Below are 57,175 nucleotides of genomic sequence, written 5' to 3' on the forward strand. Positions count from 1 at the left end.
CACCGTTCCACCGCCTCGCCGGCCTCCTGTTCGACCGCACCCTCCGCTTCACGGCCGAGAACACCAAGGACGAACTGGACGAACTCGTGGCGGTCAATCGACACCTGGCCGCCGAAGCGACAGCGGCCTTCAACCTCACCAGCCTCAGCCTCGCCCTGCTCACCCGCTTCGCGAATTACGACGACGAAGCCGACCTCGACGAAGCCGTCGACGCCGCCCGCCGAGGCGTCGCCTTCGACCCCGCCACCCGAGGCGGCGGCAGGGAAGCACTGGAACAACTCGCCCGGACGCTACATGCGCGATGGGAACGCCACAGCGACATCCGCGACCTGGACGAACTCGTCGCCACGCGCCAGACCCTCGTCGAACCCGGCACCGCCGCACCGGACCCGAGCGAAGCGTGGTCCTCCCTCGGCCTCGTGCTGTTCACCCGCCACAAGGCCCTCGACGAATCAGCCGATCAAGAATCCGTCGACCGTGAATCGACCGACCATGAAGCGGCCGTGCACGCCCTGCGCGAAGCACTGGCCACCGCACCCGACACCGCGTCGCGAGTGATCCGCCGCGCGGACCTGAGCTGCGTCCTCTACATCGGATACCGAAGCAACCACAGACGGTCCGACCTCGAAGACGCCGCCGACCTCGCCCGGGCGGCCGCGGCGGACGCCCCCGCCGAGTCCTCTCCCGAACTCCTCTACAACCTCGCCGTCGTCCTCCACGACCGCGCTCGCAAGAGCGGCGACCTCCCCGACCTCGACCTGTCGATCAGCCTCGCCCGGAAGGCGCTCACCGCCCACGGCAGGCCCGATGCCACCCTCCGAGGACACCTCCAGGTCACACGGACCCGCGCGAACCAGCCCTCCTCCGCCCACATCGGCCCGGAAGACCTCCATGTCATGCTTGAGGACTACCTGGCGCACCGCTTCGAATGGACGAACACGAAAGCCGATGTCGACGCCCTCGTACGCCTGCGAAGGGAGGCGGCCGCCAACTGGGACGGCGAGGGACGCTCGGGCGCGGGTGACCCGAGGGCACTGGCCGGCGCGTTGAAGCGGCGGTTCCTCCTCACCCGTGATGTCGTCGACCTCGACGAGGCGATCGGGCACTACCGCGAAGCGCTCGACCGCCACCCCGGGTCCGCGACCTTGCTCGTGCCCCTGAGCGACGCCCTGCGCCACCGGGCCCGGATGGGAGCAGGGGACCTCGACGAGGCATTGGACCTGGCCCGCCGCGCCGTCCGGCTCCAGTCGTGGTCGCACGCGTACGGCAACCTGAGCATGATCCTGCTCGACCGGTTCAGGAACGACCGCCATCGCCACGAGGAACTCGCCGAGGCCGTCGACGCCGCACGCAAAGCCCTCCACGCCGACCCCGAGGACCTCGACCGTCCGAAATGGCTGCACACGCTCGGCGAGATCCTCTTGGAGCGGGTCCGGTACCCGGACATTGCGTTCGACCCCCGAGGCGACGCGGGCCGTGAAGCCGACCGCACGGAAGGACTCCGCGTCCTGGCCGAGCTGGCCCGCTCGCCGCTCGCACCGCCGCTCTACCGGGTCCACGCGGCGAAGGGCGCGGGCTGGCTCGCCATCAACGCCGTCGAGACCGCAAGGGAGGCATCGGACTACGACCCCGAGGAGTTCACGCTGGCCGCCGACCTGCTCGCTGTCGCAGTCGGCCTCCTCCCCGAGATCGCGCCGCGCCGCATGGCCCGGGGCGAGCAGCAGGAGGCGATGGCGTCGATGGCCGGCATCGCGGGAGATGCCGCGACGCTGACCCTCCTCGACCCCTCCCGCCCGGCCCGAGAACGGGCCAGACGCGCGCTCGCACTGCTTGAACAAGGGCGGGCGGTCCTGGTGGGCAGAGCACTCGACACCCGAGGCGGAATCGCCGGGCTCCGCGCGGCCGATCCCGAACTGGCGGCGCGTTTCACGACCCTGCGCGACGCCCTCGACAGAGGCGCCGACCTCGCCGCCGAGGGCGAGCACGATCGCACCGACGCGGCCGCCGACCTGGAGGCGGTGCTCAGGGAGATCAGACGACTTGACGGCTTCGCCGACTTCGCGACACCACCCGAGATCGACGACCTGCTCGCCGCCGCCGACCAGGGCCCCATCGTCTGCCTCAACGTCGCCAGCAGCGGCACCGCGCTCCTCATCACCGCAGGCGACGTCACCGCCCTCGACCTGCCGGGAGTCGACGCCGCCGCCGTCATCGACCAGGCCAACGCTTTCCACGTCGCACTGCGCAAGGCACACGACCTCGAAAGCGACCGGACCGCCGCGCAATCCGCGCTGCTCGACACCCTGGAGTGGCTGTGGGACAAGGTCACCGGACCCGTACTCGACGCGCTCGGCATCGGCGCGCCCGCCGACCCCGGTACACCGCTGCCCCGGATCTGGTGGGCCCCAGGCGGTTACCTCGGACTGCTCCCGCTCCACGCCGCCGGACACCACACCGACGCCGAGAGCGGCAGGACGGTCCTCGACCGGGCCGTCTCCTCCTACACGCCCACCGTGAAGGCATTGCGCCATGCCCGGCAGCGGCAGGCCGCCGTCGGCGCGGCCCGAGGCGTGCTCATCGTCCCCATGCCGACCACCCCGGGCCTGCCCGACCTGCGACACGTCGCCGACGAGACCGAACTGCTCGCCGACCTCCTACCCGACGCGCTCGTACTCCAAGCGCCGGACCGCGCCAGCGCCCTGGCCGCCCTCCCCGGCCGCGCCATCGCCCACTTCGCCTGCCACGGCAGCTTCGACCTCGCCGACCCGGCCGCGAGCGGCCTGCTGCTCAACGACCACGCGAAGCGCCCGCTCACGGCCGCCGACCTCGGCGCGATCGACCTCGACGGCGCGGCGCTCGCCTACCTCTCTGCCTGCCACACCGCCGTGAACGCGACCGAAGCGCTGCTCGACGAGGGGATCCACCTGGCCGCTTCCATGCAGGCGGCGGGCTTCCCGCAGGTCATCGCGACACTGTGGGAGGTCGACGACGAGATCGCCGTCGAGATCGCCGACGACTGCTACACCGGCCTCATCGACGGGACCGGCCGTCCCGACGCGGCCAGGGCGGCGCGTTCACTCCATTCGGCGGTGCGGACGCAGCGCGACCGCTACCGGGGCACGCCCTCGCTGTGGGCCTCGCACCTGCATTTCGGGGCGTGAACGGCGTCAGTTCCGGCCCAGGACGATCGGACGCAGCTCCGGCACGTATCGGACCAGCGGATCACCTTGGTTCGACAGCGGCCCGGGCCGCAGGACCTTGGCCCCGAACGCGGGATCGTCCGGCCTGACGCCGTGTACGTCGAGCGGGGTGCCGTCACCGTCGCGATCGGACGGTGTCGCGTAGACCCGGCCGTCCAGGCCCAGTTCGTTCGCCGAACGCACTCCCGAGCCCGGGCAGCCGAGCAGCACCAGAGCGTCCGTCCGGAGCCCGTGCTCCTTCGCGGCGAGACCCGCGACGAGGCCGCCGTACCCGTGCGCGATGACCGTGGTCCGGGCCGCCGCGCGATAGCGCCCGTAGACCTCGGCGGTGACCGGCATCTGGGCGAGCATGGTCGCGAGACGCGGTGCCCCGGCGGCGGCGTACTTCGCGTCCCTCGCCTCGCGGGCGCTTCGGGGCGCGACGTAGTCCATCCAGGTGATGACGCTGATCGTGTCGTCCTCGTGGTGGGCGGCGAGCTTGCGGAACAGGTCCTCCGCGCGCCGGGTCAGGGTGCCCATGCTGTGGACGTCGGCGCTGACGCCGGGTACCAGGACCACGACGTGGCGGGCGTCGTCGGGGTTGTTGCGGGCGATGACCATGCGGCCTTCGACGGCGTCGAAGCCGAGGAGCAGAATCCGGTTGTCCGTCATCGGCCGTATTCTCCCCGAGACCTGAATCGGGCACAACCCCTTGGGGTGCAGCGCGAACGCCCGCAGCCCCGCGTCCCTCCCGAGACGGTCGAGCTCCACCGCGAAGAGCACGTTCGCCGTCTTCGACTCACCGAGGCGAAGTGCCCCAGGTGGAGAAGGTCGAGACGGGGTTACTCCAGGAACCCGAGGACCTGGCCGAGGCCCCGCTCGCCCGTACGCGCCTCGCCCGGGAGGATGAAGCTCCGGATGCCGCACGCCGCCGCGCCGCCGTCCTTGGCCGGGTTGTCGCCGACCATGAGGGTGCGGCGCGGGTCGACGCCGAGCCGCTCGCAGGCGGCGCGGAACAGCACGGGGTCGGGCTTCTCGGTCGAGTACTGGTACGAGATCACGCGCACGTCGATGAGGTCGGCGAGCCCGAAGTGCTCCATGTGCACGCCCACGTCCCACGCGAAGTCGGAGACGATCCCGGTCTTGATCCCGCGCCGGCGCAGCTCGCGCAGCAGCGGCTCGGTGTCCGGGTAGGGCACCCACGCGTCGGGCGCGGCGATGAGGTCGTACGCGACCGACTCGACGCCCTGGAGGTAGTCGACGTGCCGGAACCACTCGAACAGCGCGACGCGGTGCTTCTCGGCCGACTCGTCCCGACCGACCTGCGCCGCGGCCACCTCCGGGATGCGGTACGTCTCCCCGAGCTGCCCGGCCGTCTTCTCCAGCAGCTCAGCGCTCAACGCCCGCCCCGTCGCGGCCTCCACACGGCGCAGCCAGGTGCCCACGTCGATGAGCTTGAAGATCGTGTTCGAGAAGTCGAACAGGACCGCCTCGATCGGCGGCACCGGCTCGGCCTGCTCGGCCTCGGACACCTCGTAGGCGGCGGCGGAGTCGAAGAGGCTGTAGATCACGGCGGCCCTTTCATCGTTCGGCGGCGGCGCCCCGAGGCGCCGCCGCAACCGTAACGTGGCCCCCGCGAACGGGCGAGGAATGACGCCCCACCTCACAGCGTCCGCGCGGTGAACGACGACCGGAGCGCCTCGCACCCCGCACCTACCATGACCTCCGGAGAGGAGGCCGCCATGCGACTCGCGGGACTGCGCTGGGAGACGACGGTGAGCGAAGCGCGCCTCGGTCCCACCACGCATCGCGTGATCCAGCCGGCGCGGGCCTTCACGCACGCCACGCTGCACCTCCACGACCGGTACGCGGGCATCTCGGCGGACAAGACCGACGCGGCCGCCCTCGCCGCCGCCTGGTGGCTCGCGGCCCGCTCACCCCGCAGCATCGTCCACCTGCCCCTGCGCTCAGGATCGGCCTGCGACGCCCACGATGACGCCCGACCCCACGACCTCGTGCTCCTGCACCGCACCCTCGGATTCCGCACCGCCGACTGGAAGGCCGTCCGAGGCGCCCTCACCCGCCCGCGCCCCCACACGATCGAAGTCGGACCCGAGCCGTTCCCCGAGCTCCCGGACGTCGAGCACCACCGGATCCACCACCGCGAGTTCAACGACCACCTGCGCTGGCGGACCGCGGCGGACACGCTCTTCGTCATCGGTACCCGAACCGCCTTCGACCGCCAGGGGCACCTCTTCCGGGCGCTGGTCGAGGAGGCCCCCGCCGACCGGTCCCGCTATCCCGCAACCCACTGGTGCATCGAGGTCGACCTGGGCCGTAAGGGGACCGACCGTCGCAACCCCTCCATGTACCTGCACGTCGAATGCTGCGATCGGCACTGGTGAAGCGGAGCCGCCGTCGCGCGCCTCAGCCCACGAGCCGTCTGCGGACACGGCCGAATGCCGTGACGATGCCGCGTGCCACGGTGCCGTCATCCACGATGAAGAGCCGCGCGACAGCGGCACCGGCGAAGAGCAGTACCGCGAGCGACAGGAGGGCCGCGCCTCGGAGCGCGCTCGGGTCGTCGAAGTCGGGGTCCACGCGCCCGAGCGGGTCGAAGACCACGATCCGGGCCTCGCTCATTTCGAGCTGCTCGTCGCGGTACGTGTCCAGTTCGACGGGGTCCCAACCGGTGCAGAGGAAGTCGTGGCCAGACATCGGCTCCGGCTCCCCGTCGCAGTGAGAGCACGAGCTCTCGGCGGAGGTCGAAGGGGACGGCGTGCCGCTTGCGGCCGGAGGTGCGGGGCATGGGGGTCCAGTCTGGATTCGTCCGGGCTCGCGGCGCCGGGCGTGCGCCGCGAGCCGAGCTTAGACCGGATTCTCTGAGATCAGGGTTCTCGCCTGCGCAGGATTCGGTTGCGGAGCCGGCCGTCGTCGGCGGCCAGGAGCCAGGCGGCTACTGAGACGGCGATGGCGGCGGTGCCGACCCCGGACCAGATGAGTTCGCCGTTGGCGTCGACGCCGCCCACGGCCGGGTCGACGCGTTCGAGCGGGTCGTGGGTGACCTGCACCGGCGAGCCGATGGCGAGTTCGGCATCGCGGGCGGTCTTGAGGGAGGCGAAAGGCCAAGCGCCGCAGTCGAGTCCGTGCGAAGTCTGGGGGCCGTGGCCGCCGCGGCCGGTGGTCGCGGCGATGTGGTGGACCGTCTCGACGTGGCAGGTCACCTCGACGCCGCGCTGGTGCAGGGCGGCGTCGCCGAGTACGACCGAGAAGCAGAAGGCGCCGAATGCCCCGATGAGCGGTACCACGACGCGGAAGAGGCCGCGCCGCGCGCGAATCCGGCTCAGCAGGACCGAGGCCACGACGGCGACCGCGGCGAGGAGGAGCAGGAGGTAGCTCGGTTCCAGCCACCGGTCGCGGACCGCTTCGGAGCCGAAGTACTCGATCCACCGGCTCGTCATGACCGCGACGAGCACCGCCGCCGGGCCGAGCGCGGCGAGTGCCAGTTCGCGGCCGACGCTGAACGGCCGCCCGGGGTTCGGGTGAGGATCGGCGTGCACGGGCTGCTCCGGTCGGGTCGGGGAGGGCCCAGCCTAAGCGGCGCACGCCAGCCGGGCCCGGCCCGTTCAGGCCGCTCGGCGATTCCAGGGCAGGAACGCCAGGACCCGGGCCATCGCGCAGGTGTTCGTCACGGCCGCGACCACGAGGCCCGCGCCGATGGCCGCGCCGAGCCACTTCAGCGGCTCCCACGCGAGACTCAAAGCCACGAAGGCGATGACCAGTGCGCCGGCGGCGAGGCGGACCTGGCGTTCCATGCCCCAGACTCGCCGCCCCGAACTCTCGACGGGCGCGCCGTCGCGCTTCCAGGCGGTGAGGCCGCCTTCGAGGATGTGGACGGGGACGCCGGTCTCCTCGCCGAGGAGGTCCTTGGCCTGTCCGGCGCGGGTGCCGGAGGCGCACAGCAGGATCACGGGCCGTTCGGCCTCGCCGAGCGCCGCCTGGGCGGCTTTGACGAGCGGGAGCGGGATGTTGCGGGAGCCTTCGGCGCGTTCGGTGGCGAACTCGCCGGGGGTGCGCACGTCCACGAGGACGGCGCCGTGGTCGGCCACGAGCTGCCTCGCGGCGTTGGCGTCCACGTAGGACTTGGAAGCGGTGGGCATGGCCTCTCCTTCGGTTGCGGTGGTGCGGCGTCGGCGGCGGGGTTCCCGCGAGCTGATCGGGAACCCCGCCGCCGACCGTCTGCGGGTCAGGCCTCGAAGGCCCCGGCGAACCGGTCGTCGAACTGGTCGGCGGCGTCGAGTTCGTCGATGATCCCGAGGGCCGTGTACCCGTCGGACTGGTCCTGCTGGGACGCGATCACCTCGTCGGTGATGGGGCCCAAGGTGACCGGTGCGCGGTTCTCGGTGGCGGCGACGACTTCGAGCGGGAGGCCGGTGAGCGAGGCGTACTGCTCGGCCCACGCGTCGACGTTCTCGTAGCGCCACCGCTGGGCCCGGCCGTAGCGGTCGATGTAGTCGGCGAGCGCGTCGGCGTACGCCTCGTCCTCGATGATCGCGGTGCGCGCCGAGAGGAGCCCGATGCTGGGGAAGTAGTCGGCCCCGGTGGCGACGAGGGTCGCCCCGGCGAGTTCGGCCTGCGACCAGTAGATGCCGAGCGTCGCGACCGCGTCGACCTCGCCGTTGGCGAGCGCGGTGTTGGCGTCGACCACCGGGAGGTTGGCGGTCTCGACGTCGTCGAGCGTGAGCCCGACCGATTCGAGGGCCTTGACCACGTGGTACTGCGTGATGGTGCCCTCCTGGAAGGACACCTTGCGGCCCTTGAGGTCCGCGACGGAGGCGATCGCGGTGCCGGGCCCGGCGAGGATCGCGTTGAACGAGGTCGCGGGGTCGTCCACGGTGGTCGCGGCGACGGCCTTGAGCGGCACGCCGTTCGAGGCCGCGAAGATGACGGGGGTGTCGGCGGTGAAGCCGACGTCGACGGCCTCGGCGCCCGCGGCCTCGATGTACTCCGGTCCGGCGTTGACGAACTGCTTCCACTCGATGGTGTAAGGCAGGTCGCCGTCCAGGCCCGCGGCCTTGAACAGCTCCTGCGTCACCGGCGTGGCCCCGAGTTCGCCGACCCGCAGGGTCACGCCGCCGGAGCCCCCGTCCTCGGCGCACGCGGCGAGGCCGAGCGCGGCGAGGGGGGCTGCGGCGGTGGCGCCGAGGATTGTTCTGCGGGTGGTCATGTGCGTGCCTTTCGATGGGATTCGGTTGTGGGCCTTGGGGTTCAGTCGGCGGCCAGTTCGGCTTCGCGCTGGATCGCCTTGATCGCCTCGGGACCGAACGCGAGCGGCCCGGGGGTGTAGGTGACGGCGGAGAGCTCGCCGTTGAACGGGAACAGGCCGCGCCGTTCGCGCAGGTCCCACAGCACCGGCCCGCGGGCGTCGCGCCCGACGGAGATGCCGGTCCAGGGGGCCATGCCGACGAGCTGGAAGCGGCCGGGCAGTTCGGCGACCGCGGCGGGCTCGCCCGTCCCGTCGCCCACGGACACGGTGAAGTCCCAGCGGAGCTTCGGTGTCGCCTGCGCCCTGAGGCGGATGAGCCTGGTCCCGGCGGGGAGTTCGGCGTCGATGCCGCTGACGCGCCCGTACTGGTTGAACCCGAAGTGGATCCGCCCGTCCTCCACATAGAGCGCGTACCCGCCCTGCGGGTCGCCGTGGGCGACGAGCACGCCGTCCCCGCCGTCGTCGGCGAGCTCCGCGTCCACGGTGAAGGACCGGTACTGGACGAGCTGCGCCGACCGGTACCGCTCCAGGACCGGCGTGCCCGGCAGGAGCCGGACCGGCTTCGACAGCCGCGCCTCGGAGGGTCGGCGGCGCCGGGCCCCGAACCCGTTCTGGATCGGGAACACCGTGTTGCGCCAGGCGGCCTCCTCCCACGCGGCGGCGAGCTCGCGCACCAGCTCGGGGTGCTCGGCCGCGACGTCGCGCAGCTCGGTCGGGTCCATCGCGACGTGGAACAGCTGCCATTCGCCGTCGTCGAAGGGCGTGCCGGGCGCGTGGAGCGTGTTGAGCTTCCAGCCGTCCCGGTAGTAGCCGCGGTGCCCGCCGAACTCGGCGTACTGCTCGCGGTGCGGGCTCTCAAGGTCCTTCTTGCGCAGCACCTCTGCGAGGCTCACGCCGTCGCGCTCCTTCGCCTCGCGGCCCGCCCGCAGGCCCGGCGCTTTGACACCCGCGAGGTCGAGGAGCGTCTCGTAGACGTCGGTGACGTACCCGTACTGGTCCCGCACGCCGTCGTCGCCGTCCTCGCGGGGGAGCCCCGCGGGCCAGGACACGATGAACGGCACCCTGACCCCGCCGGCGAACGTCTGCCCCTTGTAGAACCGGAACGGCGTGTTCGAGGCCTGGCCCCAGCCGCGCGGGTAGTGCACGCCGAGCTTCGCCGAGCCGATGAGCGACGGGTCGTGGGCCACGTCGCGCTCCCAGTCCCCGGGCACCGGGTGGTGCACGAACTGCGAGAAGTACGAGCGGGTCCCGACCGGACCGCCCTCGGCGGTGCCGCCGTTGTCCGAAGTGAACACCACGATCGTGTCGTCCAACTCCCCGAACGCCTCCACGGTGTCGAGAATGCGCCCCACCGACTGGTCGACGCTGTCGACCATCGCCGCGTACACCTCCATGTACCGCGCGTACCGGTCCTGCTCCTCGGCGCTCAGCGAGTCCCACTCGGGCGCGTCGTAACCGGGCTCGGTGTTGCGCGGCGCGGCCTCGGTCCCCTCGGGGAAGAGCCCCTCGGCGAGCTGCTTCGCGAAGCGCGCCTTGCGCACCGCGTCCCAGCCCGTCCCGTACCTGCCGCGGTACTTCGCGATGTCCTCGGGCTTGGCCTGGTGCGGCCCGTGCATCGCGACGTGCGCGAAGTACAGGAAGAACGGCTTGTCGGCGTCGTGCGCCCGCAGGCCCTTGAGGTACGAGACGGCCTGGTCGGTGAGGTCGTCGGTGAGGTAGTACCCGTCCGGGTACTCCTCCACGGGCGAGGCGTCGTTGTCGACGGTGATCTGGTTGGGGTGGAAGAACGAGTTCAGGCCCTCCAGCGACCCGTAGTACCGGTCGAAGCCGCGCTGGAGCGGCCACGAGTCGCGGGTGCGCCCCGGCGCGAGGTTCGCGTCCCGCGCCAGGTGCCACTTGCCGATCGCGTACGTCGCGTACCCGTTGGCGCGCAGCGCCTCCGGCAGGCTCAACACGTCGTCGGCCAGCTCCAGGCGCAGCCCCGGGTACCCCGGGTCGGCGTTCGCGACCGACCCGTACCCGGCCCGGTGCGGGTTCAGCCCGGTCAGCAGCGCCGCGCGGGCGGGCGAGCACACCGGCGTCGTGTGGTAGTTCGACAGCCGCACGCCCGAGGCCGCGAGCCGGTCGAGGTTCGGCGTGTCGATCTCGGACCCGAACGGCCCGATGTCGCTGTAGCCCATGTCGTCCAGGAGCACCACGATGATGTTCGGCGCCCCCTCGGGGGCGGTCGGCTCCTCGGGCCACCACGGCTCGGACTCGTCGGAGGTGCGCCCCACGGCGCCTTCGAAGCCCTCGTAACCGCGGGCGTACTCGGGAATGCTCATGCTGTCCTGCCTCAACGTTCGGATTCGGCCACGCCCAGCTCGCCCAGGAGCCGGTCGCGCAGATCGGCGAACTCCGGGGAGCGGCGGGGGAGGTGTTCGGGGAGCGAGACGCGCGCGTCCAGCGAGATGCGGCCCTCGGTGAGGACCATGACGCGGTCGGCGAGCGCGACCGCCTCCTCCACGTCGTGCGTCACCAGCAGCACCGACGGCCGGTGCACGGCCCACAGGCGCCGCAGCAGCGCGTGCATCTTCAAGCGGGTCAGGGCGTCGAGCGCCCCGAACGGCTCGTCCAGGAGCAGCAGCTCGGGCTCGCGCACCAGCGCCCGCGCCAGCGCGGCGCGCTGGCCCTCGCCGCCGGAGAGCGTGTGCGGCCAGGCCTTCGCCTTGTCGGCCAGGCCGACTTCGGCGAGGGTCTCGACGCCGCGGGCCTTCGCGGCCGCGCCCTTCTGTCCGAGCAGGACGTTCTCCAGGACCCGCTTCCACGGCAGGAGCCGGGCGTCCTGGAACGCGACGGCCCTGCGCTTCGGCACGCTCGCCTCGCCGTCGAACTCGGTGTCGAGGCCCGCGAGGACCCGCAGGAGCGTGGACTTGCCCGAGCCCGAGCGGCCCAGGAGCGCGACGAACTCGCCGGGGGCGATGTCGAGGTCCACGCCTTTGAGGACGTGCTGGGCGCCGAAGGACTTGTCGAGTCCCCTGACCGCCACGGCGGCCGGGGCCGCGAGGTCCGCGTCTAGCGCGCTTCGAAGGTCCGTCGCCACGGCAGGACCCTCCCTTCGATGAGGCGGACCAGGCGGTCCGAGACGAGGCCGAGGAGGCCGTAGACGACGAGGCCGACGACGATGACGTCGGTCTGCGCGAAGCTGCGGGCCTGGGTCATGAGGAACCCGATGCCGCTGGTGGCGTTGATCTGCTCGGAGACGACCAGGACCAGCCAGGAGATCGCGGTCGCGAACCGCAGGCCGGTGAAGAACCCCGGGAGCGCCCCGGGCAGGATCACCTGCCGCACCAGCCCGAGCCTGCCGAGTTCGGCGGTGCGGGCGAGTTCGGCGAAGCGCGGGTCGAGGCCGCGGATCGCGGCGTGCGTGTTGACGTACACGGGGAACGCGGTCGCGAAGACGACCAGGAAGATCTTGACCTCCTCGCCGATGCCGAACCACACGATCGCCAGCGGCACCAGGGCGAGCGCGGGGATGGCGCGGAGGATCTGCATCGGGCCGTCGATGAGGTCCTCGCCGAGGCGGAAGAGCCCGGCGACGACGGCGAGGAACGCGCCGACGCCCACGCCGAGCGCGAGCCCCGCGGCGGCGCGGCCGAGCGACACCAGCAGGTGCTCTTGGAGGCGGCCGGTCTCCAGCAGCTCGCCGCCCGCGGCGATGACGGTGGAGGGCGCGGCGAGGGTCTGCTCGGGGATGAGCCCGGTGGCCGAGCCGATCTGCCACAGCGCGACCAGGACCACCGGTCCGATGAGGACGCGGAGTCGGTCGAGTCGCAGCTTCGCGGCGACAGACCGTATGTCTACTTGTCCGATGTTCTTGATGGGAATTGTGGTCACGATGGCCCCAACGGGTTTCGGGGATCCCCCCGCCGGCCGAAGGTGCGGACGGTCCGGCGGGGGGAAACTCTGTGCGGTTGTGAAGGTCTGAAGCGGTCTAGCGGTCCTGGTGCAGGCCCCAAGACCTGCGGATGCGGTCGTCGGCGGCCCTGAACACCGCATCCACCAGGATGCCGATGAACAGGATGGTGAGAATCCAGGTGAGCACCCGCGCCGCGTCGTTGAACTCCCTGGCGCCCTGCATGAGCGCGCCCACCGAGCCCTGCCCGGCCACGATCACCAGCAGCTCCCCGGCCATGAGCGACCGCCACGCGAACGCCCAGCCCTGCTTCAGGCCCGACACGAACGACGGCAGCGTCGCGGGCAGGATCACGTGCCGGTACAGGCCGAAGCCCTTCATGCCCAGCACCGCCCCCACCCGCTTCCACGCCGGCGGCACGTAGTCGATCCCCGAGATGATCCCGTTCGCGATCGACGGCACCGCCCCGAGCACCACCACGAACAGGATCGCGGACTCCGAGATCTTGAACAGCAGGATCGCCAGCGGGAACCACATGATCGACGGCATCGTCTGGAGCCCGGTGATGAGCGACCCGATCGCCGCCCGCAGCGGCTTGAACCGCGCCACCGCGATCCCCAGCACCGAACCCACCAGCACCGACAGCGCGAAACCGGTCAGCGCCCGCTGCAACGTGATGAGGATGGCCTGCCAGTAGTCCGGCGTCGCGGCGTACGCGGCCAGGTCCTCCCACACCGTCAGCGGCGAGGGCAGCACCCACGGCGCCTTCCACTCGCTGAGGAACAGCAGCTGCCACGAGCCGATCACCAGCACCAGCGCCAGGACCTTCGGCCACGTGCCCGACCACAGCCGCGCGCCCAGGCGCCCCAGCCGCGTCTCGGTCACCGGCGTCCGCTCCAGCTCGTCCAGCCCTGCCACCCAGTTCTGCGAGGTGTCCTTCTCCTTCTTCACGGCCTCAACCGGCATGGCGCGACACCTCCTCGCGCAGCGCGTCGGTGATCTCGGCGGCCAGCGCCGCCACCGGCGCCGAGTCGATCCGCCGCGGCCGGTCCATCTCGACGTCGTACACGTTGAGCACCCGGCCCGGACGCGAGCTCAGCAGCACGACCTGGTCGCCCAGGCGCACCGCCTCGCGCACGTTGTGGGTCACGAACAGCACCGTCAGATGCTGCTCACGCCAGATCCGCTCCAGCTCGTCGTGCAGGATGTCGCGGGTCATCGCGTCGAGCGCGCCGAACGGCTCGTCCATGAGCAGGACCGAGGCGTCCTGCGCGAGGGCCCTGGCGAGGGCCACGCGCTGGCGCATCCCGCCGGACAGCTCGTGGGGGCGCTTGTGCGCGAACCCGGTGAGCCGCACGGTCTCCAGGAGCTCCTGCGCGCGGTCGCGTCGTTCAGCCCGACCGACGCCCCTCACGCGCAGTGCGATCTCGACGTTGCCCGCGACGGTGAGCCACGGGAACAGCGCCGACTCCTGGAACATCATGGCGACCGGCTGGTCGACGTGCTCGATCGCGCCGCCGGAGATGTCGTCGAGTCCGGCGACGAGCGAGAGCAGGGTGCTCTTGCCGCAGCCGGAGGCGCCGAGGAGGCAGGTGAAGCTGCCGGGGCCGACGCTGAGGGAGACGCCGTCGAGGGCCGTGACGGCGCCCGGGCCCCGGCCGTAGCGCTTGACCACGTCGGTCAGCACCACGGCTCCTGGGGCCCGGGCGGTGTCGGCGACCCGCGCTTCGGTGCGGGTCTGCGTCATGCCAGGTCACCCGCCGAGACTTCGGTTTCGCCGCGGTCGGCGAGCACCTGGTTGAGGGCGTCGAGCGCGTAGATGCCCTTGAGGTCGACGTCGTCAAGGAGCCCGACCTCGACCGCGTGGTCCTTGCTGCCCTGGAGGGAGGCGGCGAGGGGGTCGGCGGTGAAACTGAGGTTCGCGAAGGCGGCGGCGATGACGTCGTCGTCCAGGCGCTTGTCGGTGAGGGCCTCGATGCGGTCGTTGGAGGCGGTCTGGGCCTCCTCGGGGTTCGCTTCGATGTAGTCCAGGGCCGCGACGTGCGCTTCGATGAAGGCCTTGACGAGTGCGGGCTGGGCGTCGAGGAACGTCTTGGAGACGATGATGTGGGTGGTGACGAACTCGCCGCCCTCCCACAGCTCGCGCTCGTTGAGGAACTCGACGGCGCCGTTCTTGAGGATGAGCTGCGAGTAGCGCGGCTCGACGGCCCAGGCCGCCTCGACGGTGCCGTCGTCGAAGGCCGCGGCGACCTCGGCGTTGTCGACGGGGGTCACGGAGACGTCGCCGCCGCCGTTCTCGTCGGTCTCGAAGCCCTGGTCCTTGAGCCAGTAGCGGGCCGCGACGTCCTGGGTGTTGCCCAGCTGCGGCGTCGCGAGGGCCTTGCCGCGCAGGTCCTCGACCTCGGTGATGTCGGGTTTGACGACGAGGCCGGCGCCGCCGGAGGTGGAGCCGGCGATGATGTGGAGGGCCTGGCCGCCGGACTGGGCCCAGCCGTTGATGGCCGGGTTCGGTCCGATGTAGGAGATGTCGATGGCGTCGGCGAAGAGCGCCTCGATCGCGGAGGGGCCGGCGTTGAAGACGGTCTCCTCGATCGTGACCTCGGCGGGGAGGGCGTCCTTGAAGACCTCGGCCTGGAGGCCGACGAGGGCGGGGGCGTGGGTGATGTTCCCGAAGTACCCAAGGCGGATCGTGCCGCTGGCGGTCGAGGCGTCGGCGTCGGCGGCGGCCTTCGCGCCGTCCTCGTCCTCGCCGCAGGCGGCGAGCACGGGGGCGGCGGCGAGGGCCGCGCCTGCGGCGGCGATGACGCTTCGGCGCTTGAGGGGGCGCGGGCTGGCGTTGCTCATGGGGAGTCTCTCTGCGTTGTAGGGATTGTCGGCGGAGCGGAAGGACCCTGCCGGGGAATTCCTAGTAGTCCGACTACTCCGACTAATCTAGTGGGAATAATAGGGTTGCCCCGGAGGCCGGGGCAACCCGCGTCCCGCGATGTGGTCGCGGAGACGGTGGTCTGGCTCGCGAAACGCGCGCCGTCCCAAAGGGATTCCGGTAGATGGGACGGTTCCGTCCCATTTGCGGCGCTAGCGGGAGTGGGCGAGGACGCCCTTGACCGCCGCTTCGAGGGCCTCGCGGCGCCGCGGGTTCTCCGGGCGGGCCAGGCCGTAGTGCTCGCGGAGCGTGCTCCCGGCGTACTCGGTGCGGAAGCGCCCCTTGTCCTGGAGGATCGGCACCACCTGGTCCACGAAGGCCTCCAGGCCCGAGGGCAGCACGGCGGGCATGATGTTGAACCCGTCCGCGGCGAGGCCGTTCCCGTCGCCGTCGAACCACTCGAAGATCGCGTCGGCGACCTGCTCGGGGGTGCCGGTGAACGTCCGGTGCCCCCTCCCGCCGCCGAGGCGGCCGATGAGCCGGCGCACCGTCAGGCGCTCGCGGCGCGCCAGGTCCACGATGAGCGTGAAGCGGCTCTTGGCGCCTTCGATCTCGTCCTCGGTCGGCAGGTGCTCGGGCAGCTCGCGGTCGAGGTCGAGTTCCGACGGGTCGAGCTTGAGCTGCTTGGCGAGGTTGTTCAGCGCGTACTGCGGGACGATGAGCCGGTCGAGTTCGGCCTCCAGCTCCCGCGCCTCGGCCTCGGTGGCGCCCAGGACCGGGACGATGCCCGGCAGCACGAGCACCGCGTCCGGGTCGCGCCCGGCGGCCTTCGCGCGGCGCTTGATGTCGGCGTAGAACGCCTGCGCCTCCGCGAGGGTCTGCTGGGCGGTGAAGATCGCCTCGGCGTGGTTGGCCGCGAACGCCTTCCCGTCCTCGGAGGACCCGGCCTGCACGAGCAGTGGGTGCCCCTGCGGGGACCGGGGCACGTTGAGCGCCCCGGCGACCTGGAAGTGCTCGCCCTCGTGCCCGGCCGGGTACAGCAGCCGGTCGTCGCCCCAGAGCCCGGACTCCTTGTCGGCCAGCACGGCCGCGTCGTCCCAGGAGTCCCAGAGCTTCTTGGCGACTTGCAGGAACTCTTCGGCGCGGGCGTACCGCGAGGCGTGCGAGGGCAGCTCGTCGAGGTTGAAGTTCCGCGCCGCGTCCAATGTGGCGGTGGTGACGATGTTCCACCCCGCGCGGCCGCCCGAGAGGTGGTCGACCGAGGCGAAGCGCCGCGCCAGGTTGTACGGCTCGTTGTACGTCGTGGAGGCCGTGGCGATCAGGCCGATGCGCTCGGTCTGCGCCGCGATCGCCGCCAGGACCACCGTGGGTTCCAGGGAGCCGGACGGTCGGCGCCCGATGGTGCCCCACAGGGTCGGCGAGTCGGCGAAGAAGATCGAGTCGAGCCTTCCGCGCTCGGCGATCTGCGCGAGCCGCGTGTAGTGGCGGATCGACGTGGACGAGTACGGGTCGGACTCGGGGAGGCGCCAGGACGCCTCGTGGTGCCCGGTGTTCATCAGGAACGCGTTGAGGTGCAACTGCCTCGGCTCGTCGGTCATGACTCCTCCTTCTCGGTTTCGGTGGTGCGGGGGCTGTCGAGGCCCAGCGCGGACAGCAGCTCGGTGCGGATCGCGGCGAACCGCGGGTCAGAGGGGTCGCGGGGGCCGTCGAGGTCGATGCGCCGCTCCGTGCGCACGTGCCCCTGGTCGAGGACCAGGACCCGGTCGGCGAGGACGATCGCCTCGTCCACGTCGTGCGTCACCAGCAGGACCGCGGGGCGGTGGCGTTCGTACAGGGCCCGCAGGAGGCCGTGCATCCTGATGCGGGTCAAGGCGTCCAGGGCCCCGAAGGGCTCGTCGGCCAGGAGCAGTTCGGGTTCGCGCACGAGCGAGCGCGCCAGCGCCACCCGCTGCTGCTCGCCGCCGGACAGCTCGCGCGGCCAGGCCCGCTCCCGCCCTTCGAGGCCGACTTCGGCGAGGGCCTCCTTGCCCTTCGCCTTGGCGCCGGGGCCTTCGAGGCCGAGGACCACGTTGCGCAGGACCCGCTGCCACGGCAGGAGCCGGGAGTCCTGGAATACCACCGAGACCTGTTCGGGCACTTCGATGTCGCCCGTGCCGGTCGCGTCCTGGTCGAGGCCCGCGAGGGCCCGCAGGAGCGTGGACTTGCCCGAGCCCGAGCGGCCCAGGAGGGCCACGAACTCGCCGCGCTCGATGGTGAGGTCGAGCCCGGCCAGGACGGGCCGGTCGTCGGTGAAGGAGCGGTACAGGTTCCTGGTGCGGACGGCCGCGGTGGCGGTCAGTCCTCCAGTGTGCGTCGCCATGTCAGGGCCCTCCTCTGGACGATGCGGACGACGGTGTCGGAGGTGAGGCCGAGCAGGGCGTAGAGGACGAGGCCGACGATGATGATGTCGGTCTGCCCGTAGGTGCCGGCCAGCAGCATCATGTAGCCGATGCCGCTGGTGGCGTTGACCTGTTCGACCACGACCAGTGAGAGCCACGAGGAGGTGACGGCGAAGCGCATCCCCAGGAAGAACCCGGGGAGGGCGCCGGGCAGGACCACGCGGCCGAGGAACGAGGCGGGGCGCAGGCGCAGCGTCTCGGAGAGTTCGGCGTAGCGCCCGTCGATGGAGCGCAGGCCGTTGTGGGTGTGGATGTAGATCGGGATGAGCACGCCGAGCGCGATCGTGATGATCTTCATCCGCTCGTCGATGCCGAACCACAGGAGCAGGAGCGGCAGCAGCGCGAGGTTGGGGATGGACCGCTTGATCTGCACCGGTCCGTCCACGATGGCCTCGCCCCAGCGGCTCAGGCCTGAGACGATCGCGAGCGCGAGCCCGGCGAGCACCCCGAAGGTGAGGCCGAGTGCGAAGCGGCGGGCCGAGACGAGCAGGTCGGGGCCGAGCCGGCCCGACTCCCACAGGTCCCATGCGGTCGCGACGACGGTCCACGGCGCCGAGAGGATGCGCGGGTCGATCCAGCCCTGGGCCGAGCCCCAGCTCCAGACGCCGAGGAGCAGGAGGGGTCCGACGAGGTAGCCGAGCGGGATGGCCTTGCCGGGGCCGAGGCGGCGCCGGCCCCTGGGGCGGGAGGCGCGCCCGCTGGCGGCCTCGTCGTGCTCGGGCGGCGGTGCCGGGCTGGGGCGGACCTCCTGGTCCGCGGTGTCGACGGCGGTCACGCGTTGCCCCCTTCGCCGTATTCGGCGATGCCCTCGGCAACGAGGGGCTCGAAGCGCCGGTCGTAGATGGTCGCGGCGTCGAAGGGCTCATTCCCGGTGCCCGCGGCGACGACCTCGATGGTCTCCTGGTGGCGTTCGATGGTCTCGTCCCAGGTCTCGGGGAAGTCCGGTTCGCCCTCGCGGTCGAACAGGTACTCGCCGTCCTCGTAGGGCAGGCCTTCGTGCTCGACGTACCAGGCGTTGATCCACTCCTCGCGGTTGGCGCGGGTCCAGAGCTTCGCGGCGCCCCACAGGCGCACGTACTCGGCGATGGCGGCGGCCTTGTCGGCGTCTTCGAGGACTTCGACGGGCGCGTACAGCGTCCACGGGTCGTCGCGGAGGCCGTGCGGAATGGTGGTGGCGCCGTCGGAGCCGTACTTGTTGAGGTAGGACCGCACCTGGGTGCCGCCGATCGGGGCGACGTCGACCTCGTTGCCGGCGAGGGCGTTGGAGTAGGTGTCGGCGGTGCTGGGGAGTTCGACGAGTTCGACGTCCTCCTTGGCGAGTCCGGCGCTGTCGAGGACGCGCAGGATGAGCGCGCCCTGCGCTTGGCCGGGGGAGAAGGCGATCTTCTTGCCGCGCAGGTCCTCGACCGTGGTCACGTCGACGCCGGGGGCGACGCCGAGGTCGTAGATGGGGTGTTCGAGCGGGTCGACGCGTCCGGCGGCGGCGACGATCTTGATGGGGAGGTTCGTCCAGGTGGCGTGGATCGGGGGGATGTCGGCGACGGAGCTGATGTCGAGGGACCTGGCGCGGAAGGCCTCGGAGGACTTGGGTCCGCCGGAGATGTTGGCCCACTCGTATTCGAAGGTCAGGAGGTCGACCAGGCCCGACAGCTCGAAGGCGAGCTGCTGGGACGGGTCGCCTATGACGAGCTTGGTCCCTTTCGGCACGGCGGTCGGCAGGTCGGCGTCGGCGCTGAGGACGGGGCCGCTCGGCTCGTCGGTGCAGGCGGCGAGCGCCAGGGCGGCGACGGCCGGGGCGCCGGCGAGCAGTGTGCGTCGGGTTGCGTTGGATGGCATCGGGTTCGGCCTTTCGGAAGGGCGGGGATCGGGGTCAGTCGAGCGGGGCGGCGGCGCAGTACCCGCCGGCGTGGTAGACGAGCGGATCGTGGGCGCCGCCGGTCTCGGCGTCGGCGACGAGGGCGAGGACGATGTGGTGGTCACCGGCCTCGATGCGGTCGGTCACGACCGCGCGCAGGAACGCGGGGGCGTTGTCGAGGACGGGTTCGCCCGACTCCAGGCGCGACCACAGCGTGGGGCCGCCGAAGCGGTCGATGCCGCTGGTGGCGAAGCGGGTCGCGATGTCGTGCTGGTCGGCGGACAGGAAGTTGACGGTGAGGCTGGCGGCGTCGCGCACGGTCGGCCACGCCGAGGAGGTCGCGGCGATCGCGAAGGAGACCAGCGGCGGGTCGAGCGACACGGAGGTGAGCGAGGTGGCGGTGAACCCGGCCGGGCCGGTCCCGGCGTCGGCGCACACCACGGTGACTCCGGCGGGGTGGGACCGGAAGAGGGCCCGGAAGTCGGCGGCGCCGACGGTGCCGGTGTGCCCGCGGTGCGCGGTGGCCCGGTGGATCGCGGGGCCGTCGGCGGCGAAGGCGTCGAGCGCGGTGTCGATGCGGGTGCTCATGCCGAGGCCCCGATCGGCCTGCGACCGAAGGCGAGCGCATCGGCGAGGTCGGCGAGGTGCGCTTCGGTCCAGGCGCCGAGGCGGGCGTCCAGTTCGGGCAGTTCGCCTTCGACGAGGGTGAGCGAGGGGACGGGGGTCTTCGCGCCGAGTTCGGCGAGGACCGGTCGCAGGTGGAGGTCGGCGAGGAGCCGGTGCTCGCGCGAGGCGGCGACGGTGACCGGGACGGTCACGGTGCCTTCGAGGGCCTTGGGCGGCAGCTGGTCGAGGAAGAGTTTGAGCAGCCCGGTGTAGCTGCCCTTGTAGACGGGGGTGGCGACGATGAGGACGTCGCCGGAGCGGATCTGCCCGAGGAGGCGTTCGAAGCCGCCGTGCGGCGGTTCGAGTCCGGTGAGGTACAGCTCGGCGAGGTCGACGGATTCGGCGCGGGGCTCGGTGCCGAGCCCGGCCGCGATCGCCGCGGCCAGGGCCTCTGCGGTGGTGAGGGTGCGCGAGAGGCGCTTCGGATTGCCGACGACGGTGGTGACGTTGAGGTTCGCGGTCATGGGGGAGTCCTTCGATGGGTGGCGTGCGGAGGCGCGCCCGGTGCCGGGCGCGCTGGGTCTGGGGGAGTGGGCACGAGGCGGCCCGATGGCGGTCCGCGCAGGCGGACCCGGCGGGGGCCGGGCGGCGCGTCCCGCTCAGGGGTCGTCGCGGCCCGGCCGCGTCCGCGGTCGGATTGAAGTGGAGTTGTGAGGCCCTTGGCGGGCTAGCTCATTCGAAGAGGACAGAGGGCGCTCGCGGCGCGCATCTGATCGATCTCGCGCCGCCGCGTGAGGATGCCGGCGGTCGTCATGCGAACAACATTAGCAGTAATCCTATGGAATTACTAGGAATTCCTAGATGCTGAGAACCCGGTCCTCGGCGGGCGAGATCCCCGTGGCGGCCCGGTACTCCACGTCGCGGCTCTTGGTGAACCGGTAGCCCACGCCGCGCACGGTCGACACCAGCGCGTCGAACTCGGCGAGCTTGGCGCGCAGGCGCCGCACGTGGACGTCGACGGTGCGGCCCGGCAGGCCGGTGTCCGGGGTCTCCCAGACGTACTGGAGCAGTTCCGCTCTGGTGTGGACCATCCCCGGGTAGCGCGCGAGGAAGGCCAGGAGCGAGAACTCCAGGCGGGTCAGGCCGATCGCCTCGCCGTGGACGAGGACCTCGCGGCCGGGCACGTCGATGACGAGCGCCGGGCGCCGCGCCGGCGCGGCGGCGATCTCGGCGGGGACGTCGAGCGAGGCCGGCACGCCCTCGGAGGCGACGGCGACGCGCCCGCCCTGCTGGGCGAGGACGCCGAGCGCGGCGGTGAGGCGCCGTGCCAGGCGCGGGTCGTCGGCCGGGATCTCGACGGTGACGGTGATGGTCGCGGTGCCGGAGCGGCGGAGGACCGGGGGACGGGTGCGGGTCTGGACGGGAGTCATGGGAGCGCCTTCGCATTCGGTTTCGGTGGGAGTTCCGGGGCGGGCGGCGTCGTCGGCGCGCGCGGGTGGGCGCTTCCGAACTCGGTGACGGGATCGTCCGATCGCCTTGCGGCTCAGTGGACGGGACCGGCGGCACCGCCCGGTCGACACAGGGCCGAGTCCGAGCGGGAGTAGTCGATGTGGCGCCGCCTGGTCCGCTCGGGACCGGGGCGCCCGCCGATGCGGTTCACCCCGTGAGCATATCCTATTAATCAAGTAGGATTCAAGTGCTCTGTTCGACATGCCCCGGAACAACACGAAGGGAGCCGCGCACCATGCAGGTCTCCGCACGCGGCGAGTACGCCGTTCGCATCGCAGTCACCCTGGTCGCCGGTCATCCGAACACCGTCTCGGCGAGCGCGCTCGCCGCCGAGCAGCAGCTGCCCCGCAAGTTCGCCGAGGTCATCCTCGGCGACCTCCGCAGGGCCCACCTGGTCGAGAGCGTTCGGGGAGTGGAGGGCGGCTACCGGCTCGCCCGCGCCCCCGGCCGGATCTCGGTGGGGGAGGTGCTGCGCGCCGTAGACGGTCCACTGTCGGAGGTGCGCGGGCGCCGACCCGAGGAGACGAGTTACGAAGGGGCCGCGGTGAACCTGCCGCGGCTGTGGGTGGCCGCGCGGGCGGCGGTGCGGTCGGTGCTCGACGAGGTCTCCCTGGCGCAGGCCGCGTCGGGCGATTTCCCGGTCCAGGTCGCCGAACTGACCTCGGTGGACGATGCCTGGCTGCCCCGCTGAGGTTGCGCGCGGCGCCCGCGGCCCGTAATATCTATATATCCTATTGAAGAGATAGGAATACTGACCGGACTCGTCCGACCGGAAACAGCGGCCGGAGTCGTCCGGTCGGGAACACCGGCCGGACCAGTCCGGCCGGGTCGGCCCGGGAACTCCCCGTCCCGGGCCGAACACGCCACGTCTGGAGGTCAGCATGTCCGACGCCTCGCTCCGCGACCGCGCCCAAGCCCCGCCCCTGACCGAGGCGGCGGCGGCCGAGCGCGTTGCCGCAACGGCCTTCGGCCCCAGCGGTCCCGCGCTCGTCGGCGCCGAAGTGGAATGGCTCGTCACCAGCACCGCCGACCGGCGCCGCCGCGCCGACCCCGAGTCCCTCAAGGCCGTCCTCGGCGTCCGCGACGCCCTGCCCCGATGTACCAGGCTCACCTTCGAGCCCGGCGGCGCCCTCGAACTGAGCACCCCGCCGCTCGCGGGCGTCCGCGCGTGCTTCGACGCCCTCGAAGCCGACCGCGCCCGCGTCGGCGCCGCCCTCGGCGACGAGGGCTACGAGCTCCTCGGCCTCGGCCTCGACCCGGTCCGCCTGCCCCGCAGGGTCCTTCGCGACCAGCGCTACCAGGCGATGGAGGAGCTGTTCGACCAGGACGGCCGCGCCGGGCGCTGGATGATGGCGAACACCGCCTCCGTCCAGGTCTGCCTCGACACCGGACGCGACGGCCCGGGCCCCGCCGGGATCGCCGCCCGCTGGGTCCTCGCCCACCGCCTCGCCCCGGTCCTCATCGCCGCCTTCGCGAACTCGCCCCTGCGCCGCGGCGCGCCCAGCCTGTGGCGCTCGACCCGCCAGCACGTGTGGACCGCGATCGACCCCACCCGCGCCCGCCCCGTCCCGCACGCCCACGACCCCGGGCGCGACCCGCGCGAGGACTGGGCCCGCTACGCCCTCGACGCGCGCGTCATGGCCCTGCGCGGGCCCGGCCGCTGGACCGTGCCGCGCGGCCTCACCTTCCGCGGCTGGCTCCGCAGCGCCACCCTCCGCCCGCCCACCGCCGACGACCTCGACTACCACCTCACGACGCTGTTCCCGCCCGTACGCCCCCGCGGCGCCTACCTCGAACTGCGCATGATCGACGCCCAGCCCGGCCCCGACTGGATCGTCCCCGTCGCCGTCGCCGCGGCCCTCTTCGACGACCCGGCCGCCAACGCCGCCGCCCACGAGGCGCTCGAACCCCTGTGGCGCAACGCGACCCCCGGCGACCTCTACCTGCGGGCCGCCACGGCGGCCCTGCTCGACGCGCCGATCGCGGCGGCGGCGAGAGCCTGCTTCGAAGGCGCCAGGGCAGCCCAGACCGACCCGGCCGTCGCCGAAGCCGTCGACCGTTTCACGGAGTCCTTTGTGGCGAGAGGCCGAACGAGGGCCGACGAACTGGTGACCGGCGGCTAACGCCGAGCGCCGCAGCAGCGCCGTGCCCGCGATCGCGGCCGCGGCGGCGATGAGGAGCGCCGCGGTCGCAAAGGGGCCGTACCAGGACGGGACGCCGTCGCGCACGTACTCGGCGACCCACTCGTCGGCCTCGCCGGAGGTCGCGATCGCGAAGCGCCAGCCGAGGTCGAGCACGCCGGGGACCACCGCGAGGAGCACCGCCAGGACCGTGACGGCCCGCGCGTACCGGAACGCGCCGCGGCCCTTGGCCGCGAACACGGCGGCGGACGCGAACAGGACCGCGAAGAGCGCCGAGCCGAGGATCGCCAGCCAGTACGGCCCGTACCAGGAGAGGGGCGCGAACTGCTCGCACGCCTCCACGAAGCCCGGGTTCGACTCGGAACCGCACCCGGCGCTGGCGTCGGCCGCGAAGTCCGCGTAGAGCACGACCTTCACGATCGCCAAGGCCGCGAAGAGCACCGAGGCGACCCACAACCCCGCCACCGCCCAAGACCTGTTGCCTCCAGTTGCGCTCATGTCCAGCTCCAAGTCCGCTCGTGGCGTCCACTCTAGAACGAGTCGGCCAGGCGCGGAGGCGTCGAAGGGCAGACCTGATCCGGCCCGTGAGTGCGGCCCCGCCTGCGGCGCGGCATCGCGGGCGCGAAGGGGGAAGGCGTGTTCCGAGGCCACCGGGCGCCGTGGTGCTCGGTGGCGGCGGACCGGAACGCCTCCAGCGGTTCCGAGCCCGGATACCTCCCGAACACGGGGTACCTTCCGCGGTGGTAGCAGTCCCAGTAGCTCACCGCCCGAGCCTCCGTACGCGCGTAGAACGCCGGATTCCGCGTGATGAACTCCCCGTAGAGCCGCCGCTCGACCGAGCCCGGGACGGCGAGACCGGACAGGCCCCGCCCGATGTCCTCGACGATCTCCAGCACGTACTCCCCGGCAAGTTGCACCACGAACGGAACGACCCAGGGCTCGGCCGCATCGAGGAGCGACTCGAGACGCCGCTGGCGCACGCGGCCGTCGTGGTGCCGCGAGTAGAGGCAGTGCGCGATCAGCCGCTGCCTGCCGGTCAGGGACCGCACCGCGGCGGGGTCCGGTTCCGCGTTGTAGATCCGGTAAGGCAGCGTGAGCGTCTCGCCGCCCACCACCACGTCGAAGGGCGCCGTCGGGCCGAGCCTCGCGTACGGGACCAGCTCGATCACCTGCCGCACGTCGCCGCGCAACCGGGCCGGGAACGCGTTTTCGAGGCCGAGGGACGCCTCATGAGACCGCTGCATGACCTGGAGCGTATGTCGAAGCCGCGGCCGTCCCGCCTACGGCCGGAAGCGGTAGCCCATGCCCGGTTCGGTCAGCAGGTGCACCGGCCGCGCCGGGTCCGTTTCGAGCTTCCTGCGCAACTGCGCCATGTACTGGCGCAGGTAGTTCGTCTCGCGGTCGTAGTTCGGGCCCCACACGCGGTGCAGCAGCTCGCGCTGGCCCACGAGCTTGCCAGGGTTGCGCAACAGCACCTCCAGGAGCTGCCACTCCGTGGGCGTCAGACGCACCTCCGCGCCCCCGCGGCGCACCACCCGCGCCGCGAGGTCCACTGTGGCCTCACCGATCGCGGTCACCGGCGAGTCGCCGCCCGGCCCGCTGCGCCGCGTCGCCGCCCGCACCCGCGCCAGCAGCTCCCCGATGTCGAACGGCTTCGTCACGTAGTCGTCCGCGCCCGCGTCCAGAGCCGCGATCTTCTCCGCGCTCGCGGCCCGGCCCGAGAGCACCAGGATCGGCGCCTTCGACCAGCCGCGCAGCCCCGCGATCACCTCGGTCCCGTCCATGTCCGGCAGCCCCAGGTCGAGCACCACCAGGTCCGGGACCACCGCCGCGGCGGCCCGCAGCCCCTGCGCCCCGTCCGGGGCCGTGCTCACCTCGTAGCCGTGCGCCGTCAGGTTGATCCGCAGCGCCCGCGCGATCTGCGGCTCGTCGTCCACCACCAGCACCTTGATCACCCGGGCTCCTCCGTCTCCCTCGGCGCCACCGCGAGCGGCAGCGCCAGCACCATCGTCAACCCGCCGCCCGGCGTCGCCTCCGGCGCCAGCGTCCCGCCCATCGCCTCGGCCAGGCCCCGCGACAGCGCGAGCCCCAGCCCCACGCCCGTGGAGTTGTCGCGGTCCCCGAGCCGCTGGAACGGCGTGAACATCAGCTCGTGGTCCTCATCGGGCACGCCCGGACCGCGGTCGATGATCCGCAGCTCCGCCATCGCCCCGTGCACCCCCGCGATGAGCAGCGGCGGCTCGCCCTCGGGGGAGAACCGCAGCGCGTTCGCTATGAGGTTCACCAGGATCCGCTGCAACAGCCCCGGATCGGCCATCACCTCCGGCAGGTCCGGGCTCACGTCCAGCCGCACCCCCGCCGCGGCCTCGCCCAGCTCGTCCAGCGCCCACGGCACCGCGTCGTCCATCGCGATCGGCACCGGGTTCGCCCCCAGCACCCCCGCCTGGAGCCGGCTCATGTCCAGCAGGTTGTCCACCAGCCCCGACAGCCGCCCCAGCGACGTCTCCGCCGTGTCCAGCAGCTCCGCGCGCTCCGCGGGCGTGAACAGCTCCCCGGTGGACTTCAGGCTCGTCACCGCCACCCGCGCCGACGCCAGCGGCGTCCGCAGATCGTGCGAGACCGCCGCCAACAGCGCCGTCCGCAGCTTGTCCGTGTCCGTCAACCGCTCCACCGTCGCCGCCTGCCGCTCCAGCCGCTCCCGCTCCAGCGCCGCCCCCGCGTGCATCGCGAACGCCTGCGCGATCCGCCGGTCCGCCGCCTCCAACGTGTGCCCCCGCAGCGCCAGCGCCAGGTCCTCGTCGATCGGCAGGTCGTTCTCCGCCGAACCCGGGCTCCCGCACGCCGCGCCCGCGCACGCCACCACCCGCCACAGGCGAGGGTCCTGCCGCTCTGCCGGGCCGGCACCGGGCTCCGTCCGCTCCAGCAGCGTCGCCGATTCCAGCGAGAACGTCTCCCGCAGCTGCTCCAGCAGGTCCTCCACCCGGTTCCCGCCTCGCAGCACGTTCCCGGCGAGGGTCGCGAGCGTCTGCGCCTCCGCGCTCGCCCGCGCCGCCAGCCGCGCTCGCGCCGCCGACACGTTCACCACGCTCGCCCCGCCCAGCGCCAGCGCCACGAAGATGACCAGCGCGATGATCTGCTCCTGGTCGCCCACCTTCAACGTGTAGTACGGCTCGATGAACAGGAAGTTCAGCAGCACGCTCCCGAGCACCGCCGCCAGCAGCGCCGGCCACATCCCGCCCGTCAGCGTCAGCCCCATGACCGCCGTCAGGACGATGAGCATGATCGTCGTCAGCGACAGCTTGTCGTGTAGCGGCACCAGGGCCAGCGCCAGCGCCGGGACGCCCAGCAGTGACAGCCCCACGCCCAGGCGCCTGCGGTCGGAGCCCAGCACGCCCCGGCCCGAGCGCGAGCGCCGCCCGCCCGAGGCGACCCGCTCGTGGCTCACCAGGTGCACGTCGATGCGCCCGGACATCACCGTCGTCGTCACGCCCACCCCGCGCGAGAGCATCTGCGCGAACCGGCCTCGCCGCGAGGCCCCCAGCACCAGCTGCGTCGCGTTGACGCCGCGCGCGAAGTCCAAGAGCGCCTCGGGGATCGCCTCGCCCACGACCTGGTGGTAGGACCCGCCGAGGTCCTCGACGAGGTTCCGCTGCCGGGCGAGGTTGCGGGCCGCCCGCGCGCTGGCGAGGCCGTCGCCCGAGGCGACGTACACGGCCTTCAGGTCGGCGCCGCCCGAGCGGGCGGCGATGCGCGCGGCCCGGCGGATGAGCGTGTCGCCCTCGTCGCCGCCGGAGAGCGCCACGACCACGCGCTCCTTGGACTCCCAGGTGGCGGTGATGTGCTCGGCCTCGCGGTAGCGTTCGAGCTGGTCTTCGACCTTGTCCGCGAGCCACAGCAGCGCGATCTCGCGCAGCGCGGTGAGGTTGCCGACCCGGAAGTAGTTCGACAGGGCCGCGTCGACGCGCTCGGGCGGGTAGACGTTGCCGTGGACCATGCGGCGGCGCAGCGCCTCGGGGGTGATGTCGGCGAGTTCGACCTGGTCGGCCCGGCGCACCACCTCGTCGGGCACGGTCTCGCGCTGCGGCACGCCGGTGATCTGGGCGACCACGTCGTTGAGCGATTCGAGGTGCTGCACGTTCACCGTGGACACCACGTCGATCCCGGCGTCGAGCAGTTCGTCGATGTCCTGCCAGCGCTTGGCGTTCCGCGAGCCGGGGACGTTGGTGTGGGCGAGTTCGTCGACGAGCGCGACGGCCGGGCCGCGTTCGAGGACCGCGTCCACGTCGAACTCCTCGAAGGCCGCGCCGCGGTGCTCCAGGACCTTCCGGGGCACGGTCTCCAACTCGCCGACGAGCTCGGCGGTGTGGGCGCGCCCGTGCGTCTCGACGTAGCCGATCACGACGTCGGTGCCGCGGTCGGCGCGCCGGTGGGCCTCTTCGAGCGCGGCGAAGGTCTTGCCGACCCCGGGGGCGGCGCCGAGGTAGATCCGCAGTTGTCCACGTGGCACCGCACCATCATCACTCGCTTCGGCGCCCGATGCCGTCAAGAAAGCGTCAAAGGTGACGGGGGAGCGGTGACCTCGCGCTCAGCGCCGGGGCGCCCGCCCGGTTCAGCCCCGCAGGAACTGCTCGATGACGAGGGTCGCGGCGCCCTTGGCGACGGCGTCGGGCCCCAGGAGCCCGGGGAGGATCGTCGCGGTCGCGAACGGCTGGCCGAGCGCGTAGGAGCCGGCGGCGGCGGTGATGGCGTCGAGGCGGGCGCCGGCGAGCATGAGGCCGGCCCAGCCGCCGATGACGATGAGTTCGGGGTTGAAGAGGTTGAGGAGGTCGGCCAGGCCCGCCCCGAGGTACTCGACGGTCTCGTCCACGACGGCCGCGGCGGTGGCGTCGCCCGCGTCGGCGCGCTCCAGCAGCAGTTCGAGGGCGCCCTCCTCGCTGCGTCCGGCCAGGTCGACCACGCCGGAGGCGGCCAGGTACCGGTCGAGGATGCCCTCGGCGCCCACATAGGCCTCCAGGCAGCCGCGGCACCCGCACCGGCAGCGGCGCCCGGCGACCTGCATCGTGGTGTGGCCCCATTCGCCCGCGCTGGAGCCCGCGCCGCGGTAGAGCGAGCCGCCCGCGACGATGCACGAGCCCACGCCCGAGCCGATCAGGGCGATGACGGCGTCGTCGGCGCCCTTGCCCGCGCCGAACCACAGTTCGGCCTGCCCCATGGTCATCGCGCCGTTGTCGACGTGCACCGGCAGCGGCCCGAGGCGTTCGGTGAGCATGCGGCCCAAGGGGACCGCGTCCCAGCCGAAGGCCTTGGCGTGGATGACGCCCTCCTCGCCGTACTCGACCACGCCCGGCATCCCGACGCCCACGCCGAGCACGGGCGCGCCCTCGGCCTCGGCGAGCACGGTCTCCACGCCCGCGACGATGTGCTCCACGACGGTGGCCGGGTCGTGGCGGCCGGGGGAGAGGGTGTGTTCGGCGCTGGCCCGTTCGGCGAGTTTGAGGTCGAGGAGTTCGACCCGCACGTGGGTCTCGCCGACGTCGACGCCCACGACGCGCGCGTGCCCGGGGTCGACTTCGAGGAGGATCTGCGGGCGCCCGCCGTCGGACTCGACCTTGCCCGCTTCGCGCAGGACCCCGTCGGCGAGGAGCTCGGCGGTGACGTTGGAGATGGTCGCGATGCTGAGGTTGGTGGCGGGCGCGAGGTCGCGGCGGGTGAGCGGGCCGTCGAAGTACAGGCTGCGCAGCAGCCGCATCCGGTTGCCGATCTTGAGGTCGCGGGTCGTCTTGTGCCTCGGGGCCTGCATCTGTCCACCAGTCCGTGTCGTTATCGGTCCGAGCTCATGCCGTTATGTCGGGGAGATTGACGACATGAGTCTAACTACTTAATCTAAGTCTTATCAATAAGTCGTGTACGACTTGCAAAGCCTACCTCTGGGCCACCCCCGGACCGCACTGAACCGAGGCTCCCCTCCGCGTGTTGGGAGAGCGCTCACCGAAGCACCACCGACCGAAATCCCTCCAGCCGCCGGCGTCCACCGGCGGCCGCAACTAGGAGCATCTATGAGGACCACACCGTCCCTCCGCGGACGCGGCATCGCCGCCGCCCGCGCCGTCGCCATCGGCGGCGCGGCGGCCCTGCTCGCCTCCGCCTGCCTCGACGGCGGGAGCTCGGGCGCGACCGACCGCGTCGAGATCCGCTGGTTCGTCGGCATGGGCGCGGGCTCGGACGCCCCCACCATCCCCGCCCAGGAGAAGATCGTCGAGGAGTTCAACGCCTCCCAGGACGACATCGAACTCGTCCTGGAGATCGTCGACGCCGACCAGGCCCCGAACATCCTCTCCACCCAGATCGCCACCGGCGATGGCCCCGACATCGTGGGCCCCATGGGCATCCGCGGGCGCTCCACCTTCCCCGGCGCGTGGCTCGACCTCACCCCGTACATCGAGGAGAACGACTACGACCTCACCGACTTCGACCCCGCCCTGGTCGACTTCTACCGCATCGAGGAAGAGGGCCAGATCGGCCTGCCCTTCGCGGTCTTCCCCTCCTTCATGTACGTCAACCTCGACCTCTTCGACGAGGCCGGGCTGCCCTACCCGCCCCAGGAGTACGGCGCCCCCTACGTCGACGCCGACGGCACCGAGCGGCCCTGGGACATCGAGACCATGACCGACCTCGCCAAGCGGCTCACCGTGGACGCCGACGGCAACGACGCGACCAGCCCGGACTTCGACCCCGCCAACATCGTCCAGTTCGGCTTCGGCAACGTCTTCGCCGACATCCGCGCCCAGTCCACCCTCTTCGGCTCCGGCAGCTTCGTCGACGCCGAGGGCAACGCCCAGATCCCCGAGCACTGGGCCGAGGCCCAGCAGTGGTACTACGACGGCATGTGGACCGCCCACTTCATCCCCAACGGTCCCTACGGCGACTCCGACATGCTCAACGCCGGCTCCTGGTTCGAGTCCGGCAACCTCGCGATGGGCAACACCCACCTGTGGTACGCCACCTGCTGCATGGCCGGGTTCGAAGGCACCTGGGACACCGCCGCCGTCCCCTCCTACGACGGCACCACCACCGCGAAGCTCCACGCCGACACGTTCTCGATCCTGGGGGACACCGAGCACCCCGACGAGGCCTTCCAGGTCCTCACCCACCTCATCGGCGACGCCGCCGAAGAGCTCACCACCACCTACGGCGGCATGCCCGCCCGCATCAGCCTCCAGGACGGCTACTTCGACCGCGTCGGCGCCGCCAACTTCGAAGGCCAGGACATCAACTGGGACACCGCCGTCGATGGCATGTCCTACGTCGACAACCCCTCCCACGAGGGCGGGATGCCGAACTTCCTGGAAGCCGAGGCCGTGATCGCCGAATACGCCACCCGCTTCGCCCAAGAGGAGGGGCTCGACATCCCCGCCGAGCTCGAAGCGCTCAAGGCGGACCTGCAAGTGGTCTTCGACGCCGCCTGACCGGCGTCGACACCCCGGCGGTCCGGGCCCCGAACCCGGACCGCCACCACCGGCCGGGGCGGGTGTCCGAGCCCGCCCCGGCACCCGCGACCGCGACCGCGGCGGCGGCCCAGAGCCGCCGCCGCGCCTCCCGAAAGGCCCGCCTTCCCATGTCCGACTTCACCGACGCGCTCCTCACCGCCAGGCGGGGCAGACGCTCAGGGCGACCCGCCAGCCCGATGGCGCGCCGCGAAGCGCGATGGGGCTACGCGTTCATCAGCCCCTGGATCATCGGGTTCGTCCTCTTCTGGGCCGTCCCGATCGGCGCCTCGCTCGTCTTCTCCATGCTCGACTTCCAGCTCACCGACCCCGACGCGACCACCTTCGCCGGCGGGAGCAACTGGGAACGGGCCCTCTCCGACCCCGACACCTGGACCGCCCTCGCCGCGACCTTCCGCTTCACCGTGCTGTTCCTGCCGCTGAGCCTCGTCGTCGCCCTCGGCCTCGCCCTGCTCCTGAACTCCCGGTACCTCAAGTTCACCGGCCTGTTCCGGCTCCTGTTCTTCGCGCCCTCGATGATCCCGCTCGTCGCCGGCATCCTCATCTGGCAGCAGGTCCTCAACCCCCAGACCGGCTGGGTCAACCGCCTCATCGGCCTGTCCGGCATCGACGCCACCGGCGCCGAGGGCATCCGCTGGTTCGACAACCCCGTCCTGGTCCTCTTCGCCTTCAGCTTCATCGGCCTGTGGGGCATCGGCAACTCGATGATCATCAACCTCGCAGGGCTCCAGGGCATCCCCACGCAGCTCTACGAGGCCGCCGCCATCGACGGCGCCGGCTGGTGGCGACGCCTGCGCTCGATCACCCTGCCGCTGCTGTCCCCGGTCATGTTCTACAACCTGGTCATCGGCTCGGTGCTCATCCTCCAGTACTTCGTCGTCCCCTGGGTCCTCTTCGGCGCCACCGGCAGACCCGCCGGGGCCAGCAAGTTCCTGCTCGTCCACTTCTACCAAGAGGCGTTCGTCTTCGGGAACATGGGCTACGGCGCCGCCCTGGCCTGGTTCATCTTCATCGTCGTCGCGGTCTTCACCGGACTGCTCTTCGGCACGGCCCGCCACTGGGTCCACTACGGAACGGAGCGCTCGTGACCACCCAGCCCACCGAGGCCGCCGTGCGCCGCAAGCGCCGCAACCTCCTGTTCTCCGCCTGCACCACCCTCGGCGCGCTCCTGCTCGCCGCGATCTTCCTCATGCCCCTCGGCTACGGCGCCGCCACCGCCCTCAAGGACAAGGACGGCGTCTCCGACCCCAACGCCGCACTCCTCCCCGTCTCGGCGCTCACCTACGAGTACGAAGGCGAAGAGCTCGACATCTTCGCCGTCCCCATGCCCGACGGCCAGACCCGCGAACTCGCCCTCGTCGAACCCGGACGCGAGTCAAGCGTCTTCGTCGACCCCGAGAACCCCGGCTCAGGCACCATCGAATGGGAAGGCCGCTGGCGCACCCTCGACCCCGTCACCGGCCTCGACCCCCAGTGGGGCAACTTCTCCGAGGCCTGGAACACCATCGACTTCGTGCGCCTCATGGGCTGGACCCTCATGTACGCCCTGACCACGATGCTGTTCACCGTCGTCTCCTCCGCGGTCGTCGCCTACGGCTTCGCCCGCTTCCGCTTCCCCGGCCGCGGCGTCCTCTTCGGACTCCTCATGGCGACCATCCTCCTGCCGCCCGCGGTCACCCTCGTGCCCAAGTACGCGGTGTTCCTCCAGATGGGCTGGGTCGGCACCTACCTGCCGCTCATCGTCCCGCAGCTGTTCGCCAACGCCTTCAACGTGTTCCTGCTGCGCCAGTACTTCCTCACCATCCCGAGGGAACTGGAGGAGGCCGCCCGCATCGACGGCGCCGGACCGATCCGCACCTTCCTGCGCGTCATCGTCCCCCAGGCCCTCCCGGCCCTCACCGCCGTCAGCCTCTTCCACTTCTTCTACGCCTGGAACGACTTCTTCGAACCGCTGCTCTACCTCGCCGGCAACCGCGCGATCGTCCCGATCGGCGTGGGCCTGAGCTACTTCAGCGGCGTCTACAACTCCGAACCCCACCTCATCCTCGCCGCCGCGATCCTGGCACTGGCCCTCCCCGTCGTGATCTTCCTCGTGGCGCAACGGGTCTTCATCAGGGGCATCGTCGTCACCGGCGTGGACAAATGAGCCGACAGCACCACCGCGTACACCCGACCAAGGAGCACACGACATGACCGCGAACAGCCCGTTCCCCGACGACTTCCTCTGGGGCGCTTCGACGGCGGCCTACCAGATCGAAGGCGCCGCCGACGAGGGCGGCCGTGGCCCGTCCATTTGGGACACCTTCAGCGCCACCCCCGGCAAGACCCGGGACGGCGACACCGGCGCGGTCGCGTGCGACCACTACCACCGCTGGCGCGAGGACTTCGCGATCGCCGCCGACCTGGGCCTGAAGGCCTACCGCATGTCGGTCTCCTGGGCGCGCCTCCAGCCGACCGGGCGCGGCGACCTCAACCCGGTCGCTGTCGCCTTCTACCGCGAGCAGCTGGCCGACCTGCGGGACAGGGGTATCCGCTCGGCCGTGACCCTCTACCACTGGGACCTCCCGCAGGTCCTCGAAGACGAGGGCGGCTGGCCCGAGCGGGCCACCGCCGAGCGCTTCGCCGACTACGCGGGACGCACCGCCGCCGCCCTCGGCGACCTCGTCGACGAGTGGATCCCGATCAACGAGGCCTGGTGCGCCGCCTTCCTCGGCTACCACGCGGGCGTCCACGCCCCCGGCCGCACCGACCGCGTCGCGGCCCTCCGCGCCGCCCACCACCTCAACGTCGGCCACGGCCTCGCCGTCGCCGCCATCCGCAACGCCGTGCCCGGCGCCAAGGTCGGCTCCGCGGTCATCATGACCGACATCGAGGCCGCGACCGACAAGCCCGCCGACGTCGAGGCCGCCCGCCTCTCCGACGGCGGCGGCAACCGCCTCTTCCTCGACCCGCTCTTCCGCGGCTCCTACCCCGAGGACATGCTCCGCCACTTCGCGCCCACCGGCGCCTTCGACGCCGTGCTCCCCGGCGACATGGAGAGCATCGCCGCACCTTTGGACTTCGTGGGCGTCAACCACTACCACCGCTTCATCGTCGAAGCCGACCCCACCGACACCCACCTGGGCAACCGGAGCCTGCCGCCGGTCAACCCGGTCACCGGCTTCGGCTGGGAGATCAACCCCGACAGCCTCCGCCGGGTCCTTGAGCGGCTCTCCGCCGAGTACACGGACCTGCCGATCTACATCACCGAGAACGGCGCGTCCTTCGAGGACGCAGTGGGTCCGGACGGCTCGGTCGAGGACGACGACCGCGTGGCCTACCTCGACGGCTACCTCAAGGCGGCGGGCGAGGCGATCGGCAAGGGCGCCAACCTCCGCGGCTACTTCGTCTGGTCCCTCCTCGACAACTTCGAATGGGGCGAGGGCTACTCCAAGCGCTTCGGCATCGTCCGCGTCGACTACGCCACCCAGCAGCGCACCCTCAAGCGCAGCGCCCACTGGTACCGCGACGTCATCGCCGCGAACGGCGCCAACCTCGCCTGAACCGAGTACGACACGGGTGGTCCATTACGGCGCTCCGAAACGGGACGCCGTAATGGACCACCCGTAATGGTGTGTCGAAATGGACAGGGGGACATGGGGGTTGCGCATTGGACTATCCGTGCGATCATGCCTACAACGGGTAGTCGGCGACACCGCATGGGAGGCGGCATGGCATCAGAGGGCCTGCACACGGAACTCCTCAAGGCCTATCTGTGGTCGGAGATCAATCGGCTGGTAGAGGCGAAGGGTTGGAACCACCGCCAGTTCGCGAAGATGGTCGGCAAGAGTCCGAACTCCACTAGGGAGTGGATTGACGGAAAGCGACTGCCGGACAAGGCGAATCTGGCATACATCTGCACCAAGACCGGGGCCGATCCGGAGCGCGCGGCGTTCATGGACATGGTGTGGGATCAGTTGTTCAGCGGCAGCGAGTTCATCGCCGACCTCGACCAGCGGGCCCTCTACATCGTGGAGAGTGCCGAGCGCTCGTACGGGAGTTTTGTGAAGTGGGACCCGTTTCTGTTGCTTGGCCCGCTCCAAACTGAGGCCACCTTCATGAAGCTCATCGCGAACACGCGAGATCCGGCCAGCAGGATCAGGCTGTGGAAGGAACGCGAACGCCGTGCTGCTGAGTTCTTCGCGCGATTCACCGGTGAGGATGGTCCTTCGGCCGAACTCTATGTGCCCGCGAGCGCCATTGCGGTGTTGGACCAGCTCGCGCCGATTGAGAAGGAGAGGCAAGTCGATCGGCTTCGCTGGGCGGATTCGTTCCCGGGATGTGAGGTCCTTGTGGTTCCTCAGAGACACCTTGCTGTGTACCCGTTTGAGATGTTTGTTAGCGAGGATCGGCCCTCCTCAGGGCCTGATTTCGTCTACGTCGAGAACCGCGACCAGAGCCGTCACATCGTTCGGCCCGAAAAGATCGCCTTGTATGATCAGGACCGCAGACACCTGCGAACAATCGCGCAAGGGATTGGAAGGTTCCTCGATGGCGGAGTACACCAGCTGGCGGAAGAGCTCCCGGAGCGCTAACAGCGGCAACGACAACTGCGTCGAGTGCCGCCAGTCCTGGCGGAAGAGCACCCGCAGCACCAGTTCCGCCAACGACAACTGCACCGGCTTCCAGGTGCGAGACTCCAAGCTCGGCAGAGATTCCCCGGTCTTCGACCTCGCCGCAACCGACTTCGCCGGCCTCCTGAGGGCGACCCGCTTAACTCCAAACCTCAAAGGGCGTCCCCGTTTCGGGGCGCCCTTCGCGCGTCCCCACGGCCGACCCGCACGGCAGCCGGGACACCCAGGACCGGCGCCTCTTCAATCTCGAAGGCGGATGGTCAGCTTGTGGCGCGGTGGCGCTCGCGGTGGGCGCGGACTTTGGCGATGCCGCCGCGGGCGATCCGGTCCCCGATGCCGCGCTCACGCAGGGCGGTGTGGCAGTCGGGGATGTCGTAGGCCTTGTCGGCGTGGACCTTCGCCGGTTTGCGGCGGCGAGAGTCGCGTCGGGAGCGGATCTTCGGGATGCCTTGGATCAGCGGTTCGAAGGCTTGCGAGTCGTGCAGGTTCGCGGCCGAGACCCCGAGCGCGAGCGGGAGTCCGTTCTGGTCGGTCAGGACGTGGATCTTCGAGCCGGACTTGCCGCGATCGACCGGGTTTGGTCCGGTCAGCGATCCCCCTTCTTCGCGCGCAGGCTCGCGCCGCCGATGATCGCCCTCGACCAGTCGATCTCGCCGGCGGCGCCGAGTCGGTCGAGCACGGCCCGGTGGAGCCTCGCCCACAGTGCGGCCTCGGACTACCCGGTGAGCCGCCGGTGCGCGGTCTGGTGGGAGACGCCGAAGACCCCTTGCGCCCCAAGCGTTAGCCGAGGAGTTCGAGGAAGTTCTCGATCGTAGTGATGACTTGTCCGAGCACCGAGATTGAGTCGATCGCCGGTCCGGAGACCAGCATGCCGTGGTCGGCGCCCGCGACTTCCAGCACGTGCGTTGACAGCCGCCGGGCCACCGGGCCATCCCACCACTTGTCAGCGGTGCCGCCGATCAGCAGGACCGGTGCCGTAGCGCGCGAGATGGCATCGACGACCCACGGCAGCGTGAGCAGCGGCGTCAACCAGATCGCCGGCAGACCGCGCTCGGCGGCCACGCTTGCAGCATTCGTGCCCAGCGACTTGCCGATCAGTAGCGGACGGCCGCTAACGGCATCGAGGAGCGGGTCAATCTCTCCGCGCACCCAAGCCTCGATCGTCGGATCGAGCACGTCTTCCGGCTGCTCGCTCCAATGGTGCCGATGGACAATCGCGCCTCGTCGCTCGGCAACCAGCGGAGCGTACATCAGCATCCCGGCTCCGGGTCCGAACGCGCCACCGGGAATCACCACCGCATCGTCCATACACTCAAGCCTAACGGCGCGGCCTTCGGCCCGGCAGTTCGCGAAGCTCGTCCGGCAGTTGCGATCCGAGGGGGCCGAAGGCGACCGGGTCCTGTTGGTCCGCTGGAACCGCCGCAAGGACGAGTACGCCTACTACCTGACCTTTATTGCCTGCAGCCGCCACCGGCGCGGGTCTGGCGAGGCTGATCCGCGTCGCCGAGCCCCGCTGGCCGATCGAGATCACGTTCCAAGATGCCGAGCCCGCACCGCGGGAAGCAGCCTCACCCTGACCGGCCTGGCCCGTCTCTACGGCGAGATCACCCGAGCCGTCCACATCGACGACGTCCAAATCCACTGGTCAGAGTGGATATGCGGCCACGACGAACAAGCCCGCCGATCCCACTACGCCCGCCGCGACGACTACCAGCCGTCAGCAAACGAACGTCTGTCACCACACTAGATCACAGGTTAATAACGACATTCAGTAAGTTCCCAGCGCAATCTCAGCATTCAGAGCTATGGCACCGGTACAACGAGCTGTATGAACCTTCACCCTTTGGGTCTCTGGGTCGCCTTGGGGATTGCCGCTCCTGCTGGCGTCATCGCTTTCGTTGCCGCGCTGTCACTCCGGGGCGCACAGCCAGAACATCGGGCCGAGATTCTCCGAGCGCTCGCGGTCTTGGCGCTCGCCCTCCTCGCCCGGCGTCCAACCGGAGGAGCGCAACCTCGGCAAAGACGTGAGTAGCGTCAGATGTCCAAGCAACGTCATCAACAGCCGCACAACGAACTTCCGCTGCCGCATTCGGGCCTGCTCGCCCATCACCGGTGAGACCGATTGCGGGGCTGTCGCGAGATCTGTCTTGCTAATCTGCCGATATGTCAGATGCCCCGAACGAAGATTCCCTAACAAAAGGCGACGAACGGCTGGACTCCAAGCAGAGCGAGAAGCGGCGCAGGAGGGAAGAGGCCCGGCAGCGCGAACGCGAACAGCGCAGGCCGCTCGTTCGGGCGGCCGCAGTCTGCGGCTCCGTGGCCGTCGCAGGACTCGCACTCGCGGCGGGTCTGAGTCTCATGGAGTTCGCCGATGCGGCCCTGTGGATCACCGGGCCCGCCGGAATCGCGGTCTTGGCCTTCGTGGCGATTCTCCTCCTGATCGAGCGAATGAAGACGCGGAAGAAGGACCGCATGGGCGCCGCAGGCTGGATCGGACTGAGTCTCGCAGTCCTGTCCGGAATCTCGCTGATCACCGCATTCGCATCGTTCCTCGGCTCGGGCGGTCTGGTGCCTGTCGCCGCGGGAGTCGCCATCGTCAGCTCCGTCCTCGCCTTCGGAGCCCTCGGCTCCGAGTTCCTCAAGGATGTGGAGGGCGGCAACGACAACAACACCGTCGTCCAGTCGATGAACGACATCTCGAACAACCACAACTGAGGATGTCCGTCATATCTCCCAACGACATTGCGGTTGACTCGAACGGCAATGCACTGATCGAACTGACCACCGCGACCAGGGAACAACTCGAAGCGGCCGCCAGGCACACGCCTTGCCCGCTCGCGCTCGTCGTCCTCGCCGACATGTCGACCGACGAAGTACTGTTCGGCCTTAATCGTTGGCGACGAGAGTACGAACTCCCCGGCGGCATTGTCGAGGACGGCGAGTCGTTCCTCGCGGCCGCGAAACGCGAACTCCAAGAGGAAACGGCGATCAGGGCCGAGACTCTCGATCTGGTCGGCTACGCGAGGTTCACACTGACCAAGCCGCAACGCGAGGAGCTCGGGGCGGTCTACTTCACGCGCGTCGCCGACCCGCAGCCACAAGCCGGCGAGGAACTACAGGCCTTCGTCTGGAGAAAGCCGCTGAGCGAGTCGGCACTCCCGATCGCCGCGCTCGACGACGCGATCGCAGCGTGGGCTACATCGTAAGGCTCGACCGCAACGCACAGTCGCAGCGAGCGCTCGAACCCAGGCTCGGCTCGCGCCACCAACGACTACGACCTCCGCCGCCGCCCTCACCTGCTACAAGAAACTCGCCAGGTTACGGCGCTCCGAGAGCGGCCACTAGGACACGTGCCCAACACGCCACTCTGCGTCCAGGTCACTGCAAGAAATGAGGACGGAGCCGATGGTCAACCGGATCTCATGGGTACAACCCGATTCGGCTGGAAGAAGCTCGTCGAGGAGCACCTCCAGGTTCGCCCGGGTGTCAGGATCTCGCCTCACCGAGAAGTCGGTGACCCCGGAATAGCGGATGACCAGGACTGGCTCCCTGGGGCCCGCAAACGCACGAAAGGCCAGTCGAGCGCCGGTGCCGCCGTCATCGAGAGGATCAAGCCTCACCGAGTCCAAGACCAGCGACTTCAGGCATCGGTCGCCGAACGCATAGTGCCCTGGATCGGTCGCAAAGGCTGCCGCCCCGCGCGGGAGCTGATCGCCCCACCGCTCAAGCCAATCCAGGTACCGCGTCGGATCGAGGGAGAAGCCGTGATCATGACTCTGGATGTCGATGTGCTGCATGGAACCTTCACCCGGATGTTCGATTGAGCCTACGGCCCAGCGCTTCGCAGAGGCCATATTACTGCGAGGGCCTCACCCCGCACGAGCTCCGCCTGTGCCGACCACAGCCCCTCCTTGGCCTGAACCCGTAAGAACCAACTGAGACATGCTTTTAGGCTGTGCAGGTGAACTCCTTTGCAAGCGCGATCCTGGCGCCCGTATGCGCACTGGGGCTATTGGTGGCGTGTGATGATGCCGAACCGGAGGCCATCGCGTCTGAGGACATCGACCGGATCGAGACGTCCCTGGTCAACGGGTCGGAACTGCGTTGGGAGTTGACCCAGGCGGAAGCGCGGGTGGCGACCGAGTGCATGGAGGACCAGGGATTCTTGGCGCATGAGACGAGCCTGCTGCACGGTCGGGTCATGCCCTATCGGTTCGAAGGGTTCGCCTCCCCTTACAGTCGCATCCCGACGGTGGAGCAGGCCGAGCTTTTCGCCTTCGGCCACTGGGTCAACCTCGGCTACACGCCTGAAGCGGCGTCGATGCGCGAGGACTTGGACTATCTCGCCTACGCCGCCTCCGACCTGGGTTGGAGGGACATGACCTTCGTCCCCGGCCACCAGGAGTGGAAGGAGACCGACGAGGCGTACAAGGCCGAGTGGATGGCTGCGTTCCTCGGCGAGGAGCGGGCCGCGGCGCCAGCCGGAGAGGTCGACCTGCTGCCGTTCGGCGGATGCGAACTGGTGACGATCGAAGCGGTCTACGGGCAGGCGGCAACGGTGGACACCGAGAGCGGCACCTACTGGACCAGGCCCGATATGGAGAGCCCGCTCACCTGGACCGGCGACGGCGAGCTGTATCGGGAGCTGTCCGCCGAATACGCCGAACAGGAGGAGCGCTTCCTCGACTGCGTCGAAGAGCGCGGTCATGGGAGGTGGCAGTTCGACGAGTCGGGGATGCTCCCGCTTCAACAACACCTTGCCGCGGTGTACGACGACGAGTCCGCGGCCGACGACCCGATGGCCTACGAGTTCGACATGGCGGCCGACTTCGCCGAGTGCGCCCAAGACGCCGGTCTGCGGGACGGCGCAGAAGAGGAGTGGGCGATGCTCTACGTCGACCGCCTCATCGACCGCGAAGCCGAGATCCACGCCTGGGAACAGCAAGTCGCCGACCATCTCGCGAACGCCCAGGAATACCTCGCCTAGCACGGTTGGAACCGTCCGGCTCAGCCTTCTCGACGTGACGCACTCTTCTCCCAGAGAATCCGCCGCGCTTCCTTCGTGTCCAGCAACCGAAGTCCATGTTCGGCCCAGCCCCGGAGCGCCTCGTCGGATGAATCGAGCTGGTCCGCAAGCACCGGCAGCCCCTTGTCCGATCGCGCCGCACCGATCAGCTCCAGCAGCCAGCAGCGCAGTCCGTGATCGTGGCGTTCAGCTCGAAACTCCGCAATCAGCGCGTCGATGTGCTCGCTTGCCGCCGGAAGCAACGCATGGAACCCGTCCTCCTGGCGCTGCGGGCTATGGCTTCGCATCTGCCGCATCGCATCACGAAACACACGGTCCATGAGAGCCAGGCTACCGCCCAGACGGCCCCACCAACGGCGGCGAGGCGCGCCCTCGCCGGCAGGCGGTCACCAGGCGAATGCGCTCAACGGTTCAATACTGATGGGTATTCAATACCGGTGAGTATGCTAGGCTTCGGTCATGACCGACTCCAACCCGCCTGCTGTCGCCAGGCGGACGCCGCGTGCCGAGGTTCGGCGGCGGCTCCGCGAGGCCGCCGCGCAAGAGTTCGCCGAACGCGGCTACGACGAGAGCCGCCTGGAGGACATCGCCGCTCGCGCGGGGTTCACCAAGGGCGCCGTCTATTCGAACTTCAAGTCGAAGCAGGAACTGTTCGGCTCGGTCCTGGCCGACCGCGCCGACATCGAGCTCAGTGCGGTCACGGACCACCTTGCCGCCGTCGACGACGTCAAGGAAGCCGTCGCCGACGCGGCCAGGCTCGTCGCGGGCGAGATCACCGGCGACACCCAACGCGGGCAGCTCGGTTTCGAGTTCGCTTCACGTGCCAGGCGCGATGAGCAGGTTCGAGACGTCCTCGCCCCGCTGCGTCGGTCCCAGAGGCAGGCCGCAGCCGAGTTGCTCGCCGCCGTGGCCGAACGGTTGGGCGGTGACACCGCCGTCGAACCCGAGCTGGCGGGACTCATCGTCCACTGCCTGAGCAACGGCCTGTCGATGGAGCACGCCGTCGACCCCGAGGGCGTCGACGGCGCGACCGTCGAAGCGGCCATCGCGGCCACACTCACCGCGCTCCTTCCCGCCGACCGAACTGGAGGGAACCGATGAAGACCACCCCGATCGCGGCGGCCCTCGGATTCGCCCTGACCGTGGCACTCGGCGGGTGCGCCAGCGGGACCGAGGACACCACCTGGGACCTCGGCGCGTTCAGCGGCGACCTGACCATCGAGATCGCCGGTGCCGACCTCGACCTTCGCGAGGCCGGGCCAGGCGATGCGGAGGAGGCGATCACCGTCACGCGCCACGCCACCGCCGGCCGCGACATCGAGGCCGATCCTTCCCTCGACAACCAGATTCTCGATCTGACCGCCGAATGCGGCTTCAGCCTGGTCGGCGACTGCACGATCGGCTACGAGGTCACCGTCCCGCCGGGGACCCCGGTGACCGTCAGCGGCGACAGCGGCTCGGTCACCGCCGTCGCCCTCGGCGCCGCGACGACCATCAGCACCGACAGCGGCGCGATCACGATCGAGGAGGCCGCAGGCCCGCTCGGCCTGCGCACCGACAACGGCGCGATCGCCGTCCACGACGTCTCCTCGAGGAGCGTCGAGGCCGTCTCCTCGAACGGCGCCGTCGACCTTGGCTTCGGCGAGGTCCCCGACGAGGTGAGCGTCGCCACGGAGAACGGCGCGGTCACCGTCTCAGTTCCCGCGGCCGACTACCGGGTCACCACGACGACCGACAACGGCGCCATCGACAACGACCTCACCGATTCCGGCACCAGTCCCCACCGCATCGACGTCACCACCGAGAACGGCGCGATCAAGCTGCGCAACGGCGATTGACCGCCCCGCGGTCACTCCGCCGCCCACCGCCGAGTCGACGCATCGCCCTCGATCCCGAGGCGACCGTCCAGGACCGGCCCCGCACCCACCCTCCCGAAAGGCGCTGGACCATGCGCAAGGACTACATCGACTGGCTCCGCAACCTCGCCATCCTGTACTTGATTCCGTACCACACCGCCCGCGTCTTCGACGGCCTCAACGACTTCTACATCAAGGGCGAACCCAACGCCGTCGCCGATGTCGTCGTCTCCGCGTCGTACTGGTTCATGCCGCTGCTGTTCCTGCTCTCCGGCGTGTCGAGCCGCCATGCCCTCCAGAAGCGAACGGCGGGCGCGTACGCGCGCGAGCGCTTCGCCCGCCTGCTGGTGCCCTTCCTGTTCGGCTGCCTCCTCATCGTCCCGCCCCAGGCGTACTACGCGATGCGGTTCCACCTCGGCTACCAGGGCGACTACCTGGACTTCCTCGTGAAGTACTTCACCGACTTCTCCGACTGGTCCGAGTACGCCGGCGGCATCTCCCCGGCGCACCTGTGGTTCATCCTGTTCCTGTTCGTCATCTCGCTGGCGCTCCTGCCGCTGATGACCCGCCTGGGCCGCCACGACCGGCTGCCGCGCCCGCTGCGCGGTGCGGGCCTGGTCCTCGTCCCCTCCCTGGCCCTGGCCGCCCTCGCACTGCTGCCCGACCTCAGCGGCAAGAACATCTTCGTGTACGCCGCGTACGTACTGCTCGGATTCATCCTCGCCGCCGACGACGCCCTCGACCGCGTCGAGCACGTCCGCAGGGTCTCGCTGGTCGTCGCATTGATCGGTGCCGCGGGCATCGCGGTCGAACTGGCGGTCCTCGGTCCGGACTCGGGCCCTCTCGCGGCGGCATGGCGAGCCGCCGCCACCTGGGCGGCGGTACTGGCGATGCTCGGCTACGGCAAGCGTTACCTCAACGTCCGCTCGAAGTTCACGGCCTACTTCAATCCCGCGGCCTTCCCGGTCTACATCGTGCACCAGACCATCCTGGTCGCCGTCGGGTTCTATGTCGTCGGCGTCATCGACCACGGGGCGATCCCATTCGCGCTCATCGCCGTCGGCACATTCGTGCTGAGCTTCGGCGCTTACGAACTCCTCCGCAGAACCGGGCCCACCCGGTTCATGTTCGGACTCAAGAGCACACGATCGGCCGCGATGCCGCTCCCGAGCCGGGGGAGGAGTGCGGCAGTTCCCCGCTCGGTGTCGCAGGGGCGTGTCAGACTCTGGAGTTCCCGAGAACGGTAGGAGGCGTCATGTCCATTGAATCGGAAGTCCAGGTGGTGGCGGAGGAGTTCGGGATTGCGTTGCTGTCGAATGACGTGTCGCGGATCGCCGGGTACTTCACCGACGACTGGGTGTACGTCGGCCCGGACGGCATGGTCGCCAAGGCCGAGTTGATCGAGTGGATCGCCTCTGGCCGCCTCGCGCACCACACCATGGAGGCGGCCGGGCCCGAGCGTACCGTCGCGACGAGCGACGCGCTCCTGGTCACCTGTCGGCGCGTCAGTACCGGTGCCTGGGAAGGCGATCCGTACACCGCCGACGAGTGGCTCACCGACCTCTGGGTGCGGAGCGGCAACACCTGGAAGTGCGCCTTCAGCCAGAAGACACCCGCCTGAGACCTTCGGGAGGCCTCGACTGCGGCCGGTCAGGGCGCAGGCCGGTGGATAAGGTTTGCTGCGTGGAGATTCATGTTGCGAAATCCGGGTCCGACGGCGCTGCCGGGACAGTCGACGCGCCGCTTGTCAGCATTGGGGCCGCGGCTGCGTTGGCGCAGCCGGGGGACAGCGTCGTGGTGCATGAAGGTGTGTACCGGGAGTGGGTGAATCCGCCTCGGGGCGGGACGGCCGGGGCGCCGATCACGTACAGGGCCGCGTCGGGCGCGGACGGCGGGTTCGAGGCGGTCACGATCTCCGGTGCGGAGGTCGTCGACGACTGGCGGCCGCACCCGGGCGCCGAGGGGGTTTGGACGACGACGGTGCCGAACAGTCTGTTCGGGGAGGTCAACCCGTATGCGGAGCGGATCGGCGGGGACTGGTTCTTCGACCGGGTCAACACGTGGCACACCGGGGAGGTGTACCTCGACGGGAAGTCGATGTACGAGTCGTTGACGCTCGGCGGTGTCGAGCGCCCGGAGGTCACCGAGGACTCGTTCGACCAGGCCGGCTCACTGCTGACGTGGTACTGCGAGGCGGGGGAGGAGGTCACGACGATCTGGGCGAACTTCGGGGGCGCCGACCCGGGCGAGCACGAGATCGAGATCAACGCGAGGAAGTTCGTGTTCTGGCCCGAGGCTACGGGCATCGACCACATCGCGGTGCGCGGCTTCACCCTGACCAAGGCCGCCACGCAGTGGGCGCCGCCCACCGCGCTCCAAGAGGGCCTCATCGGACCGCACTGGTCCAAGGGCTGGGTGATCGAGGACAACACGATCACCGACTCGAAGAACGTCGGCGTCTCCCTGGGCAAGGAGGCGAGCACCGGACAGAACGAGTGGGGCGCGGGGCCGAAGGGCGGCAAAGGCGGCACGCAGCGCGAACGCGAGGTGATCCAGCGGGCGCTCGCCCTGCGCGGGCCCGACGCGGGCGAGGCGCGGCCGTGGCATCGCGACCATGTCGGCTCGCACACGGTGCGCCGCAACACGATCCGCGACTGCGAGCAGGCGGGCATCGTCGGGCACCTCGGCGCGGCGTTCTCGACCATCGCCGACAATCACATCTCCCGCATCCACGTGAAGCGGCAGTGGCACGGCGCCGAGGTCGCCGGGATCAAGCTGCACGCGGCCATCGACACCGTGATCAGCGGCAACACCATCCACCACACGCACCGCGCGCTGTGGCTCGACTGGCAGGCCCAGGGCACCCTGGTGCGGCGCAACGTCTTCTACGCCTCCACCGCCGAGGACTTCATGGTCGAGGTCTGCCACGGCCCGTACCTCGTGGACTCGAACCTGTTCCTGTCGCCGTGGTCGGTCAAGGACATGGCCACCGGCGGCGCCTACGTGCACAACTATTTTGCGGGCCGCATCGCGAACTGCACCGAGCACCAGCGGTACACCCCCTACCACCTCCCGCACGACACGGCCGTCTACGGCGTCTCGAACATCCTCGGCGGCGACGACCGGTTCTACAACAACGTCTTCGTCGGCGACGGCGCCGAACCGCAGGACGGCACGGCGCTCGCGAGCTTCTGGAACGGTGCCATCGACATCGACGGCGTGCCCGGCCAGGCGACCTTCGTCCCGACCCCCGTGGGCACCTCGCAGTACGACGCGTACCCGACGCCCGAGGAGTACCCGAACGAGGACGGCGGCGCGCTGGCCGGGCCCCGCCTGCCGGTCAGCGCCGAAGGCAACGTGTACGCGGAGGGCGCCGAGCCGTTCCGGGCCGAACCCGCGCCCCGTGTCGTCGGCGCGTCGCCGGTACGCGTCGAGGTGCACGACGCCGACGCGGGGACCGTCCGCGTCGAGGTGGCCGAGGCCGGGCCCGTCGTCGCCCCGGTGACGACCGCGCGCCTCGGGACGAGCTACCAGGCCGAGATGGGCTACACCGACCCCGACGGGTCCGATCTGGACTTCGGCACCGACTTCGACGGCCTGCCGCGCGACCAGGTCGTGCCCGGTCCGTTCGCGGTCCCCGGCACCCGGATCGTGAAGGCGCCGGGCCGCCGGGGGTTATGCGGGCGGGGGAGCGGCGGTCTCCCGCTCCACCAGGCGCACTTGGAGGGTGGTCGCCTGCTCGGGCCTGGCCTTGCCCGCGAGGCGGTCCATCATGAGGCGGACGGTCTCGGCGGCCTTGCCGGGGAGGTCCTGGGCGACGGTGGTGAGCTTCGGGGTCACGTAGGAGGCGATGTCGGCGTTGTCGTAGCCGACCACCGAGACGTCCCCGGGCACGGAGCGCCCGGCGTTCGCGAGGCCTTCGACCACGCCGATAGCGAGGAGGTCGGCGGTGGTGAAGACCGCCGTCACGTCGGGGCGCTCGGCCGCGAGCCAGCGCCCGTGGGCCTCGCCCTCGGCGTGGCCGATGTCGACCGTGGACACCAGGTCGGGGTCGAACGCGATGCCGTTCTCGGCCAGGACCTTGCGGTAGCCCTCGAAGCGTTCGCGCACGACGCCGGTGGCCGAGAAGCCGGGTCCGGCGAAGGCGATGCGCCTGTGGCCCAAGGCGATGAGGTGGCGCACGGCGAGTTCGGCGCCGCCGAAGTCGTCGGAGCGGACTTCGAGGGCGAGGGGGTTGGCGGAGTAGGAGTCCATCGCGACGAGGGCGACGCCGCCGATGGCGGCGGCCTTGAGGCGGTCGATCTCGCTGTCCTGGAAGCCGAGCAGGACGGCGCCGTCGAGGTTCCAGGAGCGGAGGGCCTCGGTGATCTCCTCGCGGCGGGCGATGCCGCGCAGCATGAGGTGGTAGTCCAGGCGCCGCAGCTCGCGCTCCATCATGCCGACGACCTCGACGGTGTGCGGGTCGATCGTCAGGCTCGCCTCGCCCGCGGCGGGCACGAGGAGGCCGACGAGGCGCGAGGTGCGGCCGGCGAGGCTGCGGGCGGAGGCGCTGGGGATGTAGCCGCGCTCCTTGACGATGCGCATGATGCGCTCGCGGGTGGCCGCGGAGACCCGCGACTGCTTGCCGTTGACGACATTGGACACGGTCATGAGGCTGACGCCGGCCTCTGCCGCGATGTCCTTCAGCGTGACGCCCAACGGGGCTCCTCTCGGGGTGTGCTCGGCGGCGGCTCCGGCACCGGCAAACGTTCTCGGTCCACCTGCGCGAAATCCGCCGTTGACAAGTGTGACATCCGTGGTCTAACATTCCGAGCTAGGTATAGCGCTAAACCTATCATGCGCTGGGACATCACCATGCCCAGGGCCCTATTTTCAGCGCGTCAGCAACGAACGGAGCCACATTGCAATCGGCACAGCCAACCGGTCCCGGCACCGAATGGTGGCGGAACGCGGTGATCTACCAGGTCTACCCGCGCAGCTTCGCGGACGCCGACGGCGACGGCACCGGCGACCTCGCGGGCGTCCGCGCCCGCCTGCCCCACCTGGCCGAACTCGGCGTCGACGCCCTGTGGTTCACCCCCTGGTACCGCTCGCCGCAGGCCGACGGCGGCTACGACGTGGCCGACTACCGCGAGATCGACCCCGCCTTCGGCACCCTCGCCGACGCCGAGGCCCTCATCGCCGACGCGCTCGCACTGGGCATCCGCACCATCGTCGACATCGTCCCCAACCACATCTCTTCACAGCACTCCTGGTTCCAGGAGGCCCTCGCCGCCGCCCCCGGCGACCCCGCCCGCGAGCGCTTCTGGTTCCACGACGGCAAAGGCGAGGACGGCGCCCAGATCCCCACCGGCTGGACCTCCAGCTTCGGCGGCCAGACCTGGACCCGCACCGCCGCCCCCGACGGCGCGCCCGGCCAGTGGTACCTGCACATGTTCACCCCCGAGCAGCCCGACCTCAACTGGAACCACCCCGACGTCGCCGCCGAGCACGAGGCCGTCCTGCGCTTCTGGTACGACCGCGGCGTCGCCGGGGTCCGCATCGACTCGGCCTCCATGCTCGCCAAGGACCCCGAGCTGCCCGAGGTGGGGGAGGACCACGGCCCCGGCGCGCACCCGCACAACGACCGCGACGAGGTCCACGACGTCTACCGGCGCTGGCGCAAGATCGCCGACTCCTACGAGGAGCCGCGCCTCCTCGTCGGCGAGGTCTGGCTCGCCGACAACGACCGCTTCGTGCGCTACCTGCGCGACGACGAGATGCACATGGCGTTCAACTTCGACTTCATGACCCGCCCCTGGGACGCCGAGTCCCTCGCGGCCTCGATCCGCGACACCCTCGACTCCCACGCCGGGGTCAGCGCCCCGCCCAGCTGGGTCCTCTCCAACCACGACGTGACCCGCCCCGTCACCCGCTACGGGCGCGAGGACTCCTCGTTCTCCTTCGCCGCCAAGCGCTTCGGCACCCCAACCGACCTGGGGCTGGGTGCCCGCCGGGCCCGCGCCGCCGCGCTGCTCACCGCCGCGCTCCCCGGCGTCCTCTACATCTACCAGGGCGACGAACTGGGACTGCCCGAAGTGGAGGACTTCCCCGAAGGCGTCCGCGAGGACCCCATGCACTTCCGCTCCGGCGGCGTCGACCCCGGCCGCGACGGCTGCCGCGTCCCCCTGCCGTGGACCGCCGAAGGCCCGACCGCCGGGTTCAACTCAGGCGGCGCGGCCACCTGGCTGCCCCAGCCCGAAGGCTGGGGCGCGTACGCCGCCGAGGCCCAGGCCGACGACCCCGACTCGTTCCTCACCCTCTACCGCCGGGCGATCCGCCTGCGCCGCAGCGAGCCCGCGCTCCGCGGCGACGCCTTCGCCTGGACCGACACCGAACCCGGCGTCCTCGCCTTCCGGCGAGGCGAGGACCTCACCTGCGTCGTCAACTTCGCCGACGCGCCCGCGGCCCTGCCCGACCACACCGAAGTGCTGCTCGCCAGCGCTCCTCTCGATGGAGTCCTGCTGCCGAGCGACACCGCGGTGTGGCTGCGGACATGACCGCGCATCAATCCCTCAACCGATATCCGCATCTACAAGGAGTGACCATGAAAACCTCTCGTGCAGCGGCGGCCGTCGCCGCGGCGGCCCTCACCGCGGTGGGCCTGGGCGCATGCTCGGACGACGAACCGGACGACGGCCGCACCCACATCACGGTGACCATCGACGCCGGACTCGAACAGGCCGCCATCGACGCCTTCCAGGCCCGCATCGACCAGTTCGAGGACGCCAACCCCGACATCGCCGTCGAGACCCAGGAGTACACCTGGACCGCCGGGACCTTCACCGCCCAGCTCGCCGGCGGCACCCTGCCCGACGTCTTCACCGTCCCGTTCACCGACGGGCGCGGCCTCATCGAGCGCGGCCAGATCGCCGACATCGGCGACCTCACCGCCGCCCTGCCCTACCGCGAGGACTACAACCCGAACATCGCGGCCGCCGGCGAAGACCCCGAAGGCGACATGTGGGCGATCCCGATCGCCGCCTACGGCCAAGGCCTGCACTACAACCGGACCCTCTTCGAGGCCGCCGGGCTCGACCCCGACGCCCCGCCGACCACCTGGGCTGAGATCCAGTCCGCCGCCGAGACCATCAGCGATGAGACCGGCGAGGCCGGATACGCCGTCATGACCAACGACAACACCGGCGGCTGGATCCTCACCACCGTCGTCAACGCCCTCGGCGGCCGCACCGAGGCCGACGGCGCCGCCACCATCGACACGCCGCAGATGCGCGAGGCGCTCGCCCAGCTCCAGGCCATGCGCTGGGACGACAACTCCATGGGCGACAACTTCCTGTACGACTGGGCCACCATCAACCAGGAGTTCGCCTCCGGCCGCATCGGCATGTACGTCTCCGGCGGCGGCAACTACGGCAACCTGTTCACCCAGAACGCCCTCAACCCCGACGACTACGGCCTGACCGTGCTGCCGCTCGCCGACGACCCGAACGCGGGCGTCCTCGGCGGCGGCACCCTCGCCGTCGTCAGCCCGAACGCCGAGACCGACGAGCAGGCCGCCGCCGTCAAGTGGATCGACTTCTACTACATGGAGAAGCTCACCGTCCAGGAGGCCGCCGTCGCCGACGCCGAGGTCAAGGCCGAGACCGACCAGCCCGTGGGCGCCCCCGAGCTCCCGGTCTTCGACAAGGCCACCTACGACGAGGTCCAGACCTGGATCGCCGAGTACGTGAACGTCCCCGTCGAGCAGATGGCCCCCTACACCGGCCAGGTGTTCGACCAGCCGCTCCTCAACGAGCCCGTCACCGCCACCCAGGAGGTCTACGGCGTCCTCGACACCGTCGTCCAGTCCATCCTGACCGAGGAGGGCGCCGACATCGACGCCCTGCTCGAAACCGCCCAGGCCGAAGCCCAGGCCGCGATCGACGCGGCCGCGTAGCGGAAGAACGACATGTCCTCGATCGACACCCGTCCCGCCGGTGTCACCGGCGACCGGGCCAGGCCGCGCACCGCGGCCCGGCCCGGTCGCCCGGGCCTCCTCGCCCGCGCCCGCGGCGGCCTCCCCACACTGGTGTTCCTGGCGCCCATGATCATCGTGTTCGGCGTCTTCTCCTGGCTGCCCATCGGACGCGCGGTCGTCATGAGCTTCCAGCGCACCAACCTCGTGTCCGACCCCGTCTGGGTCGGCCTCGCGAACTTCCAACAGGTCTTCGCCGACCCGCAACTGCTCACCGCCGTCCAGAACACCGCCTACTTCGCGGTCCTCGCCCTGCTCTTCGGCTACCCGATCCCGCTCGTCGCCGCGATCCTCATGAGCGAGGTCCGCAAGATGCGCGGCCTCTTCAGCGCCCTCGCCTACCTGCCCGTGGTCGTGCCCCCCGTCGTCGCCGTCCTGCTGTGGAAGCTCTTCTACGACGCAGGCGAGGACGGCGTCTTCAACACCATCCTCGGCTGGGTCGGCATCGGCCCCGTCGCCTGGCTCCAAGACGCCGACATCGTCATGCCCTCACTGGTCCTGGAGGCCACCTGGGCCGCCGCCGGCGGCACCGTCATCATCTACCTCGCCGCCCTCACCGGCGTCGACCCCAGCCTCTACGAGGCCGCCGAGATCGACGGCGCGGGCGTGTGGCACAAGCTCTGGCACATCACACTCCCGCAACTGCGCGGCATCCTCCTCATCACCTTCATCCTCCAGATCATCGGCACCGCACAGGTCTTCCTGGAGCCGTTCCTGTTCACCGACGGCGGCCCCGCCAACAAGACCCTGACGCTCCTGCTCCTGATCTACCGCTACGCGTTCACCAACTCGCTCGGCGGCGACTACGGCGCGGCCGCGGCCCTGAGCCTCTTGCTCGCCCTCGTCCTCACGGCCTTCTCGGTGCTGTACTTCCGCCTCACCCGATCCTGGAGCAGCTCATGAGCAAGGGCACCGACCGGGGGCTCATCGCCCCCACCGACTGGAAGCGCCCCAGCGTCAAATGGACGACCCGGATCGCGCACCTCGCGCTCCTGGCCTGCCTCGCCGTCGCCGGACTCGGCCCCATGCTGTGGCTCCTCAAAGCCGCCGTCACGCCCACCCAGGACACACTGCGCCAACCGATGGCACTGTGGCCCAACGGCTTCGACTTCGCCAACCTCGTCGAGGCCTGGACCCGCGTCGAGCTCGACAAGTACTTCTTCAACACCCTCGCCCTCGCCGCCGGGTCCTGGGCCGTGCAGCTCGTCGTCGCCACCACCGGCGGCTTCGCCCTCGCCGTCCTGCGCCCCAAGATCGGCAAGGCCATTTCCGGCGCGGTCCTGGCGACCCTGTTCGTGCCCAGCGTGGTCCTCCTCGTCCCGCTCTACCTCACCGTCCTCGACCCGCCCCTGCTCGGCACCTCGCTGCTCAACACCTTCTGGGCCGTATGGCTGCCCGCCGGGGCCAGCGCCTTCAACGTGCTGCTCATGCAGCGGTTCTTCGCGAACCTGCCCCGCGAGATCTTCGAGGCCGCGCGGGTCGACGGGGCCGGGCCCTACCGGCTGTTCTGGTCGATCGTGCTGCCCATGTCGCGCCCGATCATCGGCGTGGTCTCGGTGTTCGCCGTCATCGCCTCCTGGAAGGACTTCCTCTGGCCGATGCTCGTGCTGCCCGACCCGAACCTCCAGCCGCTCTCGGTGCGCCTGCCGATCCTCCAGCAGTTCGTGGAGCTCGACGTGTTCCTTGCGGCGCTGGCGATCTCCTCGCTCATCCCGATCGCGCTGTTCCTGGTGTTCCAGCGGATGTTCCTCAGCGGCGCGAGCCTCGGGGGAGCGGTCAAGGGCTGACCGCCGACGTCCGGAGCGGCGGGGCCGGGGGACCGCACCCCCCTCGGCCCCGCCGCTCCGGCTTGTCCTATTGACAGTGATCTATCCCTAATGATAAAAAGATAGGAATATTTAGAGAGAGCGCTCTCTCGGAACCCCCATCGTTCCGGGCCGACCCGCTCCCTCGCCCACGGAACGAGAGGACGAATCCGTGAGACCACCCCGCTTTCCCGTCATCGCCCGCCGCACCAGGACCCGCCTCCTCGCGCTCGCCTGCGCCGCCGTCGCGGCCGCGACGGCCGGCACGATCGCCGTCACCAACGCCGGGGCCCAGGAGGCCGACCCCGCCGACGTCCAGGCCCAAGCGCTGACCTGGAGCGACGAGTTCAACGCCGCCTCCGGCACCGCACCCGACTCCTCCAAGTGGCGCTACGACATCGGCGGCGGCGGTTGGGGCAACAACGAGCACCAGTACTACACGAACAGCACCTCCAACGCCGCGCACGACGGCAACGGCAACATGGTCATCACCGCCCGCCGGGAGAACCCTTCGGGCTACCAGTGCTGGTACGGCGCCTGCCAGTACACCTCGGCGCGGCTGCTCACCTCGCAGACGTTCACCCAGGCGTACGGGCGCTTCGAGGCCCGCATCCAGATCCCGCGCGGCCAGGGCATCTGGCCCGCGTTCTGGATGCTCGGCGACGACATCGGCTCCGTGGGCTGGCCGCAGAGCGGCGAGATCGACATCATGGAGAACGTCGGCTTCGAGCCCAACACCGTCCACGGCACGCTCCACGGCCCCGGCTACTCCGGCGGCGCGGGCGTGGGCGGCGCCTACACGATCGGGGAGCCGTTCGCGAACGGCTTCCACACCTTCGCGGTCGACTGGTCGCCGACCTCCATCACCTGGTCGGTCGACGGCGTCAACTACCAGACGAAGAACACCGGGAGCATCGGCGGCAACGAGTGGGTGTTCGACCACCCGTTCTTCATGATCCTGAACGTCGCGGTGGGCGGCAACTGGCCCGGCTACCCCGACGGCTCCACGCAGTTCCCGCAGCAGATGAAGATCGACTACGTGCGCGTCTACTCCGGTGCGACGAGTTCGGGCGGCGCGATCTCGGGCCTGGCCGGCAAGTGCCTCGACGTCGAGGGCTCCGGCACCGCCGACGGCACGCCCGTGCAGCTCTACACCTGCAACGGCACCAACGCCCAGAAATGGACCGCACCCGGCGACGGGACGCTCCGAGCCCTCGGCAAATGCCTCGACGTGGCGAACGGCTCCACCGCCGACGGCACTCCGGTCCGATTGTGGACCTGCAACGGCTCCGGCGCCCAGCAGTGGGCCTTCTCCGGCGCGAACGACATCGTGAACCCGCAGGCCGACAAGTGCTTGGACGTGCCCTGGGCCAACTCGGCCGACGGCACGAACCTCCAGATCGCCACCTGTAGCGGCAACCCCGCGCAGAAGTGGTACCGGTGAGGCCGGGATGAGGAGGGGGCGTGCGCGGCACCGGCCGCGCACGCCCCGGTTCCCCTGACGGGCCCGTTCCCGGCGGACCCCGGGGCCGAACGGCGCGACAACCGTATTTCGTTACCTCCCGCCGCGGCCGCACGGTCAGCGCCAGCGGATCGCGCGCTTCACGGCGGGGACGCCGCCGCACACCTCCGCGTCGCCCGCCGCCGCGACCGCGTTGACGACGAGGAAGGCGTGGGCCAGCATCGCGAGGGTCACGTGCCGGTACCACCCCTCCCACCTGCGGACCTGGTAGTGGTCGAGCCCGCACTCGGCGTTCGCGGCACGGAGGCACGCCGCCATGGCCCGGCGCGCGTCGGCGGTGCGCACGATCTCCTCGCGCTGCACGGAGTCCGCGTGGAAGCACAGGTAGTAGACGAGTTCGCCGGTGCGCTGGGGCGAGCGCCGCACCAGCAGCGTGCGGACGAACCCGGGAGGGAGACCGGAGTCGGCCGGGAGGGTCGCCCAGGCCCAGTCGTACTCGCGCGCACCGCAGGCGCCCGGACGGGTCGCCATCCGGTGCCAGGCCGAGTCCGGCGCGCGGCTCGCCAGGACGTCGACCCGACCGTCCTCCTCCAGCTCCTGAAGCATCTGCGTGAGGGGCACCTCGACGACGTACGGCAGGCGTCGGGCCGACAGGAACGTCAGGAAGGCGCTGTCGCGCCCGTAGGTCGCGTCGGCGGCCACCCATCCGGCCTCGACGCCGGCCGAGACGGCGCGCGCGATCATCGCCTCCGCCAGCCGCGGTTTCGCCAGCGCCCCTTCGGCGGCGCGGGCGGGAGGGACTCCCGCGGCCTCGCAGCGGACGGGGTCGTCGGTCCAGGAGGCCGGCAGGTGGAGCTCCCGGTCGATCAGTGCGGCACCGCGCTCGCCGACGTAGGCGAGGAACACGCCCACCTGGCAGTTCTCGACCCGGTCGGCGGTGCGCGAGTACTGGCGCTGCACGCCGACCGAGGCGGGGCCCCGCTTGACGAAGCCGGCCTCGTCGATCACCAGCGCCCCTGCGGGATCGGCCAGGTGCGCGGCGGCGTAGGCGCGCAACGCGTCGCGCAGGAGGTCGGCCGACCAGACCGCCCGGCTCAGGAAGTGCTGCACCCCAACGGGGGTCGAGTCGCCGGCGGCCTGGGCGAGCTGCCAGCCGCTCTTGCGCTCCACCGGGGCCAGCAGGCTCACCAGATACGACCTGGCGCGTCGGCGCAGTTCGACCCTTCCGAACAATTCTCCAACCGTAGAGAAAACCTCGTCCAACCGTGAACGCCATTCCGTGATCTCTTGGGGCGCAACATCTTTGACCATCAATTGCAATGATAGGAAGTCACGAAACACGATTGTCGACCCAGTTCCGAACGGGAATCGCGGAGTGGGAGCGGCGACGGCGGCGGCGCGGTGATCCTGATTGCAGGCGATCGAACCACCTGTTCGATCCATTGCCGAAAAGGACAAGCACAATGCCCACTTACCGCATCCATTTGCGGCGACCCACAACGGAGTCGCCCTACTACGACTGGTCGGAGACCGTGGTCGCGAAGAGCGAGCAGGTCGCACTCGGCCGGGCCTACCAGAGCTGGGTGGAGGACGTGTCGTACCACGTGCCGCCGCTGTCGCTGTGCCACTACACGATCAAGGACGTCTACCAGAGCTCGGTCCTCGGCCTCGGCGCCGTGACCAACGCCCAGCAGGCGTTCGCGGACGAGCTCGAGGGCAAGCTCCAGGAGTTCCTCGGGAAGAAGCTCGACGGCAAGTTCGCGACCGTGTCCTACCCGGCCGGCTTCAACTACGGGATCACCTACGGCCCCGACGTGTTCTACAACCCGGCGACGCTGGGCGACCTCGACACGCTGCTCACGCCGTCCAGCGGCGGACAGCTCTCGCTCGGCGGCGGCCGCTTCTCGTCGCTCTACCGCCAGGTCCTCGGGGCGACCGTCTTCGGTTTCTCCAAGTCCGACCTCAACACCATGCAGTCCCAGGACTCCGCCGCGTCGGCGCAGATCGCGTCGATCCTGCGCGAGTTCGAGCAGGCCCACGGCACCTACTCCAACCCGCTGCCGTTCGGCGGCAAGCTCCAGGACGTCTTCAACCAACTGCTGGCGCTGTACGGATCGCTCGACAAACTGCCCAAATCGCTTACCGCGCTCTACAACGCGATCGCCGCCTACCAGAAGATGGCGGACGACAGCATCAAACTGCACAGCCGGTACTACGAGGCCACCGCCCTGCTGGAAGCGGCCAGGGTCGCCATCCTGAAGCCGACCAAGGCGAACGGCGGCGAGCAGATCGGCGCCGACTCCTATTTCGTCGGCTACACGCCCGACAAGCTGCCCACCGCGAACCAGCTCATCGGCGGCCTGAAGACCGACTCGAACGCCGTGTCGCTCAACATGCGCCTGTCGAACTTCTCCTCGACCTCGACCGACCTGAGCCTGTCGGGGAAGGCGGGGTTCTCGATCCCGATCATGGACGTCGCGTCCTTCAACTTCGGCGGATCGGCGTCCTACGACCTGTCGACCTACACGTCGAGCTCGTCCGACATCGAGATCGACCTCTCCTACAAGGGCGTCACGATCCTCAGCGCGGCACCGTCGGTGCTGTCGGACGACGGCACGACCGGTTGGTACGACGAGCAGCTGCTCGACGAGGTCGTGGCGAAGACCGGGAAGGACGCGACCGGCTACCAGCTCCAGGGCAGCGAGTTCAATGTGGACGAGCTGTTCGGCAAGGGGAAGGCCCTGTCGCGCCTGAAGACCTTCGTCATCTCGCAGCAGCCGCAGATGTCCATGACCTTCAGGGGGAGCAACGCCAGCAAGGTCACCAGCGACATGAAGGTCGGTGCGAAGGCGTCGATCGACCTGTTCGGGCTGTTCCGCGTCGGTTCGGCCTCGGCCTCCTACGGTGTGGACAAGGTGGACACGAGTTCGAGCGACGGCTCGGTCACCGTCACCTTCGGCCCGCCCGAGCCGAGCGGCACGACCCCGCTCGAACAGCAGCTGGCCTACGTGATGGGCGGTGTCCCGTCCTATCCGGCGAGCGACGCCTGACACCGTCGCGGGAGCCGCTGGCCGCACTCCCGCGACGAGGGCGGGGCCGACCTTCCAGGCGGCCCCGCTCCACCGGCAGGCCCGGCGCGTCC

General features: G+C 70.5%; 52 protein-coding genes and 3 pseudogenes (1 of these 55 only partly in view). 25 read left to right on the forward strand and 30 right to left on the reverse strand.

Going from position 1 to position 57,175, the window contains the following annotated elements; all coding sequences use genetic code 11:
• Positions 1–3,161 carry the 3' portion of a CHAT domain-containing protein gene (locus E9998_RS18030; protein WP_136531089.1) on the forward strand. Its footprint begins 1,111 nt before the window's first position, so only the last 3,161 of its 4,272 coding nucleotides appear in the window; the start codon falls outside the window, past its left edge; the stop codon is at positions 3,159–3,161.
• A gap of 6 nt (positions 3,162–3,167) precedes the next feature.
• On the opposite strand, the gene E9998_RS18035 is transcribed toward E9998_RS18030, so the two are convergent.
• Together E9998_RS18035 and E9998_RS18040 are read right to left on the reverse strand one after the other, a co-directional pair.
• Entirely contained in the window at positions 3,168–3,851 is a 684-nt protein-coding gene (locus E9998_RS18035) for an alpha/beta hydrolase (protein WP_136531090.1), read from the reverse strand.
• 170 nt (positions 3,852–4,021) lie between these two features.
• Positions 4,022–4,750 (reverse strand): HAD family hydrolase, encoded by a 729-nt coding sequence (locus E9998_RS18040; RefSeq protein WP_136531091.1) that lies wholly within the window; start codon positions 4,748–4,750, stop codon positions 4,022–4,024.
• 108 nt (positions 4,751–4,858) lie between these two features.
• Between E9998_RS18040 and E9998_RS18045 the strand changes: the two genes are divergently transcribed.
• Positions 4,859–5,584 (forward strand): hypothetical protein, encoded by a 726-nt coding sequence (locus tag E9998_RS18045; RefSeq protein WP_136531092.1) that lies wholly within the window; start codon positions 4,859–4,861, stop codon positions 5,582–5,584.
• A 22-nt stretch (positions 5,585–5,606) separates the two neighbouring features.
• Here the strand turns inward: E9998_RS18045 and E9998_RS18050 are convergent, their stop codons facing one another.
• The 17 genes from E9998_RS18050 to E9998_RS18130 all read right to left on the reverse strand — a co-directional run bounded on the left by E9998_RS18050 (position 5,607) and on the right by E9998_RS18130 (position 21,532).
• Positions 5,607–5,897, reverse strand: a complete 291-nt coding sequence (locus tag E9998_RS18050) for a hypothetical protein (RefSeq protein WP_136531093.1) — start codon at positions 5,895–5,897, stop codon at positions 5,607–5,609.
• Positions 5,898–6,067: 170 nt separating this feature from the next.
• Positions 6,068–6,739, reverse strand: coding sequence for a hypothetical protein (locus E9998_RS18055; protein ID WP_136531094.1), 672 nt, complete (start codon positions 6,737–6,739; stop codon positions 6,068–6,070).
• Between the two features lie 66 nt (positions 6,740–6,805).
• Positions 6,806–7,339: a rhodanese-like domain-containing protein gene (locus E9998_RS18060; RefSeq protein ID WP_136531095.1), complete on the reverse strand. Its 534-nt coding sequence runs from the start codon at positions 7,337–7,339 to the stop codon at positions 6,806–6,808.
• An 86-nt stretch (positions 7,340–7,425) separates the two neighbouring features.
• Positions 7,426–8,406 carry an ABC transporter substrate-binding protein gene (locus E9998_RS18065; protein WP_136531096.1) on the reverse strand — a complete coding sequence of 327 codons (981 nt, stop codon included), beginning with the start codon at positions 8,404–8,406 and terminating at the stop codon, positions 7,426–7,428.
• Positions 8,407–8,447: 41 nt separating this feature from the next.
• Complete coding sequence (locus E9998_RS18070; RefSeq protein ID WP_136531097.1) at positions 8,448–10,769, reverse strand: arylsulfatase; 2,322 nt, start codon at positions 10,767–10,769, stop codon at positions 8,448–8,450.
• Between the two features lie 11 nt (positions 10,770–10,780).
• Positions 10,781–11,527: an ABC transporter ATP-binding protein gene (locus tag E9998_RS18075; protein WP_136531098.1), complete on the reverse strand. Its 747-nt coding sequence runs from the start codon at positions 11,525–11,527 to the stop codon at positions 10,781–10,783.
• Positions 11,500–12,321, reverse strand: coding sequence for an ABC transporter permease (locus E9998_RS18080; RefSeq protein WP_204745519.1), 822 nt, complete (start codon positions 12,319–12,321; stop codon positions 11,500–11,502). Before E9998_RS18080 ends, E9998_RS18075 begins: the two co-directional genes overlap by 28 nt.
• A gap of 97 nt (positions 12,322–12,418) precedes the next feature.
• On the reverse strand, positions 12,419–13,306 hold the full coding sequence (locus E9998_RS18085) for an ABC transporter permease (protein WP_136531100.1): 888 nt from the start codon (positions 13,304–13,306) through the stop codon (positions 12,419–12,421).
• Complete coding sequence (locus E9998_RS18090) at positions 13,296–14,087, reverse strand: ABC transporter ATP-binding protein (protein ID WP_136531101.1); 792 nt, start codon at positions 14,085–14,087, stop codon at positions 13,296–13,298. Before E9998_RS18090 ends, E9998_RS18085 begins: the two co-directional genes overlap by 11 nt.
• Positions 14,084–15,184, reverse strand: coding sequence for an ABC transporter substrate-binding protein (locus tag E9998_RS18095; RefSeq protein ID WP_136531102.1), 1,101 nt, complete (start codon positions 15,182–15,184; stop codon positions 14,084–14,086). The genes E9998_RS18090 and E9998_RS18095 overlap by 4 nt, the downstream gene beginning before the upstream one ends.
• 231 nt (positions 15,185–15,415) lie before the next feature.
• Complete coding sequence (locus tag E9998_RS18100; protein WP_136531103.1) at positions 15,416–16,801, reverse strand: LLM class flavin-dependent oxidoreductase; 1,386 nt, start codon at positions 16,799–16,801, stop codon at positions 15,416–15,418.
• Positions 16,798–17,562 (reverse strand): ABC transporter ATP-binding protein, encoded by a 765-nt coding sequence (locus E9998_RS18105; RefSeq protein WP_136531104.1) that lies wholly within the window; start codon positions 17,560–17,562, stop codon positions 16,798–16,800. The genes E9998_RS18100 and E9998_RS18105 overlap by 4 nt, the downstream gene beginning before the upstream one ends.
• Positions 17,538–18,416 carry an ABC transporter permease gene (locus tag E9998_RS18110; protein WP_136531105.1) on the reverse strand — a complete coding sequence of 293 codons (879 nt, stop codon included), beginning with the start codon at positions 18,414–18,416 and terminating at the stop codon, positions 17,538–17,540. The genes E9998_RS18105 and E9998_RS18110 overlap by 25 nt, the downstream gene beginning before the upstream one ends.
• The gene (locus E9998_RS18115) at positions 18,413–19,477 is read right to left on the reverse strand and encodes an ABC transporter substrate-binding protein (protein WP_136531106.1); all 1,065 of its coding nucleotides are present in this window, start codon (positions 19,475–19,477) and stop codon (positions 18,413–18,415) included. Before E9998_RS18115 ends, E9998_RS18110 begins: the two co-directional genes overlap by 4 nt.
• A 34-nt stretch (positions 19,478–19,511) precedes the next feature.
• Positions 19,512–20,084, reverse strand: a complete 573-nt coding sequence (locus E9998_RS18120) for a flavin reductase family protein (protein ID WP_136531107.1) — start codon at positions 20,082–20,084, stop codon at positions 19,512–19,514.
• A complete protein-coding gene (locus E9998_RS18125; RefSeq protein WP_136531108.1) occupies positions 20,081–20,626 on the reverse strand; it encodes an NADPH-dependent FMN reductase in 546 nt (181 codons plus the stop codon). Before E9998_RS18125 ends, E9998_RS18120 begins: the two co-directional genes overlap by 4 nt.
• 333 nt (positions 20,627–20,959) lie before the next feature.
• Positions 20,960–21,532 carry a winged helix-turn-helix domain-containing protein gene (locus E9998_RS18130; protein WP_136531109.1) on the reverse strand — a complete coding sequence of 191 codons (573 nt, stop codon included), beginning with the start codon at positions 21,530–21,532 and terminating at the stop codon, positions 20,960–20,962.
• Positions 21,533–21,846: 314 nt separating this feature from the next.
• Here E9998_RS18130 and E9998_RS18135 point away from each other — a divergent pair, with 314 nt between their 5' ends.
• The 3 genes from E9998_RS18135 to E9998_RS18145 all read left to right on the forward strand — a co-directional run bounded on the left by E9998_RS18135 (position 21,847) and on the right by E9998_RS18145 (position 24,155).
• On the forward strand, positions 21,847–22,302 hold the full coding sequence (locus E9998_RS18135) for an RrF2 family transcriptional regulator (RefSeq protein ID WP_136531110.1): 456 nt from the start codon (positions 21,847–21,849) through the stop codon (positions 22,300–22,302).
• Positions 22,303–22,492: 190 nt separating this feature from the next.
• On the forward strand, positions 22,493–23,734 hold the full coding sequence (gene egtA, locus E9998_RS18140) for an ergothioneine biosynthesis glutamate--cysteine ligase EgtA (protein ID WP_136531111.1): 1,242 nt from the start codon (positions 22,493–22,495) through the stop codon (positions 23,732–23,734).
• 22 nt (positions 23,735–23,756) lie between these two features.
• Entirely contained in the window at positions 23,757–24,155 is a 399-nt protein-coding gene (locus tag E9998_RS18145) for a hypothetical protein (RefSeq protein WP_136531112.1), read from the forward strand.
• A gap of 127 nt (positions 24,156–24,282) precedes the next feature.
• On the opposite strand, the gene E9998_RS18150 is transcribed toward E9998_RS18145, so the two are convergent.
• From E9998_RS18150 to E9998_RS18165, 4 genes are all read right to left on the reverse strand, one after another.
• Positions 24,283–24,996, reverse strand: coding sequence for a hypothetical protein (locus tag E9998_RS18150; protein ID WP_204745520.1), 714 nt, complete (start codon positions 24,994–24,996; stop codon positions 24,283–24,285).
• Between the two features lie 36 nt (positions 24,997–25,032).
• Positions 25,033–25,707: a response regulator gene (locus E9998_RS18155; protein ID WP_136531113.1), complete on the reverse strand. Its 675-nt coding sequence runs from the start codon at positions 25,705–25,707 to the stop codon at positions 25,033–25,035.
• Positions 25,704–28,259 (reverse strand): DUF4118 domain-containing protein, encoded by a 2,556-nt coding sequence (locus E9998_RS18160; protein WP_136531114.1) that lies wholly within the window; start codon positions 28,257–28,259, stop codon positions 25,704–25,706. Before E9998_RS18160 ends, E9998_RS18155 begins: the two co-directional genes overlap by 4 nt.
• A 102-nt stretch (positions 28,260–28,361) precedes the next feature.
• A complete protein-coding gene (locus E9998_RS18165; protein WP_136531115.1) occupies positions 28,362–29,552 on the reverse strand; it encodes an ROK family transcriptional regulator in 1,191 nt (396 codons plus the stop codon).
• A 256-nt stretch (positions 29,553–29,808) separates the two neighbouring features.
• Here E9998_RS18165 and E9998_RS18170 point away from each other — a divergent pair, with 256 nt between their 5' ends.
• The 6 genes and pseudogenes from E9998_RS18170 to E9998_RS18195 all read left to right on the forward strand — a co-directional run.
• Entirely contained in the window at positions 29,809–31,218 is a 1,410-nt protein-coding gene (locus tag E9998_RS18170; protein ID WP_136531116.1) for an ABC transporter substrate-binding protein, read from the forward strand.
• Between the two features lie 149 nt (positions 31,219–31,367).
• Positions 31,368–32,345 (forward strand): carbohydrate ABC transporter permease, encoded by a 978-nt coding sequence (locus E9998_RS18175; protein WP_136531117.1) that lies wholly within the window; start codon positions 31,368–31,370, stop codon positions 32,343–32,345.
• Positions 32,342–33,403: a carbohydrate ABC transporter permease gene (locus E9998_RS18180; protein ID WP_204745521.1), complete on the forward strand. Its 1,062-nt coding sequence runs from the start codon at positions 32,342–32,344 to the stop codon at positions 33,401–33,403. Before E9998_RS18175 ends, E9998_RS18180 begins: the two co-directional genes overlap by 4 nt.
• Positions 33,404–33,446: 43 nt before the next feature.
• The gene (locus tag E9998_RS18185; RefSeq protein WP_136531118.1) at positions 33,447–34,799 is read left to right on the forward strand and encodes a GH1 family beta-glucosidase; all 1,353 of its coding nucleotides are present in this window, start codon (positions 33,447–33,449) and stop codon (positions 34,797–34,799) included.
• 168 nt (positions 34,800–34,967) lie between these two features.
• Complete coding sequence (locus E9998_RS18190) at positions 34,968–35,831, forward strand: Scr1 family TA system antitoxin-like transcriptional regulator (protein WP_136531119.1); 864 nt, start codon at positions 34,968–34,970, stop codon at positions 35,829–35,831.
• Positions 35,788–35,997: pseudogene (locus E9998_RS18195) on the forward strand (DUF397 domain-containing protein); the annotation flags it as partial. The gene E9998_RS18190 and the pseudogene E9998_RS18195, both read left to right, overlap by 44 nt.
• A gap of 157 nt (positions 35,998–36,154) precedes the next feature.
• On the opposite strand, the pseudogene E9998_RS18200 reads toward E9998_RS18195, so the two are convergent.
• From E9998_RS18200 to E9998_RS18210, 3 genes and pseudogenes are all read right to left on the reverse strand, one after another.
• Positions 36,155–36,630, reverse strand: a pseudogene (locus E9998_RS18200) (transposase); the annotation flags it as partial.
• 20 nt (positions 36,631–36,650) lie between these two features.
• The gene (locus tag E9998_RS18205; RefSeq protein ID WP_136531121.1) at positions 36,651–37,178 is read right to left on the reverse strand and encodes an alpha/beta fold hydrolase; all 528 of its coding nucleotides are present in this window, start codon (positions 37,176–37,178) and stop codon (positions 36,651–36,653) included.
• 10 nt (positions 37,179–37,188) lie between these two features.
• On the reverse strand, positions 37,189–37,512 hold the full coding sequence (locus tag E9998_RS18210; RefSeq protein ID WP_136531122.1) for a hypothetical protein: 324 nt from the start codon (positions 37,510–37,512) through the stop codon (positions 37,189–37,191).
• A 521-nt stretch (positions 37,513–38,033) separates the two neighbouring features.
• Between E9998_RS18210 and E9998_RS18215 the strand changes: the two genes are divergently transcribed.
• Together E9998_RS18215 and E9998_RS18220 are read left to right on the forward strand one after the other, a co-directional pair.
• Positions 38,034–38,585, forward strand: a complete 552-nt coding sequence (locus E9998_RS18215; RefSeq protein WP_136531123.1) for a hypothetical protein — start codon at positions 38,034–38,036, stop codon at positions 38,583–38,585.
• Between the two features lie 2 nt (positions 38,586–38,587).
• Positions 38,588–39,076, forward strand: a complete 489-nt coding sequence (locus E9998_RS18220; RefSeq protein WP_136531124.1) for an NUDIX hydrolase — start codon at positions 38,588–38,590, stop codon at positions 39,074–39,076.
• 135 nt (positions 39,077–39,211) lie between these two features.
• Here E9998_RS18220 and E9998_RS18225 read toward each other — a convergent pair whose 3' ends face one another.
• Complete coding sequence (locus E9998_RS18225; RefSeq protein WP_136531125.1) at positions 39,212–39,667, reverse strand: hypothetical protein; 456 nt, start codon at positions 39,665–39,667, stop codon at positions 39,212–39,214.
• 218 nt (positions 39,668–39,885) lie between these two features.
• Here E9998_RS18225 and E9998_RS18230 point away from each other — a divergent pair, with 218 nt between their 5' ends.
• Positions 39,886–40,857, forward strand: coding sequence for a hypothetical protein (locus tag E9998_RS18230; RefSeq protein ID WP_136531126.1), 972 nt, complete (start codon positions 39,886–39,888; stop codon positions 40,855–40,857).
• A gap of 20 nt (positions 40,858–40,877) precedes the next feature.
• Here E9998_RS18230 and E9998_RS18235 read toward each other — a convergent pair whose 3' ends face one another.
• Complete coding sequence (locus E9998_RS18235; RefSeq protein ID WP_136531127.1) at positions 40,878–41,216, reverse strand: HEAT repeat domain-containing protein; 339 nt, start codon at positions 41,214–41,216, stop codon at positions 40,878–40,880.
• A 139-nt stretch (positions 41,217–41,355) separates the two neighbouring features.
• Here E9998_RS18235 and E9998_RS18240 point away from each other — a divergent pair, with 139 nt between their 5' ends.
• The 5 genes and pseudogenes from E9998_RS18240 to E9998_RS26955 form a co-directional block, all read left to right on the forward strand.
• Positions 41,356–41,997, forward strand: a complete 642-nt coding sequence (locus tag E9998_RS18240; protein ID WP_136531128.1) for a TetR/AcrR family transcriptional regulator — start codon at positions 41,356–41,358, stop codon at positions 41,995–41,997.
• On the forward strand, positions 41,994–42,734 hold the full coding sequence (locus tag E9998_RS18245; RefSeq protein WP_136531129.1) for a DUF4097 family beta strand repeat-containing protein: 741 nt from the start codon (positions 41,994–41,996) through the stop codon (positions 42,732–42,734). Before E9998_RS18240 ends, E9998_RS18245 begins: the two co-directional genes overlap by 4 nt.
• 110 nt (positions 42,735–42,844) lie before the next feature.
• The gene (locus E9998_RS18250; RefSeq protein WP_136531130.1) at positions 42,845–43,999 is read left to right on the forward strand and encodes an acyltransferase family protein; all 1,155 of its coding nucleotides are present in this window, start codon (positions 42,845–42,847) and stop codon (positions 43,997–43,999) included.
• Between the two features lie 8 nt (positions 44,000–44,007).
• On the forward strand, positions 44,008–44,373 hold the full coding sequence (locus E9998_RS18255) for a nuclear transport factor 2 family protein (RefSeq protein WP_136531131.1): 366 nt from the start codon (positions 44,008–44,010) through the stop codon (positions 44,371–44,373).
• A gap of 203 nt (positions 44,374–44,576) precedes the next feature.
• Positions 44,577–45,005 (forward strand): annotated as a pseudogene (locus tag E9998_RS26955) (right-handed parallel beta-helix repeat-containing protein); the annotation flags it as partial.
• A gap of 1,422 nt (positions 45,006–46,427) precedes the next feature.
• Here the strand turns inward: E9998_RS26955 and E9998_RS25455 are convergent.
• Positions 46,428–47,402, reverse strand: coding sequence for a LacI family DNA-binding transcriptional regulator (locus tag E9998_RS25455; protein WP_240037670.1), 975 nt, complete (start codon positions 47,400–47,402; stop codon positions 46,428–46,430).
• Positions 47,403–47,704: 302 nt separating this feature from the next.
• On the opposite strand from E9998_RS25455, the gene E9998_RS18265 reads away from it, so the two are divergent.
• The 5 genes from E9998_RS18265 (at position 47,705) to E9998_RS18285 (ending at position 54,015) form a co-directional block, all read left to right on the forward strand.
• Complete coding sequence (locus E9998_RS18265; RefSeq protein ID WP_240037666.1) at positions 47,705–49,291, forward strand: glycoside hydrolase family 13 protein; 1,587 nt, start codon at positions 47,705–47,707, stop codon at positions 49,289–49,291.
• 47 nt (positions 49,292–49,338) lie between these two features.
• A complete protein-coding gene (locus tag E9998_RS18270) occupies positions 49,339–50,688 on the forward strand; it encodes an ABC transporter substrate-binding protein (protein ID WP_136531134.1) in 1,350 nt (449 codons plus the stop codon).
• Between the two features lie 12 nt (positions 50,689–50,700).
• Entirely contained in the window at positions 50,701–51,669 is a 969-nt protein-coding gene (locus E9998_RS18275) for a carbohydrate ABC transporter permease (RefSeq protein ID WP_136531135.1), read from the forward strand.
• Entirely contained in the window at positions 51,666–52,553 is an 888-nt protein-coding gene (locus tag E9998_RS18280) for a carbohydrate ABC transporter permease (RefSeq protein ID WP_136531136.1), read from the forward strand. The genes E9998_RS18275 and E9998_RS18280 overlap by 4 nt, the downstream gene beginning before the upstream one ends.
• A 190-nt stretch (positions 52,554–52,743) precedes the next feature.
• Positions 52,744–54,015, forward strand: coding sequence for a glycoside hydrolase family 16 protein (locus E9998_RS18285; RefSeq protein ID WP_204745522.1), 1,272 nt, complete (start codon positions 52,744–52,746; stop codon positions 54,013–54,015).
• Positions 54,016–54,150: 135 nt separating this feature from the next.
• Here the strand turns inward: E9998_RS18285 and E9998_RS18290 are convergent, their stop codons facing one another.
• Positions 54,151–55,344, reverse strand: coding sequence for an IS701 family transposase (locus tag E9998_RS18290; protein ID WP_420842453.1), 1,194 nt, complete (start codon positions 55,342–55,344; stop codon positions 54,151–54,153).
• Positions 55,345–55,496: 152 nt separating this feature from the next.
• Here E9998_RS18290 and E9998_RS18295 point away from each other — a divergent pair, with 152 nt between their 5' ends.
• Positions 55,497–57,083 carry a hypothetical protein gene (locus E9998_RS18295; protein WP_136531138.1) on the forward strand — a complete coding sequence of 529 codons (1,587 nt, stop codon included), beginning with the start codon at positions 55,497–55,499 and terminating at the stop codon, positions 57,081–57,083.
• Positions 57,084–57,175: the final 92 nt, after the last annotated feature.

The organism is Glycomyces paridis, from assembly GCF_004912155.1.
In the GTDB taxonomy this organism is placed as follows: Bacteria; Actinomycetota; Actinomycetes; order Mycobacteriales; family Micromonosporaceae; genus Glycomyces; species Glycomyces paridis.

Bases quoted from the DNA above. Each gene is read 5' to 3' on its own strand.
- E9998_RS18035 (WP_136531090.1), bottom strand. From the start codon at position 3,851: ATGACGGACAACCGGATTCTGCTCCTCGGCTTCGACGCCGTCGAAGGC.
- E9998_RS18050 (WP_136531093.1), bottom strand. From the start codon at position 5,897: ATGTCTGGCCACGACTTCCTCTGCACCGGTTGGGACCCCGTCGAACTG.
- E9998_RS18060 (WP_136531095.1), bottom strand. From the start codon at position 7,339: ATGCCCACCGCTTCCAAGTCCTACGTGGACGCCAACGCCGCGAGGCAG.
- E9998_RS18065 (WP_136531096.1), bottom strand. From the start codon at position 8,406: ATGACCACCCGCAGAACAATCCTCGGCGCCACCGCCGCAGCCCCCCTC.
- E9998_RS18070 (WP_136531097.1), bottom strand. From the start codon at position 10,769: ATGAGCATTCCCGAGTACGCCCGCGGTTACGAGGGCTTCGAAGGCGCC.
- E9998_RS18085 (WP_136531100.1), bottom strand. From the start codon at position 13,306: ATGCCGGTTGAGGCCGTGAAGAAGGAGAAGGACACCTCGCAGAACTGG.
- E9998_RS18090 (WP_136531101.1), bottom strand. From the start codon at position 14,087: ATGACGCAGACCCGCACCGAAGCGCGGGTCGCCGACACCGCCCGGGCC.
- E9998_RS18095 (WP_136531102.1), bottom strand. From the start codon at position 15,184: ATGAGCAACGCCAGCCCGCGCCCCCTCAAGCGCCGAAGCGTCATCGCC.
- E9998_RS18100 (WP_136531103.1), bottom strand. From the start codon at position 16,801: ATGACCGACGAGCCGAGGCAGTTGCACCTCAACGCGTTCCTGATGAAC.
- E9998_RS18105 (WP_136531104.1), bottom strand. From the start codon at position 17,562: ATGGCGACGCACACTGGAGGACTGACCGCCACCGCGGCCGTCCGCACC.
- E9998_RS18115 (WP_136531106.1), bottom strand. From the start codon at position 19,477: ATGCCATCCAACGCAACCCGACGCACACTGCTCGCCGGCGCCCCGGCC.
- E9998_RS18120 (WP_136531107.1), bottom strand. From the start codon at position 20,084: ATGAGCACCCGCATCGACACCGCGCTCGACGCCTTCGCCGCCGACGGC.
- E9998_RS18125 (WP_136531108.1), bottom strand. From the start codon at position 20,626: ATGACCGCGAACCTCAACGTCACCACCGTCGTCGGCAATCCGAAGCGC.
- E9998_RS18130 (WP_136531109.1), bottom strand. From the start codon at position 21,532: ATGACTCCCGTCCAGACCCGCACCCGTCCCCCGGTCCTCCGCCGCTCC.
- E9998_RS18135 (WP_136531110.1), top strand. From the start codon at position 21,847: ATGCAGGTCTCCGCACGCGGCGAGTACGCCGTTCGCATCGCAGTCACC.
- egtA (WP_136531111.1), top strand. From the start codon at position 22,493: ATGTCCGACGCCTCGCTCCGCGACCGCGCCCAAGCCCCGCCCCTGACC.
- E9998_RS18150 (WP_204745520.1), bottom strand. From the start codon at position 24,996: ATGCAGCGGTCTCATGAGGCGTCCCTCGGCCTCGAAAACGCGTTCCCG.
- E9998_RS18165 (WP_136531115.1), bottom strand. From the start codon at position 29,552: ATGCAGGCCCCGAGGCACAAGACGACCCGCGACCTCAAGATCGGCAAC.
- E9998_RS18170 (WP_136531116.1), top strand. From the start codon at position 29,809: ATGAGGACCACACCGTCCCTCCGCGGACGCGGCATCGCCGCCGCCCGC.
- E9998_RS18175 (WP_136531117.1), top strand. From the start codon at position 31,368: ATGTCCGACTTCACCGACGCGCTCCTCACCGCCAGGCGGGGCAGACGC.
- E9998_RS18185 (WP_136531118.1), top strand. From the start codon at position 33,447: ATGACCGCGAACAGCCCGTTCCCCGACGACTTCCTCTGGGGCGCTTCG.
- E9998_RS18190 (WP_136531119.1), top strand. From the start codon at position 34,968: ATGGCATCAGAGGGCCTGCACACGGAACTCCTCAAGGCCTATCTGTGG.
- E9998_RS18205 (WP_136531121.1), bottom strand. From the start codon at position 37,178: ATGGACGATGCGGTGGTGATTCCCGGTGGCGCGTTCGGACCCGGAGCC.
- E9998_RS18215 (WP_136531123.1), top strand. From the start codon at position 38,034: ATGTCAGATGCCCCGAACGAAGATTCCCTAACAAAAGGCGACGAACGG.
- E9998_RS18220 (WP_136531124.1), top strand. From the start codon at position 38,588: ATGTCCGTCATATCTCCCAACGACATTGCGGTTGACTCGAACGGCAAT.
- E9998_RS18225 (WP_136531125.1), bottom strand. From the start codon at position 39,667: ATGCAGCACATCGACATCCAGAGTCATGATCACGGCTTCTCCCTCGAT.
- E9998_RS18235 (WP_136531127.1), bottom strand. From the start codon at position 41,216: ATGGACCGTGTGTTTCGTGATGCGATGCGGCAGATGCGAAGCCATAGC.
- E9998_RS18240 (WP_136531128.1), top strand. From the start codon at position 41,356: ATGACCGACTCCAACCCGCCTGCTGTCGCCAGGCGGACGCCGCGTGCC.
- E9998_RS18245 (WP_136531129.1), top strand. From the start codon at position 41,994: ATGAAGACCACCCCGATCGCGGCGGCCCTCGGATTCGCCCTGACCGTG.
- E9998_RS18250 (WP_136531130.1), top strand. From the start codon at position 42,845: ATGCGCAAGGACTACATCGACTGGCTCCGCAACCTCGCCATCCTGTAC.
- E9998_RS18255 (WP_136531131.1), top strand. From the start codon at position 44,008: ATGTCCATTGAATCGGAAGTCCAGGTGGTGGCGGAGGAGTTCGGGATT.
- E9998_RS25455 (WP_240037670.1), bottom strand. From the start codon at position 47,402: ATGACCGTGTCCAATGTCGTCAACGGCAAGCAGTCGCGGGTCTCCGCG.
- E9998_RS18270 (WP_136531134.1), top strand. From the start codon at position 49,339: ATGAAAACCTCTCGTGCAGCGGCGGCCGTCGCCGCGGCGGCCCTCACC.
- E9998_RS18275 (WP_136531135.1), top strand. From the start codon at position 50,701: ATGTCCTCGATCGACACCCGTCCCGCCGGTGTCACCGGCGACCGGGCC.
- E9998_RS18280 (WP_136531136.1), top strand. From the start codon at position 51,666: ATGAGCAAGGGCACCGACCGGGGGCTCATCGCCCCCACCGACTGGAAG.
- E9998_RS18290 (WP_420842453.1), bottom strand. From the start codon at position 55,344: ATGGTCAAAGATGTTGCGCCCCAAGAGATCACGGAATGGCGTTCACGG.
- E9998_RS18295 (WP_136531138.1), top strand. From the start codon at position 55,497: ATGCCCACTTACCGCATCCATTTGCGGCGACCCACAACGGAGTCGCCC.